This is a genomic window from Pseudomonas sp. SCA2728.1_7 (assembly GCF_018138145.1).
Taxonomy (GTDB): domain Bacteria; phylum Pseudomonadota; class Gammaproteobacteria; order Pseudomonadales; family Pseudomonadaceae; genus Aquipseudomonas; species Aquipseudomonas koreensis_A.
Genome location: NZ_CP073104.1, coordinates 5,634,127 through 5,691,797, shown reverse-complemented (window position 1 = coordinate 5,691,797; position 57,671 = coordinate 5,634,127). Strand labels below are relative to the sequence as shown.

Here is a 57,671-nt window from a genome sequence, read left to right as displayed (position 1 = left end):
GGCGTACGGGCGCAGAGCGTGGCGTTCACTCGCAATGCCACCGAAGGCCTGCAATCGCTGATCCGCAACTACAACCGGCTGCAGCCGGGCGATCAGGTGCTGATCAGTGACCTGGAATACGACACGGTCAAAGGCGCCATGCGCTGGCTGGCCAGACATCGCGGCGCCGAAGTGATCGAGATTGCCCACGCGCACCCGGCGAGCTACGACAGCCTGGTGGAGACTTATCGCGAAGCCTTCGTCGGTCATCCGAAGATCAAGCTGATGGCCCTGACTCACGTCACTCACCGCACCGGACTGGTCATGCCGGTGCAAGCCATCGCCGCGCTCGCCAAGTCGCATGGCGTCGATGTCATCCTCGACGGCGCCCATGCGCTCGGTCAGATCGAGTTCGATCTTGAAGCACTGGGCATCTCTTTCGCCGGATTCAACCTGCACAAATGGATCGGCGCGCCGCTCACCCTCGGTTTCCTCTATATCGCGCCGCAACGCTTGGCCGATATCGATCCGGACATGGATGAAATGCATTACCCGGTGAATGACATCCGTGCGCGCACCTCCTACAGCACGCCCAACATTCCAGCACTGATGACCTTGCCGCTGGTGTTCGAGGAGCACCGCTCCCTCGGCGGTGCGCCGGCCAAAGGCGCTCGCGTCAATTATCTGCGCAATCTGTGGGTCAGCGCGGTGCGGCACTTGCCGGGCATCGAGGTAATGACGCCTGATGATCCTCGGCTGTATTGCGGCATCACATCGCTGCGTTTCACCCGGCACGATGATCAACAGGCGATGGCCGAGCGTCTGCTCAACGATTACAACCTGTTCACCGTGGTGCGCAACGGCGCCGCCAGCGGGCCGAGCATCCGCATTACACCGGGCCTGACCACCACCGCTGGCGACATGCAGTTGCTGGTCCGCGCGCTGAACGAGCTGCGCTAAAACACTGTGATCAGGTATTTGTCGTAGCCCGCCACGCCGATCTGCGATGACAGTGCAAAGGTGTCGACGCCGATCGTCAGGTTGCCGAAGTAGCCGTCCTCCGGGCCAGCGTCCGTGATCGGCCGCAACGCCAGTCGAACGGCATCGTTATCAACGGCTGTGCAATTGCAGGCACAGGGCAAATGCAGGCGCCCCGCCCAGGCCTCCTGGTACAGCTGCGGCTGTTGATCGTCATTGGCGATGGCGACGCTCAGAGCGATACACGAAAAGGCAGTTTGCCGATCCGGGTAAAGGCTGGTGAAACGAACGATGCCTTTACTGTCGGTCGACTGACTGCCGCACAGTGTGTCGGTACCAATGTGCTGTTCGATGCGAACCACGGCGCCACTGACCGGCTCGCCGGTCATGGCATCGACCAGGGTCAGCCGCAATACAAGGGGCAAACCTTCGATGCCCGCGCTGATGTTGCGCACCTTGCCCGGGGTGCTGTGCCAATTGAAACTGCCAACCACGGGCAACTGCTGCGGGCGCACAGAGTTGATTGATAAAGCGACAGATTGATGGTCGTCCATGAGGCGTTCTCTCTTCCGTAAGATGAACGCAGATTAGCGCCACGCAAACGCGGCTGTGCGGTAACTATGTATCGCGTGATGTCCTGACACTTTCTTCAAGGCAAAAAAAAAACGGTGCACCGACCAAGCGCACCGTAAAGCCGTAGAACACACAACGAAGTGTCTGGTAACAATCAGTCCAGCAGCGCCAACGCCTCGGCGGTGCATTCCTGAATACGGGCCCAGTCGCCGTTCTTGATCCACTCCGGATCAAGCATCCAGCTACCGCCCACGCACATGACGTTTTTCAGCGCCATGTAGCTCTTGATGTTGGCCGGGCCGACGCCGCCAGTCGGGCAGAATTTCACTTCGCCGAACGGGCCGCCGAGAGCTTTGATTGCCGCCACGCCACCGCTGACTTCAGCCGGGAACAGCTTGAAGCGGCGATAACCCAGACCGTAGCCTTCCATGATGCCGGAGGCGTTGCTGATGCCCGGCAACAGCGGAATAGGGCTGTCGACGCTGGCTTCGAGCAAGTCACGGGTGATGCCCGGGGTGACGATGAACTGCGAACCGGCCGCTTCAGCTGCCGCGAGCATGTTGCGATCGAGCACGGTGCCAGCACCGGTCATCAGTTCCGGGCGCTGGTCGCGCAGGATCTGAATAGCCTTGAGGCCGAACTGCGAACGCAGGGTCACTTCCAGCGCGGTCAGACCACCGGCAGCCAGGGCGTCGGCCAATGGCAGCACGTCCTGTTCGCGAGCGATGGTGATCACCGGCAGGATCCGCGCCTTGGCGCAGAGGCTGTCGATCAGGGCAACTTTGTCCGCCATGGAAACGGTCGGGGATGGGGTTGTCATAGCGGCTGTTCCTTGGCTCATGGGCACCAGTAAATCTCTAACGTAGGTTGCAGAAACGCGCGCACCGGCATGGCGGCGACGTCGTCGGATGCCAGTGCGGCATTCAGGGTGGTCAGTTTCGATTGACCGGAAATCGACAGAATCTTGTGCTTGGCCGAGGCCAGCAGCGCACGGCTCATGGTCAGGCGCTGACGCGGCACGCTCGGCGCCAGCATCGGCCAGCAACGGCGTGTGCCATCAGCTTGCAGCGCTTCGGTCAGGTTCGGGCTGTCGGGGAACAGCGACGCGGTGTGGCCGTCATCACCCATGCCCAGCACCAGCACGTCAATCGGTGGCAATTCGGCGAGCAAGCGGTCAGCCTGTTCAGCAGCCTGCTCGACGTTGGCCGCCGCGCTATAAAGGCTGAGGAACTGCGCCTTGGCCGCCGGGCCTTTGAGCAGGTATTGCTTGAGCAGGCCGGCATTGCTGTCAGCGTGTTCAACCGGTACCCAACGCTCGTCGGCGAGGGTCACGACGACCTTCGACCAGTCCAGTTCCTGCTTGGCCAGGTGCTGGAAAAACGCCACCGGACTACGACCGCCGGACACCACCAGCACCGCGTTGCCGCGTGCCGCAATGGCCTCGCTCAATTGCTTGGCAACATTCAGCGCCAGACCTTCGGCCAACAGCACTGGGCTGTTGAATTCGTGAGCATTCACGCCCGCAGGCAGTTGCACATCAGATATCGCCATACCACGACCTCCCGTCCCGCGTGATCAATGCAATGGAGCTCATCGGCCCCCACGACCCGGCCGCATACGGCTTGGGCGCGTCACCGGATTTTTTCCACCCGGCGATCAACTGGTCACACCATTTCCACGCGGCTTCGATTTCATCTTTACGGACAAACAGGTTCTGATTGCCGTTCATCACTTCCAGCAACAACCGCTCGTAGGCATCGGGGATCCGCGCGCTACGCCAGGTGTCGGAGAAATTCAGTTGCAGCGGGCCGCTGCGCAGTTGCATGCCTTTGTCCAGGCCCTGCTCTTTGGTCATCACGCGCAAGGAAATACCTTCGTCCGGTTGCAGGCGGATGATCAGTTTGTTGCTGATCTGCAAGCGCTGCTCAGGGGCGAAGATGTAGTGCGACGGTTCCTTGAAATGGATGACGATCTGCGACAGTTTCTGCGGCATACGCTTGCCGGTACGCAGGTAGAACGGCACGCCGGCCCAGCGCCAGTTGCGGATGTCGGCACGCAAAGCGACGAAGGTTTCAGTGTCGCTCTGGGTGTTGGAATTCGGTTCTTCGAGGTAACCCGGTACGGATTTGCCTTCGCTGTGGCCGGCGATGTACTGGCCGCGCACCACCTGAGTGGTGAGGCCTTCCGGGCTGATTGGCGCCAGTGCCTTGAGCACTTTTACTTTCTCGTCACGGATGCTGTCGGCGGAAAGATCGGCCGGCGGGTCCATGGCGATCAGGCAGAGCAACTGCAACAGGTGATTCTGGATCATGTCGCGCAGTTGGCCGGCCTTGTCGAAGTAGCCCCAGCGGCCTTCGATGCCAACTTTCTCGGCCACGGTGATTTCCACGTGGGAGATGTAATTCTGGTTCCACTGGGTTTCGAACAGGCTGTTGGCGAAACGCAGGGCGATCAGGTTCTGAACGGTTTCTTTGCCCAGGTAGTGGTCGATGCGGTAGGTGCGGTTCTCCGGGAAGAACTGCGCCACGGCGTCGTTAACCTTGCGCGACGATTCGAGGTCGGAGCCGATCGGTTTTTCCAGCACCACGCGGGTGTTTTCCGCCAGACCGACTTTCGCCAGGTTCTCGCAGATCGCGCCGTACACTGCTGCCGGTGTGGCGAAGTAGGCAATCATGCGTTGCGTGCTGCCGGCCAGTTCGGCCAGCGCCACATAATCTTCGGACTTAAGGAAGTCGACGTGCAGGTAGGTCAGGCGTGCGAGAAAACGCTCGGCGACGGCTTCGTCCAGCTCTTTGCCTACATAACGACGCAGTTCGGCGGCGATGAACGCCATGTGCTGCTGCTGGGAACCTTCTTCACGGGCCAACGCGATGATGCGCGTGTCCTCGTGCAGCAGGTCGGCGCCATCGAGGTGATAAAGGGCAGGAAACAGCTTGCGCAGGGCCAGATCGCCAAGCGCGCCGAACAAGGCAAAGGTGCACGGTTCAACCGTAATCGAAGGCATGATGTTTGTTCTTTTATCAAGTTAAGCTACAAATACCTTTTTTCAAGGCATCACTCAAGGGAAAATGTAGTAATAACCACAACATTTTCGCAAAATACAGATTCCGAGTGGTGGTCAGTCGGAGCCATCAGTAGGATAGGCCACCGTTACGGGCCATATCAAAGGCCCAATTTGCATAGCCCGGCGCACCTTTGCGCAGGTGAATTAGGAATTCCATATGGACCGCGTGCGAAATTTACTGGAACAGATCCAGAGTCGCCTTGAAGACCTGAACAAGGCCGAACGCAAAGTCGCCGAGGTGATCCTGCTCAACCCGCAGCAGGCCACCCGCTTCAGCATCGCCGCCCTCGCCCAGGCAGCCTCGGTGAGCGAACCGACGGTCAACCGTTTCTGCCGTTCGTTCGGTGTCAGCGGCTATCCCGAACTCAAGCTGCAACTGGCGCAGAGCCTGGCCAGCGGCGCGGCGTATGTCAGCCGTGCGGTCGAGGCTGACGATAATCCTGAGGCTTATACGCAGAAGATTTTCGGCAGCGCCATCGCCTCGCTGGACAGCGCTTGCCAAGCGCTTGATCCGAACCTGATCAGCCGCGCCGTCGACCTGTTGATTCAGGCGCGGCAGATTCACTTCTTCGGCCTCGGGGCTTCGGCGCCAGTGGCTTTGGATGCACAGCACAAGTTCTTCCGTTTCAACCTCGCGGTCACTGCGCATGCCGATGTGCTGATGCAGCGGATGATTGCCTCGGTGGCGCACACCGGTGAGTTGTTCGTGATAATTTCCTACACCGGGCGCACCCGTGAGCTGGTGGAAGTGGCGCGTATCGCTCGGGAGAACGGTGCTTCGGTGCTGGGCCTGACGGCGGAGAATTCGCCGCTGGCCAAGGCGAGTACCTTGAGCCTGAATATTCCGCTGCCGGAAGACACCGACATTTATATGCCGATGACTTCGCGGATCATTCAGTTGACGGTGCTGGATGTGTTGGCGACGGGGATGACCTTGCGTCGTGGCGTGGATTTCCAGCCGCATTTGCGCAAGATCAAAGAGAGCTTGAATGCGAGCCGGTATCCGGTTGGGGATGAATTCAACTAAAGATCAAAAGCACACCCTCACCCCAGCCCTCTCCCGGAGGGAGAGGGGGCCGACCGAGGAGGTCTCAGGAGTTACATCGACCTGAACGTTCAAACCGACCTCAGGTTTGGCCAAGCCAAGATCACCGTTGTAGTCGCAAGTCGGTGGACATAGCCAATCCAACTCGGTAAGTCCCCTCTCCCCCCGGGAGAGGGCTAGGGTGAGGGTAGCGGTGTACTTGACACACTCAAGCCGCCGCCCACGCCTGCAAACTCAAATGCGCCTTCTCCCCCGGCGCCAGATGCAGGCTGTCCGTCCCACCCGCCGCCGCTTCCACACAGACAAACTCGGAAATCTCATCCCACGTCACGCCCAACAACGGCCGCGCCCCCGGATGCCAGACCACCGTGTCCGCGCTGTCACCGGTATCGATGCACAACTCGCGCTGCCAGGCGTGATCTTTCAGCTGCAATTCGCCGTCATGCTGGAACACTCGCTGACAGCCACCATCAACGCGCAATTCACCTTCCTGCTGACAAACCTGGCGATTCAACTGGTCATAACCCTGCGCACCTTCGAGCCCAGACAGCGCTATCTCACCGACATCGCCAATACGCCAGTAAGCATGCAAAGCCTGGCTCAACTGGCACGGCATGTCGTCCTGATGCTCGGTGCTCAGACGCAGTTCCATGCGTTCGCCCAGATGCGCATGCAGGTCAACCTGCCAGTCGCACAGCTGCAATTGCCAGTGCAGGCGCACGCCATCGTCGGCGCTGCTGCTGTCGAGCAACTTCCAGTCGAGCAACCGTGCCCAACCATGGGACGGCCAGGCGTTTTCGCTCGGATGACGGCCATACCACGGCCAGCACACCGGCACGCCACCGCGAATGGCACCTACGTGCGGCCACTTCGCCGCACACCACAACCACGGCTTTTGCCCACGCGGCTGAAAGTGCAGCAACTGCGCGCCCTGACGACTGAACACCGCCTGACACAGCGGATGATCGATCACCAACACGTCGCGCATCTGATAGCGCTCCCAGGCGAACACCGGTTGTTCACGCAGGGATTTGAAGAAGCGTTGTAGCGGATGCTCATGCATTTGCCACGATCCTGAACTCGACTTTCACCGGGCGGCGCCAGCCCCAAAAAAAAGCGGACAGCCTGGGCTGTCCGCAAATATGCGCACATAGAGAGGAGCTTATCGCAGACGCGTTAGAACGTAGACTGAATTTTCAGGCCAGCGACCAAAGCGTTATCGACTTCATCCACACCACCCGGGTGAGTGATGTACTGCAGGTTAGGGCGTACGGTCAGCCAGTTGGTGACGTGGAAGCCGTAGTTGATCTCGTAGTTGTATTCGGTTTCACGAATCGGCGAGAACACCGGATTGTCGTAATCCGAAACACCGTTGGAGGCGTTCAGCAGCTCGGCGTTTTTCTTCACGTCGTCGTTGACGTGGATACGCGCCGCACCGATACCGACGTCATCCTTCGGACGCGCGTCGAATGGGCCTTTGTAGACGAACATCACCGACTGATAGTTGTCGATGAAGTTGGTGTCTTTGTCATGGAACGTGGCGTTGGCGGCGATGTTCAGACCGCGGGTCGCATCACCGTTGTGGCTGGTGAGTTGCTGTTGCGCCACAAACCAGTAGCCGCTTTTGCTGCTGTGGGTCTTGTAGGCATCGCCAGTAGTAGCAGCGTCGAAACCGTTGACGTCTTCGCGAACGTCGTCGGCATCCGCCGTGCTTTTGTAGTAACCGACGCGGTATTCGCCCGGCAGGCTGTTGACCTTCGGCGACCAGACCAACTCGACCGGCAACACAGTACCTTTGGTGCCGCTGCCGCTGAGTTTGAAGCCGTTGCCGTGTTCCAGCTGCGACGGGTTCTGGTTGTACGCACCGATCTGCGCGTAGAGCTCGTCGTTGATGTTGTACTTCACGCGGATCGCGGCCTGGCTGACGGGCCAGTTGTACCAGATGTTGGTCGCCCAGTTACCCACTTGCGAACCGCAGAACGCGAGGTTCTGGAAGTCGCACGGGAAGGTGTTGAAGTCTTCGCCTTCACCGAAGTAACCGGCCTTGACGTCGAGTTTGTTGTCGAAGAACTGGTGCTGAATCCACAACTGGGTCAGACGCACCATGTGGCCACGACCGTAGACTTCCTGCGAGGAGCTGAGGGTGCCGGCACGCGGATCGCCAACGCGGTCGTTGGAGATGTTGTAGCCGTTACGGTTGGTCAGCTGGATCTTCGCCTGGGTGTTATCCCAGCCCCACAGCTTTTGCAGATCGAGTGCCACGCCCAGACCGAACTGGTCAGCGTAACGCGCGGTCTTGTCGTCGTTGTAGCCACCGTTCAGGTTGCCACCGACTTCCCCAACGTAGTCAGCCTTGATGTCGATACCCTGCTCGATCAGCTTGGTACGCTCGCCACCCCAGTCGCCGGTCATCCACTTCGAATCGGAACTGAAGGCATCCGCCGCCATGGCGTTACCGGCCAGCACCAAGGCCGCCGCAGCCGACACTTGGCAGATCAACCGGGCATTGACGTGTTTCTTTTTCATCCCTACATCCTCGTCTTTATTGTTATTAACTGTTTTTATCTAACGCGGTTTACATAAATTGCGATGCTCGACAGGCCGGGCACCGCTTGCTCCTTTGTAGGAGTGAGCCTGCTCGCGATAGCGGTGTGTCAGGTAACAACTACATCAACTGACAGGACGCAATCGCGAGCAGGCTCACTCCCACATTTGTTCCTCAGCGGCCTTTGAATTGCGCCACGTTCGCAGACCGCGCATCGGTCTGTGGTTGCCCGGCAGTGCCGAGGCGTTCGCCAGTCTTGGCATCGAACAACAACACTTTCGACGGATCGAATTGCAGCGTCAGGTTCTCGCCCACCTGCGGTGCCACGTCCGGCGCCAGACGGCAGCAGACTTTGGTTTCATTCAAATTGACGAACACCAGCGTGTCCGGACCAGTCGGCTCGGTCACCTGCACTTCAGCACGAATGCTCGGCAGACCATTGCCCTCGCCGTTCGCCAAAACGATCTGCTCCGGGCGCAGGCCGAGGATCACTTCGCGATCTTCAAGCCCGGCGTCCTGCATGCTCATCGGCAACTCGCAACGCGCCTGGCCGCTGTCGAGCAGCGCCAGCAGACGACCGTCCTTGCGTTGCAGACGCAGCGGGATGAAGTTCATCGGCGGCGAACCGATGAAGCTCGCCACGAACAGGTTGGCCGGATCGTTGTAGATCTCTTTTGGCGTGCCGAACTGCTGGATGATGCCGTCCTTCATCACCGCCACCTTGTCGCCCAGGGTCATCGCTTCGATCTGGTCGTGGGTCACGTAGACCGTGGTGGTTTTCAGGCGCTGGTGCATCAGTTTCATTTCGGTGCGCATCTCGACGCGCAGCTTGGCGTCGAGGTTGGACAGTGGTTCGTCGAACAGATAGATCTTCGGCCGACGCGCCAGCGCACGGCCCATCGCCACGCGCTGTTGCTGACCACCGGAAAGCTGACCCGGCTTGCGATTGAGCAGGTGTTCGATTTGCAACAGCTTGGCCACGCGCGCGACTTCTTCGTCGATCGCCGCCTGAGGCATCTTGCGAATCTTCAGGCCGAATTCGATGTTCTCGCGCACGCTCATGGTCGGGTACAGCGCGTAGGACTGGAACACCATGGCGATGTCGCGATCCTTCGGGCTCATGCCACTGACGTCCTGATCGCCGATCATGATCGCGCCACCGGTGATGGTTTCCAGACCGGCGATGCAGTTCATCAGGGTCGATTTTCCGCAGCCCGACGGGCCGACGAGGATCAGGAATTCTCCTTCCTTGATCGACAGTTCGATGTTCTTCAGGGTGTCCGGCAGGCCGGCACCATAGGTCTTGTTGACGTTGCGAAGTTCGAGCGTTGCCATGATTACCCCTTGACTGCGCCGGCCGTCAGCCCGCGCACGAAATACTTGCCTGCGACCACATAGACCAGCAGGGTCGGCAGGCCGGCGATCATCGCCGCTGCCATATCAACGTTGTATTCCTTGGCGCCGGTGCTGGTGTTGACCAGGTTGTTCAACGCCACAGTGATCGGTTGCGAATCACCGCTGGAGAACACCACACCGAACAGGAAGTCGTTCCAGATCTGGGTGAATTGCCAGATCAGGCAGACCATGATGATCGGCGTCGACATCGGCAGAATGATGCGGCGGAAAATCGTGAAGAAACCCGCGCCATCCAGACGTGCAGCTTTCACCAGCGCATCCGGAATGCTCACGTAGTAGTTACGGAAGAACAGCGTGGTGAACGCCAGACCGTAAACCACATGGATAAACACCAGACCGGTAGTGGTACTCGCCAGACCCATTTTGCCGAGGGTGAACGAGGCCGGCAGCAGCACGGTCTGGAACGGCAGGAAGCAGCCGAACAACAGCAGACCGAAGAACAACTGCGAACCGCGGAAACGCCAGAACGACAGCACGTAACCGTTCAACGCACCGATGGCGGTGGAGATAATTACCGCCGGAACGGTGATCTTGATCGAGTTCCAGAAGTAACCGTCAACCGTGGCCCAGGCCTTGACCCAGCCGATGCCGCTGACCACGGTCGGCCAGCTCAGCAGGTTGCCGGTGCTGATGTCTTCCGGGGTCTTGAAACTGGTCAGCAACATCACCACCAGCGGCACCAGATAAAGCAGTACGGCGAGGATCAGCACCGCGTAGATCGCGATGCGACTCAGGCTGATAGCAGGTTTGGCAGCGAGACTAGTCATTGCGCTTGGTCCTCAGCTCGGAATACAGGTAAGGCACGATGATCGCGAGGATCGCACCGAGCATCAGAATCGCACTGGCCGAGCCCATGCCCATCTGGCCGCGACTGAAGGTGAAGGAATACATGAACATCGCCGGCAGGTCGGAGGAATAACCCGGGCCACCAGCGGTCATCGCCGCGACCAGGTCGAAGCTCTTGATCGCGATGTGCGCCAGAATCATCACCGCACTGAAGAACACCGGACGCAGGCTTGGCAGCACCACTTTCCAGTAGATCGTCGGCATGCTCGCGCCATCGATCTGTGCAGCGCGGATAATCGATTGATCAACGCCACGCAGGCCGGCGAGGAACATCGCCATGATGAAGCCCGAGGCTTGCCAGACAGCGGCGATCACCAGGCAGTAAACCACGCGATCAGGGTCGATCAGCCAGTCGAGACGGAAGCCTTCCCAGCCCCAGTCACGCAACAATTTATCCAGGCCCATGCCCGGGTTGAGCAGCCATTTCCACGCGGTACCGGTAACGATCATCGAGAGCGCCATCGGGTACAGGTAAATGGTGCGGATAAAGCCTTCGCGACGGATGCGCTGGTCGAGGAACACCGCCAGCAACACGCCGATCACCAAGGTGATGCCGATGAACATACCGCCGAACACCGCGAGGTTTTTGCTCGCGACCCACCAGCGATCGTTGTCGAACAACCGCGCGTATTGCGCCAGACCGGCCCACTTGTAGTTAGGCAGGAAAGTCGAGGTGGTGAACGACAGCACGAACGTCCACAGGATGTAGCCATAGAAGCCCACCAGCACGATGAACATGCTCGGCGCCAGCACCAGTTTGGGTAGCCAGCGTTGCAATGCATCGAACGGCGAGGCCTTGCTGAACACAGCAACAGAACTCATGGGGAAATCCAGAATAAAGATGACAAGGGCATTTCCCTGTAGGAGTGAGCCTGCTCGCGATAGCGGTGTGTCAGGTAACAACTACATCAACTGACAGGACGCAATCGCGAGCAGGCTCGCTCCTACAGGTCCAAGGATTACTTGGACGACTTGATCGCTGCACCAAGTTTCTTGGCAGTGTCGGCCGGGTCGGCTTTCGGGTCGTTGATGTAGTTGGTCACGACATCAAAGAACGCGCCTTGCACCGCCAGCGTGGTCGCCATGTTGTGCGCCATGCTTGGCTGCAGGCCGCCGGACTTGGCGTCTGCCAGGAAGTCCTTGGCAGCGGTCTGTGCGCAGGAATCGAAACCGAGTTTCTCCATGTCGTTCAACATGTCGTTGCGAACCGGGATCGAGCCTTTGTTGATGCTGAAGACTTTCTGGAAGTTTTCACCCAGCACGACTTTGGCGATGTCCTGCTGACCGGCCGCAGTGCCTGCGTCCTTCTGCTTGAACACGGCCAGCGAGTCGATGTTGTAGGTGAACGCCTTGTCGGTGCCCGGGAAGGCGACGCACTCGTAGTCCTTGCCAGCGACTTTCTTGGCAGCGGTCCATTCGGACTTGGCCCAGTCACCCATGATCTGCATGCCGGCCTTGCCGTTGATGACCTTGGCCGCTTCCAGGTTCCAGTCCTGACCTTTGCCGTCGGCGTCCATGTAGGTCGCGACTTTCTTCAGCTCGGTCAGTGCCTTGACCATTTCCGGGCCGGTCAGCGCGGCGTTGTCCAGGTCAACCAGGGCTTTCTTGTAACCATCGACACCCATGACCGAAAGCACCACGGCTTCGAACACGGTGCTGTCCTGCCAAGGCTGACCGCCGTGAGCCAACGGGATGAAACCCGCAGCCTTCAGCTTGTCGCCAGCGGCATAGAATTCTTCAAGGGTGGTCGGGTTTTTGGTGATACCGGCTTTCTTGAACACTTCCGGGTTGATCCACAGCCAGTTCACGCGGTGAATGTTCACCGGCACGGCCACGTAATCACCGTCGTACTTCACGGTATCGGAGACTTTCTTGTCGAGCAGGCTGTCCCACTTTTCCGACTTGGCGACGTCTTTCAACACGTCGGTATCGAGCAGGCCGGTCGACGCCCATTCCTGGATGTCCGGGCCTTTGATCTGGGCGACGCCAGGCGGGTTGCCGGCGACTGCACGGCTTTTCAGCACGGTCATGGCCGTTGCACCGCCACCACCGGCGACAGCGCCGTCTTTCCAGGTGAAACCGTCTTTTTCGACTTGCGCCTTGAGCACATCAACAGCGGCTTTTTCGCCACCGGACGTCCACCAGTGCACGACTTCGACCGAACCTTTGGATTCGGCAGCGGAAACACTGAGAGGCAGAATTGCGAGCGGGAACAGGGAGGCGACAGAAATGACAGTAGCGAGGCGAGAAATCGCATTCATCTGAGATGTACCTTTCTTGTTGTTATGCATGCAAGTCTGGTGCTTGCGCTGCACAGGAGTTTAAACAGGACGTTTCCCTTCGCAGGTAACGAAGGGACGCGCGAATGTCACCACATGGTTACACAGGACTGCTCTGGGATAACTGTGCCAGCGCAGTCGCCATACTGGGTGACAAGGGTAGACGAGGGATCAGCACGGCTTGCCAGGCGTGATACAGATCGGGTTTGCCCGGCCAGATATCGGCGCTGGGGATGTTTTGCGGGTTGAGTTCGTGGTGCCAACTGCCGTCGCAACGGTCGATGAAATTCACTTCGCAGAATTCCCAGAACAGTCGGTACCAGCTTTCGTATTGCGCATCGCCGGTGCGCTTTAGCAACGCGCTCGCAGCAGCGCTGGCTTCAGCGTGCGTCCAGTGCAGGCGGTGGCGGACCACGGCTTTGTTGTCCCAGTCGAGGGTGTAGACGATGCCCGGCAAACCATCGACGTTCCAACCGTTACGGCAATTGTTCTCGAAGAGTTTCTGCGCATCGGTCGCGAGCCAACCGGGGGTGAGCATGCCGGCCTGAACCCGCGCCGCTTCGAGGTGCAGCAACAGCCGCGCCCATTCGAAACCATGGCCCGGCGTGGTGCCGTAAGGGCGGAAACCATCGGCGGGATTGTCGTGGTTGTATTCGCGCAGCGGTTGCCAGTCGCGGTCGAAATGTTCGATGACCATGTAACCGTTGCCGGCGGCATGACCGTGGATCACCCGCTCGACGATGCGTTGCGCACGCACCAGCCAGCGCGGATCTTCGGTGACATCAGCAAGAGCGAGGAACGCTTCAGTGGCGTGCATGTTGCTGTTGGCGCCGCGATAGGCTTCTTCCTCGCTCCAGTCACGATTGAAGAATTCGCGCATCGCGCCCTCTTCCTCGCTCCAGAAATACGTGTCGATGATGTCGATGGCGTCATCCAGCAACGCCTGCGCACCGGGGCGTTGCGCGACCACCGCAGAGCTGGCGGCCAGTGCGACGAACGCATGCAGGTAGGCGTTCTTGCCGGTGTTGTCGTCGCGGTGTTCGGCGACGGCAAACCAGCCACCGTGCAAAGCATCGCGCAATGGCCCGCGCAGGGCGGCGATGCCGTGATCGACCAGTTCGGCGAAACCCGGCAGGCCCTGAATATGGGCCATGGCGAAGCTGTGGGTCATGCGCGCGGTGTTCATGGTTTCGGCTTGCGCGTTCGCTGGCAGACGGCCGCGTTCGTCGAGGTTGCCGAAGCCTTGTGGGAGTTTTGCTGCCTTGGCGAAATCCAGCAGACGCAGGCCTTCGGCGGCGAGCCATTGCTGGTGGGCAGGGGCATTCAGCCAACTGCTGAAGCCGGGTTGGAAGAGATCCATGGGTGGCCTTTTTTGTTGTTATGACTGCGGGGAGTCTAAACAACGGGCCGGGGTGGGCTTGTAACGAAGGGGGCGGGGTTTGTCACTGATCCGTGACAAAAGAGCCACCCTCACCCCAGCCCTCTCCCGGAGGGAGAGGGGGCCGACCGCGGGGTATTGAAGAGTTACGCCGACCTGAAAGTTTTTCAGCGAATCCATAATCGACACGGTGTTTCAGGTCGATGTATGACGCAAGACAACTCGGTCAGTCCCCTCTCCCTCTGGGAGAGGGCTAGGGTGAGGGAAAGCTTTTGACTCAATCCGCCGAACGCGGCAATTGCAGGGTCACCCGCAACCCACCCTCACGCAGATTCTGCAACGTCACTTCCCCACCATGACTGTGGGCGATGTTGCGCGCGATGCCCAACCCCAAGCCATAGCCCTGCTGCTGCCCCGCCAGCCTGAAGTGCGGCTCAAATACCTGCTCCAGCCGCTGCTCCGGCACACCCGGCCCTTCATCATCAACGTGCAAGACAAACGCGCTGTCATCGTCATCGATGTGCAGATGCGCGTTCTGCCCGTACTTCAACGCGTTGTCGATCAGGTTGCCAATACAGCGCTTCAAAGCCAAAGGTTTACCCGGATACGCCGCCAACGCACGACCATGCTGAGTCACGCGACCATTACCATTCGGTGCCAGATAGGGCTCGACCAGACAATCAAGCACGTGATTGAGATCCACCGGTTCGATGTTCTCGTGGATGTCAGTGTCTTTCACGCATTGCAGCGCACCTTTGACCAACAACTCCAGCTCATCCAGATCGCGACCGAATTTGGCCTGCAGCTTCTCGTCTTCAAGCAATTCGACGCGCAGACGCAAACGCGTGATTGGCGTACGCAGGTCATGGGAAATCGCGCTGAACAACTGGCTACGCTCGGTCAGGTAGCGACTGATACGCTCGCGCATGGTGTTGAAGGCGCGGCCCACTTCCACCACTTCACTGCCACCGCCCTCGGCCACCGGTTCGACGTCGGCGCCCAGTGACAGATCCCGTGCAGCACGTGCCAGACGCTTGAGCGGCCGGCTCTGCCAGTGCACCAGCAGGCCGATGAACAAAAGCAAGAATCCGCTGGTGAGGACGATGAACCACACCTGCTGCGAGGGCAGGCCTTGTTCTTCAAGACTGGTGTACGGCTCGGGCAACAGTGAGGCGATGTACAGCCATTCGCCCGGCGCCATTTGAATCTGCGTGACCAGCACGGGTGGATTCACCGGTTCCAGGGTCAGCGCGTAATGCGCCCATGAACGCGGCAACTCATCGAGTTTCAGCCCTGCGTTGAAAATCCGCAGGTCCTCGGGGCTGACAAAGGTCACCGAAATATCCGTGTCATTGCCGAGGGTCTGGCGCAACACTTCGTCGACCGCTTTCATCACCGCCGCTTTACGCGGCGTGACCGGCAGCACATCCATGCCCAAAGGTTTGTCGTTGAGGGTCACGACGAAGCGGGTGCCGCCCATACTGCGCAACTGATCGAGCACCAGCGGCCGATAAGCCACCGGCAGCGAGCGGAAGTAACTGACGCTGGCGGTCATCGAATGGGCAAGGCTGCGGGCGCTGGTGACCAAGCCTTCGAGCTGGGTGGCGCGCAGTTGCGAGACCCAGATCACGCTCGACAATGTTTGCGCGAACAGCACCGCCAGCAACGTCAGCAGCAACATCCGCCCGAGCAACGAACGCGGAACCGGGACCTTGGCGGCTAGTTTACGCAGCGAATCAGTGACCATTGCCGGCAACCACGTTGGCTGCCAGTTGATAGCCACTGCCGCGCACGGTGCGAATCAGTCGTGGCGGTTTCTCGGTATCGCGCAGGCGCTGGCGCAAACGGCTGACGGCCATGTCGACGATGCGATCGAGCGGCATCAGATCGCGACCCCGGGTGGCGTTGCCGATGGTGTCGCGGTCGAGGATTTCCTGCGGGTGATCGAGGAACAGCTTCAACAGGGCGAAGTCGGCACCGGAGAGAATCACTTCCTCGCCGTCAGTGTGAAACAACCGATGGCTGACCATGTCCAGCCGCCATTCATCGAAGGCCAGTACGTCGCTGCCACTGCGCTCCTGACCGAATTGCGCACGCCGCAGCAATGCCTTGATGCGCGCTTGCAGTTCGCGCGGGCTGAAGGGTTTGCCGAGGTAGTCGTCAGCGCCGAGTTCAAGGCCGATCACGCGGTCGGCTTCGTCGGAACTGGCGGTGAGCATGATGATCGGCACCTGTGCCTGACGCGGATGCTGACGCACCCAACGGCACAGGCTGAAGCCGTCTTCGTCGGGCAGCATGACATCGAGGATCACCAGATCGCTCGGCGCCTCGTTGAGGGCCTGGCGGAAACTGGCACCGTCGGCGGTGGCCCGCACCTGAAACCCGGCGCGAGTCAGGTAGGTTTCCAGCAACTCGCGTATTTCCTGGTCGTCATCGACCAACAATATCGACTTGTTGACTGAGCTCACTTCGAAGGCATCCTTGTTGTTGGAATTGGGGCGGATTATGCCTTAAGCACTGATTTTACAAACACCACAAAACAACTGTAGGAGTGAGCCTGCTCGCGATAGCGGTTTGTCAGTCAACGAATGTGTTGAATCCAAGACAGCTATCGCGAGCAGGCTCACTCCTACAGTTTGATTGCATTTCAGGTTGGGATTGATTGATCCAGGGCTACACCGGCGCCAACGAGGCCGGAATACGGCGCTGTCACCAGCCACACCGGAATGCCTTTGAAGTAATCGCTCATGCAGCCTTTGTCAGCAAAGCTACGGGCGAAACCGCTTTCGAGGAAGAAATCGGCAAAGCGTGGAATCACACCACCGACGATATACACCCCGCCACGCCCGCCCGTGGTCAGCACGTTGTTGCCGGCGACACGGCCGAGCCAGCAGCAGAACTGCTCGAGCACTTCCAGGGCAATCGGGTCACCCGCCAGCCCGGCGGCGGTAATCGCTTCCGGCGTATCGAGTGTCGGCTCATGCCCGTCCACTGCGCAGATCGCGCGATAGACTCGCGGCAAACCGCCGCCGCTCAACGCGGTTTCCGCGCTGACATGGCCGATTTCATTGTGGATGTGCTGCCACAACTGGGTTTCACGCGGGCTGCTCAGCGGCAGATCGACGTGACCGCCCTCGCCCGGCAACGCCGCAAAACGACCTTCACCCAGATCAAGCAAGGTACCGACGCCAAGGCCAGTGCCCGGGCCAATCACCACAGCAGGGCGCAACGGCTCCGGCGTACCCTCGCAAACCACGCGGAATTCGCCCGGCTGCAAACGGGTCATGCCCAACGCCATCGCCGAGAAGTCATTGACCAGCAACAACTGTTCGACCTGCAAGGTTTTGCAGAACGCGGTGCGGCTCAGGCGCCAGTGGTTGTTGGTGAATTTGAATTCATCACCACTGACCGGGCCGGCCACCGACAGGCACACCGAACCGATCGAACCCGGCGCCAGACCGAGCCCGCTCAGGTAGAGGCTGATCGCCTCTTCCGGGCTGGCGTGGTCGGCCGTGGCCAGCACCTGAACCGATTGCAGTTGCTGGTTTTTCCACAACGCAAACCGCGCGTTGGTGCCTCCGATGTCACCGACCAAAGCCAGTTTCAATTAAGCGTCTCCAGGGCAGAAGTGAAGGCGCTGGCGCCCTGCTCCGCCGAGCTGAAGGCCAAACGCATAAAACCAAACAGTTCGCGACCGCTGCCAATGTTGTTACCCAACAGGCCTTTGGCGGGTTCGCGCGCTGCAAATTCGGCGGCGTCGACCTTCAGTTCCAAGGTGCCTTTGACGCCATCGACGCGGATGATATCGCCCTCTTGCACCCGCGCCAAAGCGCCACCGACATAAGCTTCCGGGCTGACGTGAATCGCTGCGGGGATTTTCCCCGAGGCGCCGGACATGCGCCCGTCAGTCACCAGCGCGACTTTGAAGCCGCGATCCTGCAGCACGCCGAGGAACGGCGTCATCTTGTGCAGCTCAGGCATGCCGTTGGAGCGCGGGCCCTGGAAGCGCATCACCGCAACGAAATCTTTTTCCAGCAGGCCGGCCTTGAACGCGTCGGCCAGATCCTGCTGATCCTGGAACACCATCGCCGGCGCTTCGACGATCTGGTTCTCCAGGGCGACGGCGGAGACCTTCATCACACCGCGACCGAGGTTGCCTTCCATCACCCGCAAACCGCCTTCCTGCGAGAACGCACGAGCGACCGGACGCAGGATGTTTTCGTCGAGGCTGTCGACCGGGCCTTCACGCCAGACCAGTTCGCCGTTATCAAGGAACGGCTCTTTGGTGTATTTGCTCAAGCCGTGGCCGAGCACAGTGTTGACGTCTTCGTGCAGCAGGCCGGCGCCGAGCAGTTCGCGGATCAGGAACGACATGCCGCCCGCCGCCTGGAAGTGGTTGATGTCGGCTTTGCCGTTCGGGTAGACGTGGCTCAGGGTCGGCACGACTTCGGAGAGGTCGGCCATGTCCTGCCAGGTCAGTTGAATGCCCGCGGCCATGGCGATGGCCGGCATGTGCAGGGTGTGGTTGGTCGAGCCGCCGGTGGCATGCAGCGCGACGATCGAGTTGACCAGCGATTTCTCGTCGACGATTTCGCCGATCGGCATGAAGTTGCCGTTCTGCTTGGTCAGGCGCGTCACTTGATGCGCGGCTTCGCGGGTCAGCGCATCACGCAGCGGCGTGTTCGGGTTGACGAAAGAGGCACCCGGCAAGTGCAGGCCCATGACTTCCATCAGCAACTGGTTGGTGTTGGCGGTGCCGTAGAAAGTGCAGGTGCCCGGGCTGTGGTAAGACTTCATCTCCGATTCCAGCAGCTCTTCGCGGGTGGCTTTGCCTTCGGCGTACTTCTGGCGCACGTCGGCTTTTTCCTTGTTGGAAATCCCCGAGACCATCGGCCCACCCGGGACGAAAATCGTCGGCAGGTGGCCGAAACGCAGCGAACCCATCATCAGGCCCGGGACGATCTTGTCGCAGATGCCGAGCATCAGTGCGCCGTCGAACATGTTGTGCGACAGCGCCACAGCGGTCGACATGGCGATCACTTCGCGGCTCGGCAGGCTCAGTTCCATGCCCGGCTCACCTTGGGTGACGCCGTCGCACATCGCCGGAGTGCCGCCGGCGAACTGGCCGACCGAGCCGATTTCGCGCAGGGCGTTCTTGATCTGTTCCGGGAAGACTTCATACGGCTGGTGCGCCGAGAGCATGTCGTTATACGAAGAAACAATGGCGATGTTCGCCGAGTTCATCATCCGCAGGCTGTGCTTGTCTTCGCTGCCGCAACCGGCCACGCCGTGGGCGAAATTGGCGCATTGCAGCTTGCCGCGCATCGGCCCGTCAGTGGCGGCGCCACGAATCAGTGCAAGGTAAGCCTGACGCGTGGCGCGGCTGCGGGCGATAAGCCGTTCGGTGACCTCAAGGACGCGGGGATGCATGTGTAGAACTCCAGGCTAACGGATGTGGCGACCTGATTGTCTATGCTGATCAAACGCCGTTGTTGTTGGAATGACAGACGGCTTTTTTGACCATTCGGACCAGTTGATTCAGGTCACTCGTTGTAGATAAAACAAAATATTGCCACTAAAAAGGCTTGTTTTCTATTTTTATGCGAATAATCTTGTAATTCCAACAACAAAACGACGGCGGCGCTGTTCCATGACTCTTCGAATCGCAATCAATGGTTTTGGCCGCATCGGCCGTAATGTCCTGCGCGCACTGTATACCCAAGGCTATCGACAGGATTTGCAGATCGTCGCCATCAACGATCTGGGTGACAGCTCGATCAATGCCCATCTGCTCAAATACGACACCGTTCACGGCACGTTCGACGCGCAAGTCGAGCATGACAATGAAAGTCTGACCGTCAACGGCGACCGCATTGCGGTCAGCGCGATTCGCAACCCGGCCGAGCTGCCATGGGCGGCGGAAAAGATTGATGTGGTGTTCGAATGCACCGGTCTCTTCACCGACCGCGCCAAAGCCGCCGCGCATATTACTGCCGGCGCCCGCAAAGTGATCATCTCTGCCCCGGCAAAAGGCGCCGACGCCACCGTGGTTTATGGCGTGAACCATGACATTCTGCGCCAGTCGCACCAAATCATCTCCAACGCTTCGTGCACCACCAACTGCCTAGCACCGGTGGCGCAGGTGCTGCACCGTGAACTGGGCATTGAAAGCGGTTTGATGACCACGATTCATGCCTACACCAACGATCAGAACCTCACCGACGTCTATCACACCGACCCCTACCGCGCGCGTTCGGCCACGCAGAACATGATTCCGAGCAAGACCGGCGCCGCTGAAGCAGTGGGCCTGGTACTGCCGGAACTGGCCGGCAAACTGACCGGCATGGCCGTGCGCGTGCCGGTGATCAATGTGTCGCTGGTGGATTTGACCGTGCAACTGAAAAAAGAAGCCAGCGCCGAGGAAGTCAACGCGCTGCTCAAGGCTGCAAGCCAGCATTCGAAGATTCTCGGTTTCAACACCCTGCCGCTGGTGTCGAGCGACTTCAACCACAACCCGCTGTCGTCGATCTTCGACGCCAACCACACCAAATCCAGCGGCAAACTGCTGAAAGTGCTGGCCTGGTATGACAACGAGTGGGGCTTCTCGAATCGCATGCTGGATAACTGCCTGGCGTTGTGTAACGCCGAATAACTCCCTGCTTTTTGTAGGAGTGAGCCTGCTCGCGATTGCTATCTGTCAGTCACAGATGTTGTGGCTGATCGACCGCTATCGCGAGCAGGCTCACTCCTACAGGGGTTTTGTGCTGTATTTGAAATCAGGGCTTGACCATACAGGCAGATGATAAGCATTATCATTCGCTTGAAATCGATCAGGTCCTCCCGTGAGTCAATCGCGCTTCAACCACGTCTTCCTTACTCAGCGCACCTCGCTGCTGCGTACGCTGGAACGGATGGTCAACAATCACAGCACCGCTGAAGACCTGCTGCAGGAGACCTACCTGCGTGTGACGCGGGCGTTGAGCGAGCGGGCCATCGATCACCTCGAACCTTTTGTCTTCCAGACCGCGCGCAATCTGGCGCTGGATCATTTGCGCGCGCGCAAGATCCATTCGCGAACCATGGTCGATGATGTGCCGCAGGATGTCGTGCACAGCGTCGCCGCCCCCGCCAGCAGCGCCGAAGATGCCGCCCACGCCGAACAGATGCTGGAGCGCTTGAACGTGAGCCTCAGTCAACTCAGCCCCCGCCAGCAGCAGATTTTCATCCTCAGCCGTTTGCACGGGAACAGTTATCAGGAAATCGCTGATGAGCTGAACGTCTCCCTCAGCACCGTACAAAAAGAATTGAAGCTGATCATGACCATTTGCATCGGCGTCGCCGAACGTCTGAATGGCGACTGAGGCTGTAGGGCTTTTCTGTAAGTGCCAGGATCGCCTGCACGGATCATCGGGCTTTGTTACCCTTGCCCGACTTTTACGCTTCACTTGAAAAAACAGCCGTGCGCAGACACTGCCGAGGAAACACCGTGACGGACACCCACCGCTCGCCTTCGCCGGATTCGGTGCAGGACGCTGCAAACGCAATGGACCAGGCACTGGACTGGCTCATCGTGCTCGGCAGCCCGGACGAGGAGCAGACCCGGCAGTTTCATGCCTGGCTCGCGGCCGATCCGTTGAATGCCGAAGCGTTTGCCAAGGCTCAGGCGATCTGGGACGGCCCGCAAGTCGCCCAGTGCGCGCAAAGCCTGGCGGCGAAACCTGCGAAAGTCACCGTCCTCAAGCGTCTGCGTCCGCACTGGAAACCGCTGGCCACTGCTGCGGTGCTGATCCTTGGCTTGTTCAGTTTCAGTAATCTGCCCATGCGCCTTCAGGCCGATCACCTCACGGTGGTTGGCGAGCGCCAGCGTCTGCAACTGGAGGACGGTTCGAAAGTCCTGCTCAATACCAATTCGGCATTCTCCAGCACCATCAACGATCAACAGCGCGTTGCCCGGTTGTTTCAGGGCGAGGCGTTTTTCGAGATTGCCAGCGGCCGCAGTCAACCGCTGGAAATCGATGCCGGACCAGTCACTGCCAGCGTGCGCGATACCGCGTTCGCCGTGCGTTATCTCGATGGCGTCGCGCAGGTCAATGTGCAGCGCGGCGACGTCGATTTGCGCGCCACGCACAACGACGCACGCGTGCGTCTGACTGCCGGTGAGAGCATCCGAATCGGCCCCAACGGTTTCGACCGCCCGGCCAAACTCGACGCCAACACCGATCTGGCCTGGGTGCAGGGCCGACTGGTGTTCGAGAACTGCCCGCTGAATCAGGTGCTGGCCGAATTGCGCCGTTACTATCCAGGCTGGATCATCAACACCAACGAGCAACTGGCGGACGTCGCCGTGACCGGCAATTACCGTCTCGATCAGCCGCTCGACGTGGTTCGCTCCCTCGCTCAGATCACCTCGGCGCAACTGAAAGAATTCCCCGCCGTGGTCATCCTGAACTAAATGAGAATTATTTTTACTCGATAGCCAACGTCAGTACGTCTCGTTATAGCCAATGCAATTGATTCGCAACACGCGAAGCCAATCAGCCCCTATAAAGATTCGTGCGACACGGAGCGCTATCGATGTCCTCACGCCTTACCCGCCAGACTTCCTCCCCTTCCCGCGTCTTGTCGCTGCTGACCGCGGCCATCCTGATGGCCGGCACTGCGCCACTGATGGCGGCCACCGAGCAACCGACGCGCAACATGGGCGATTACTCGTTCGCCATCGGTCAGCAGCCGCTGGTGTCGGCGCTCAATGCCTTCACCACCGTGACCGGTTGGCAGGTTGGCTTGCCGGCAGAACTGGGTCAGGGCGTGTCGTCGCCGGGCGTGCGTGGCTCGTTGCCCCCGGAAAAAGCCCTGGAGCGCCTGTTGGTGGGGACCAACCTGAGCTTCCGCAAAATCAGCAACAACAACGTCGTCCTGGAAAAGCGCAACGCCAGCGGCACGCTCAATCTCGATCAGGTGACCATCAGCGCCACCCGTCAGGAGCAGTCGGTCAACAGCGTACCGGCCACCGTCACCGTGCAGACCCGCCAGGATCTGGACCGCAACAACGTCAACACCATCAAGGATCTGGTGCGTTATGAGCCGGGCGTATCCGTCGGCGGCGCCGGCACCCGTGGCGGCATCAGCGGCTACAACATCCGTGGTATCGACGGCGACCGCATCCTGACGCAGGTTGACGGCGTGGAAGTGCCGGACGGTTTCTTCAACGGCCCGTATGCCAAGACCCAGCGCAATTACGTTGACCCGGAAATCGTCAAACGCGTGGAAATCCTCCGTGGCCCGGCCTCGGTGCTCTACGGCAGCAACGCCATCGGCGGCGCCGTCAGCTACTACACCCTCGATGCCGACGACATCATCAAGCCCGGCAAAGACGTCGGCGCGCGTCTGAAAACCGGTTACAGCTCCGCCGATGACAGCTGGCTGAAATCCGCCACCGTCGCCGGCCGCGCCGACCAGTTCGACGGCTTGCTGCACTACAGCCAGCGCGACGGTCACGAGACCGATTCCTATGGCAGCAACAACGGCACCGGTCTGGAACGCACTGCCGCCAACCCGGAAGACGTCAACGCCTACAACGTGCTGGCCAAGATCGGCTGGAACTACAACGAAGATTCGCGTCTGGGCCTGACCTACGAAAAGTACAAGGATGATCGCGACACCGATCAGAAAAGTGCCTACGGCGGCCCGTACTTCAACGGCGCCCCGACCATTCCGAACAGCGTACTGCCCGGCGGCATGTACCAGTGGCGCACCGGTAACGACACGATCACCCGTGAACGTATCGGCATCGAACACTCGTTCGCCCTCGACAGCCTGCTGGTCGACAACGTGAAGTGGAGCCTCAACCACCAGATCGCCAAGACTGACCAGAGCACCACCGAGTTCTACTACCCGATCACCCGCCAAGTGCTGCGTACTCGTGACACGATCTACGAAGAAAAGCAGTGGGTCTTCGATGCGCAACTGGACAAGGCGTTCGCCATCGGCGACACCGATCACGTCCTGACTTACGGCACCACCCTCAAGCAACAGAAAGTCACCGGTTCGCGCAGCGGCGACGGCACTTGCCTGGCCGTCGGTCGTGGCTGCACCGCCATTGGTGCGACCAGTACCGCTGACGTGTTGGCCAAGGCGACCGACTTCCCGGACCCGACCATCAACACCTACAGCGTGTTCGCTCAGGATCAGATCAGCTGGAAGAACTGGACCTTCCTGCCGGGCCTGCGCTACGACTACACCCAGCTCAAGCCGCACATCACTCAGGAATTCCTCAACACCGTGGCGGCGGACGGCCAAGGCACGGTCAGCGACGAGAACAAGACCTGGCACAAAGTCTCGCCGAAATTCGGCCTGACCTACGCCCTGACCGAAAACTACACCTGGTACGGTCAGTACGCTGAAGGTTTCCGTACTCCGACCGCGAAAGCCCTGTACGGCCGCTTCGAAAACACCACCACCGGTTACAGCGTGGCGCCGAACCCGGACCTCGAACCGGAGAAAAGCAAAAGCTATGAAACCGGTCTGCGCGGTAACTTCGAGCACGGTTCGTTCGACGTGGCGGTGTTCTATAACAAGTACCGCGATTTCATCAACGAAGACGCCGTGACCCCGGGCCGCAACGAGCTGACCTTCCAGTCGGCCAACATCAAGCACGCCACCATCAAGGGTGCGGAAGTCAAAGGTCGCCTGAATCTGGATGCATTCGGCGCGCCGCAAGGCCTCTACACCCAAGGCTCGATCGCCTACGCCTACGGTCGCAACAACGACAACGGCGAGCCGATCAACAGCGTCAACCCGCTGACCGGCGTGTTCGGTCTGGGTTACGACCAGGACAACTACGGCGGCCTGCTGAGCTGGACCGTGGTGAAGAAAAAGGATCGCGTCGACGACAGCAATTTCAAGTCGCCGGATGGCGTCAGCAGCCAGTTCAAAACCCCGGGCTTCGGCATTCTTGATCTGGCCGGTTATTACAAAGTCACCGACGACGTCACCGTCAGCGGCGGCATCTACAACCTGACCGACAAGAAATACTGGCTGTGGGATGACGTGCGCGGTTACGACAGCGTCGGCGAAGCGTCGGTGACGCAGCCGGCCAACCTTGATCGCCTGACCCAACCGGGCCGCAACTTCGCGATCAATCTGATCTGGGACATCTGATCCGGCCAACCTCACTGCGCGTGTTCAGGCACCGCGCCGTGAGGTTTTTTTACGCTTGCACGGCGTCTTGTTCGTCTCGTTATCAAGCGCCTCTTTTATCAAGGACATGTCATGACCACTTCGGAAAAAGCCCTGCGTTCACAACGCCTGAACCAGATCACCCATGAGCCGCACAGCAAACTCGACGCCCTGGTCAAAGCCCACGCGCCGTTCGAGACCCGCGCCAATTTCGCCCGTTTTGTCGTCGCGCAGTACCTGTTCCAGTCGGAACTGGTCGAGCTGTACAACGATGCCGAACTGACCGCCATCGTCCCGGATCTGCCGGCGCGTTGCCGCGCCGAAGCGGCCAAGGCTGACCTGGCTGATCTGGACACCGAAGTGCCGGCAGCGGTCGCAGGCGCAGTGAAAAATCCGAGCAAGGCGCGTGCTCTGGGCTGGATCTTTGTTTCCGAAGGTTCAAAGCTCGGTGCGGCGTTCCTGATCAAACGCGCTGTGGCGCTGGAGCTGAGCGAAACCTTTGGTGCCCGTCACCTGGGTGAGCCAGAAGGTGGCCGTGCGGAAGGCTGGAAAAGCTTCGTACGCACCCTCGATTCGCTGCAGTTCAGCGCTGAAGAAGAAGCTGAAGTCGAGCAAGGTGCGATCGACGCGTTCAACCGTTTCACCGTGCTGCTGGAACAGGCTTACGCCACAGAAGCCGAACCGGCCTGACACAACACACATCCTGTAGGAGTGAGCCTGCTCGCGATGGCGTCCTGTCATTCAATATGAATGTCGACTGATACACCGCTATCGCGAGCAGGCTCACTCCTACAGGGGAACTGCGTAAGCCTGTAAGATCTCCATTCCGCTTCAGAAGCCACCGCGTAGCCCATGCCGCAACCCGCCTCCTCGAAACTCGCCCGTCTGCTGTTCGGTCTGCTGGCCTACGTCAGCCTCGGCATCGGCTTGATCGCCATTGTCGTGCCCGGCCTGCCGACCACCGAGTTCATCCTCCTCGCCGCTTGGGCCGCGACCCGCAGTTCGCCGCGCCTGAGTGCCTGGCTGGAAAACCATCGCCTGTTCGGGCCGATCCTCAGCAACTGGCGCAACGGCAAGATCATCGCGCGCAAGGCCAAAGTCAGCGCGACAGTGAGCATGTTGCTTTGCGCGACGTTAATGCTGGTGATGCTCGACCACGGCTGGCCGATCTATCTGGCGATTGCCGGGATGAGCCTGGGCAATCTGTGGATCTGGTCGCGCCCGGAATCCATCCGGGTCTGCACTGACCCGTCTTCGCACTGAAACATCCCTGTAATTATTCGCTTTTTCAGCACTTTCCCCTGCGCAAACGTTTAGCGCTGACCGTCCGTCGGCACGCGCCTCATGACCTCTGCATCCACGCCGATGAGCATTGAATGGCGCTGAATGGATTTGGCGTACCGGATAGTTCATGTCCGCCTGCCACCCGTTTATTCATTCGCGAGATCGCCCCATGTTCGACGCTCTGTCCATTCGCCTGAAAATCGTTCTGCTCTCCGGCCTGTGCCTGCTCGGTGTGGTTGCGCTGATCGTCGGCATGAACATCTACCAGACCAATCAGAACGACGAACTGGTCAGCAACTCCAGCAACAAATTGCTCACCGCCAGTGTGCAGAATCTGTTGCAAGCCAAAGCCGCCGAACAAGCGGTGCGGGTGCAGAAAACCTTCGGCGAAAGCCTGACGGTGATCACTGCCGTAGCGGATCAGATCAAGGACCTGCGCGTCATGGCCGCCAAGCGTTCGCTGGACGCCGGCGCCCTGCGCGAAGAGTTGAACCTGAGCCTGAAAACCGCTTTTGAGCGCAACGATAAAGTGCTCGGTATCTGGCTCGCTTTCGAACCGAACGCTCTCGACGGCAAGGACAGCGAATTCGCCAACGATGCCGCTCGTCAGTCCAACGAAGCCGGGCGTTTCGCGACTTACTGGAGTCGCGCCGCCGGTGCCTCGCTGAACACCATCATGGTCGAAGAAGACCTGACCAAAACCACCCTCAGCGTCAGCGGCACGCCCTACAACAGTTGGTACACCTGCCCTCGCGATAACAAGCGTACCTGCCTGCTCGATCCGTATGCCGACACCGTCGGTGGCAAGGAAATGCTCATGACGACCATTTCCGTGCCGTTGATTGTCGACGGCAAAGCCATCGGCGTGGTCGGCGTCGACATCGCCCTCGACGCCCTGCAAGCGGCGGCCGTGGATTCCCAGCGCAGCCTGTTCAACAACGCCGGGCATATGCTGATCGTCTCTGGCAGCGGCGTGCTCGGCGCCGACAGTTCCGACGCGAGCAAGGTCGGCAAAAAGATCAGCGACACCCTCGGTGCCGATGGCAAAGACGTGCTGCAACTGCTGACTTCTGGCACACCGAAGATTCTCGAACAGGGCGACCTTATTCGTGCGGTGTACCCGGTCGATCCGATCGGTAACTCGCGCGCCTGGGGCGTGGTCATCGACCTGCCGAAACAAGTGCTGCTGGCCGACTCGGTCAAGTTGCAAGCGGTACTCGACGATGCTCAGGAAACTGGCGTGATCACAGCGCTGCTGGTTGCCGTGGTCGCCGGTCTGGTTGGCCTGCTGCTGATCTGGCTGACCGCATCCGGCGTCACCCGGCCGATCAACAGCGTCGCCGAGATGCTGAAAAATATTGCCAGCGGCGAAGGCGATCTGACCCAACGCCTGAACTACAGCAAGCAGGATGAACTGGGCGAACTGGTCAACTGGTTCAACCGCTTCCTCGACAAGCTGCAACCGACCATCGCGCAGATCAAGCAGAGCATCACCGAGGCGCGCGGCACCGCCGACCAGTCTTCGGAAATCGCCCGCCAGACCAGTGAAGGCATGCAGGTGCAGTTCCGCGAGATCGATCAGGTCGCCACCGCCTCCAACGAAATGAGCGCCACTGCCCACGACGTCGCCAACAGCGCATCGAACGCAGCCAATGCCGCGAAAGGTGCCGATCAGTCGGCCAAGGACGGCATGTCGATCATCGAGCGCAGCACCCGCGACATCAATCAACTGGCCGATGAAGTCAGCAAGGCAGTGACTGAGGTTGAAGCACTGGCGGTCAACAGCGAGCAGATCGGCTCGGTACTGGAGGTGATCCGCAGCATCGCCGAGCAGACCAACCTGCTCGCCCTCAACGCGGCGATTGAAGCCGCCCGTGCCGGTGAGAGTGGCCGTGGTTTTGCCGTGGTTGCCGACGAAGTGCGCAACCTCGCCAAGCGCACGCAGGATTCGGTGGAAGAGATTCGCATCGTGATCGAGCGGATTCAGACCGGCACCCGAGGCGTGGTCGCGACCATGCATTCGAGCCAGACCCAGGCGCACAACAACGCCGGGCAGATTCGTCAGGCCGTCGATGCGCTGGGCAAGATCAGCGATGCGGTGACGGTGATCAGTGACATGAACTTGCAGATTGCCAGTGCAGCTGAGCAGCAGAGTGCGGTGGCTGAAGAGGTCAATCGCAATGTCTCGGCGATTCGTACCGTTACCGAAACATTGACTGAACAAGCCACTGAGTCAGCCGCGATCAGCAGCCAGCTCAATGCCCTGGCCAGTCAGCAGATGAAATTGATGGATCAGTTCCGCGTCTAAGCCACACTGCATTTCCCTTGTAGGAGTGAGCCTGCTCGCGATCGCGGTGGATCAGTGGAGCATGTGTCGACTGACCCACCGCGATCGCGAGCAGGCTCACTCCTACAGGAGCTTTCATCTAATCCAATGATTTTTTGCACTATCATCGCCCTCTCGCTCCGGAGGGCCTTCGATGACTGATTTACTCACGTCCATTCAAGCCGCACTCGGCTTGTCACACACGCCGATTCCGTTCACCGACCGCGGCGCCCTGCCCTCGGCGTTCGCCGTTACCGAGCTTGCCTGCACCAGCATGGCCGCGGCCGGTCAGGCCGTTAGCCAATTGATCGAACAGCAGACCGGTCACTTGCCCGACATTGAAGTCGACCGACGCCTGGCCTCGTTCTGGTTCTCGACCTCGCTGCGCCCGATGGGCTGGCAAGTACCACCGCTGTGGGACCCGGTTGCCGGCGACTACGCCACACAGGATGGCTGGATCCGCCTGCACACCAACGCCCCACATCACCGCGCCGCCGCTGAACGTGTGCTCGGTGCCTGCGCCGACCGTGCTGCGATGGCGGCGAAAGTCGCGCAATGGGCAAGTACGGATCTGGAACAAGCGGTGGTCGAGGCCAAGGGCTGCGCCGCCGAAATGCGCAGTTGGGCACAGTGGCAGACGCATCCGCAGGGACTGGCGGTGAATGCCGAGCCGCTGGTGCATTTCCTCGATTCGCAAGATGAAAACAGCCAAACCTGGCGAGGCTCGGTGGCGCAACCGTTGGCCGGGATCAAGGTGCTGGACCTGACGCGCGTGCTCGCTGGTCCCACCGCCAGCCGTTTTCTCGCGGGCCTTGGCGCCGATGTATTGCGCATCGATTCACCGACCTGGAACGAGCCCGGTGTCGTCCCGGAAATGACCCTCGGCAAACGCTGCGCACGGTTGAATCTGCATGACTCGGCAGATCGTGCGGTGTTCGAAAGTCTGTTGAAGGACGCCGATATTCTGCTGCACGGCTACCGCGCCGACGCACTGGAAAATCTCGGCTTCGGCGTTGAGCGCCGTCGCCAGCTCGCGCCGGGCCTGATCGATGTCGGTCTCAACGCTTACGGCTGGAGCGGCCCGTGGCAAAACCGCCGTGGTTTCGACAGTCTGGTGCAGATGAGCAGCGGCATCGCCGAGGCCGGGCAGCGCTGGCAACAGGCCGATAAACCGACGCCGTTGCCGGTGCAGGCGCTGGATCATGCGACGGGGTATTTGATGGCGGCGAGTGCGATCAGATTGCTGACTGAGCGTTTGAACACGGGTCGCGGTGGCTCGGCGCGATTGTCGCTGGCGCGGACGGCGAAGTTGTTGATCGAGTCTGCGCCGGGGACAACCGAAGCGCTACGTGCCGAGGATGAACAGGATCAGGTGGTGTCGGTGGAGCAGACCCCGTGGGGCCCGGCGCATCGCTTGCAGGTGCCGGTGAAGATCAGCGGCACACCGATTCAGTGGGCGTTGCCGGCCACAGAACTGGGTTCTCATCACCCACAGTGGAATTAAAAGCCCCTCACCCTAACCCTCTCCCAGAGGGAGAGGGGACCGATCGGGGAATATTGAAGAGATTCACCGACTTGAACGATTGGCGCTGAATCCATAATCGACTCGGTCTTTCAGGTCGATGGATAGCGCAAAACACCTCGGTCGGCCCCCGCTCTCAGAGAGAGAGACTGATTCGGGGATACTGAAGAGATTCACCGACTTGAACGATTGGCGCTGAATCCATAATCGACTCGGTCTTGCAGGTCGATGGACAACGCAAGACACCTCGATCGGCCCCCTCTCCCTCTGGGAGAGGGCTGGGGTGAGGGCTGCAATTTCAGGCCGAGTGATGATGTATCAATCTGCCCGGCTCAAAGATGTCCACAAAAGCTGCGCCGCATACCCCCGATACGGCCGCCACGCCTCAGCGCGCAACGACAATTCCCGCTCTGTCGGCCGCTTGCCTTCCAGCACTTCCAGCGCTCTCAGCAACCCGACATCCCTGGTCGGAAACCCATCCAGATCGCGCAACTGCCGCAACGCAATGTACTGCGCCGTCCACTCGCCAATCCCGTGCAAGGCCAACAACCGCGCCACGCCACCCTCGCGATTCGGTTCAAACAAAGAAGGCTCATCCAGCAACGCTTGCACCACACCCGACAGCGTCCGCCCGCGACTTTTCGGCATGCCCAGCGCCGCCAGATCTGCCGCTGCCAACACGTCCGCCTCGGGAAACACATGGGTCAATCCAGGCACGCCCGAATCCAGCGGCGCGCCATATTGCCCAACCAGTTTCCCCGCCAAACGAATCGCCGCCAGCACCGTAATCTGCTGCCCGAGCACCGCGCGAAACGCCAATTCCAAGCCATCCCACGCACCGGGAATCCGCAGCCCCGGACGCTCGGCAATCAACCGCGCCAGCAACGGATCACTCGCCAAATGCCCGTGCATCAGCGCCAGATCCGCATCCAGATCAAACATCCGCCGCAACCTGATAACGATCTCGGGCACCATCAACGGATCAGGAAAATCCAGCTCAACCGCCAAGGCATTCCCTGCCTCAGGCCAAATTGAAACCGTGCCATGAAGCCCGTTCAACCCGATGCTGCGCGAGTACACATCCTCGACCACAACCTCCATCCCGACCACCGCCCGCGCCGCGAGAAACCCCAGCATTGCGTCCCAGTCATACGGCGGCGCATACGCAAGCGACAACCTCACAACGACAGCACACCGCTGTACAACCCATACGCCGCCAGCCCCGCGCCAATAACCACGCAGGTGAAAATGCCCTTCTCGACATGGGTGAACAACGGTTCGCCCGCCTCACGCTTGGCCTTGGCAAACAGGATCACCCCCGGCGCATACAGCAACGCCGACAGCAGCAAATACTTCACGCCGCCGGCATACAACAACCACACCGCATACCCTAGGGCGATGCCGCCGATCAGCAGGTCCTTGGTGCGTTCGGCCGAGGCATGCTCATAGGTTTCGCCGCGTCCGCTGAGCAGCACCGCGTACGCCGCCGACCACAGATACGGCACCAGAATCATCGACGAGGCCAGATAAATCAGGCTGGTGTAAGTGCCCGCCGAAAACAACGTGATCAAGAGGAAAATCTGGATCATCACGTTGGTCAGCCACAACGCATTGACCGGCACGTGGTTCCTGTTTTCCTTTTTCAGGAACGCCGGCATGGTCTTGTCCTTGGCCGTGGCGAAGAGGATTTCCGCACACAGCAAGGCCCAGGACAGCAACGCACCGAGCAGTGAAATCGCCAGACCGATGCTGATCAACAGCGCGCCCCACGGCCCGACAATGTGTTCGAGTACCGCCGCCAGTGACGGGTTCTGCAGATTCGCCAGCTCCGGCTGGCTCATGATCCCCAGCGACAGCACGTTGACCAGCACCAGCAGCGCCAGCACGCCGACAAAACCGATGACCGTGGCGCGACCGACGTCGCTGCGTTTTTCCGCCCGCGCCGAGTACACGCTGGCGCCTTCGATGCCGATGAACACGAACACCGTGACCAGCATCATGTTGCGCACCTGATCCATCACCCCGCCGAAATTCGGGTTGCTGGTGCCCCAGATGTCACGAGTGAAAATGTCAGCCTTGAATGCCACCGCCGCGATGACGATGAACATGATCAGCGGTACGACTTTGGCCACCGTGGTCAGTTGATTGATCAGCGCCGCTTCCTTGATCCCGCGCATCACCAGAAAATGCACGGCCCACAGCAGCACCGAGGCGCAGCCGATGGCGATTGGCGTGTTGCCCTGGCCAAACACCGGAAAAAAATACCCAAGGGTGCTGAACAACAAGACGAAATACCCGACATTGCCCAGCCACGCGCTGATCCAGTAACCCCACGCCGACGAGAAACCCATGTAGTCGCCAAACCCGGCCTTGGCGTAGGCATACACGCCGGAATCCAGTTCGGGTTTGCGATTGGCCAGGGTCTGAAAGACGAACGCCAGAGTCAGCATGCCGATCGCGGTAATCCCCCAACCGATCAGGATCGCCCCGGCATCGGCGCGTGCCGCCATGTTCTGCGGCAGCGAGAAAATCCCCCCGCCAATCATCGAACCCACCACCAGGGCGATCAACGCGCCTAATCGCAGCTTTTGCGTCGGTTGCGACATTTCAGTTTCCCTTTGAATGTGTGGTGAGAATTGGATTTTAACGACGATTAACTAAACGGATAAAGGTAGATGACGTTTATCAGGTAACGCCAATTAACGCCCATTTTTATATAGCCGATGACGCTAACGCTCTAGCACGCTAAGTCGGTTTTGTGCGCTGATCCTGATAAATCAATTCTGTACTGAAAACAGAGGCGGAAAATTTGCCAAAAGCTGAAAAAGAACTAGCGTGATAATTCGAAAGTAATACTAGTCATTCCCAAAGATGTAGCCACAACGCCTCTAGGACGGGCCTTGCAGGTAGGAGCTTTATGCCTTCAGTCGAAGCCTAAGTCATTCATTAACAATGGAATGTGACCATGCACTGATCTAAGTCAGCTGTTTGAACAGACAACAGAACTACGCTGTGATCTCTTCTCTCCTGCAATGGAGTCATGCAAATGTCTGAAGCTCCCGGAAAACTACGACTAGGTGCACTGGTTGCATTGGTAGTCGGTTCAATGATCGGTGGCGGGATATTCTCCTTGCCGCAAAACATGGCCGCCAGCGCCGATGTCGGTGCAGTACTTATCGGTTGGGCCATCACCGCTGTCGGCATGCTCACCCTCGCTTTTGTCTTCCAGACCCTCGCCAATCGCAAGCCTGACCTGGACGGCGGTGTCTACGCCTACGCCAAGGCCGGATTTGGCGATTACATGGGTTTCTCGTCCGCTTGGGGTTACTGGATCAGCGCCTGGCTGGGTAACGTCGGTTACTTCGTTCTGCTGTTCAGCACCCTCGGCTATTTCTTTCCGGTTTTCGGTGAGGGCAACACCGTTGCTGCGGTGATTGGCGCCTCGGTGCTGTTGTGGGCGGTGCACTTTCTGGTGCTGCGCGGGATCAAGGAAGCAGCGTTCATCAACCTGGTGACCACGGTCGCCAAGGTCGTACCGCTGCTGCTGTTCGTGTTGATCGCGGTGTTCGCCTTCAAACTGGACATCTTCACCGCCGACATCTGGGGCATCAAAAATCCGGATCTGGGCAGTGTGATGAACCAGGTGCGCAACATGATGCTGGTCACCGTGTGGGTGTTCATCGGCATCGAGGGCGCGAGCATCTTCTCGGCCCGCGCGGAAAAACGCTCGGACGTCGGTAAGGCCACCGTGATCGGCTTCATCACCGTGCTGCTGTTTCTGGTGCTGGTGAACGTGCTGTCGCTGGGCATCATGACCCAACCGGAACTGGCGAAACTGCAGAACCCGTCGATGGCCGCCGTGCTTGAGCATGTGGTCGGTCACTGGGGCGCGGTGCTGATCAGCGTCGGTCTGATCATCTCGCTGCTGGGGGCGCTGCTGTCGTGGGTGCTGCTGTGTGCGGAGATCATGTTCGCCGCCGCCAAAGACCACACCATGCCGGAGTTTCTGCGCAAGGAAAACGCCAACCACGTACCGGTCAACGCCCTGTGGCTGACCAACGCGATGGTGCAGATTTTCCTGGTCATCACGCTGTTTTCGGCCAGCACTTACCTGTCGCTGATCTACCTCGCCACTTCGATGATTCTGGTGCCGTACCTGTGGTCGGCGGCCTACGCCCTGCTGCTGGCGGTGCGCGGTGAAAGTTACGAAGGCTTCGCGGCCGAACGGCGCAAGGATCTGATTATCGGCGGCATCGCGCTGATCTATGCGGTCTGGCTGCTGTACGCCGGCGGGATCAAGTACCTGCTGCTCTCAGCCCTGCTCTATGCCCCCGGCGCGATCCTGTTCGCCAAAGCCAAGCTGGAACTCAAACAACCGATTTTCACTAACGTCGAGAAGCTGATTTTCGCCGCAGTGGTCGTGGGCGCCCTGGTGGCTGCCTACGGTCTCTACGACGGCTTCCTGACTCTGTAATCCCTGATTGATTTGTTATCTGGAGGATCTGAAATGACCACGGAAAAAGTTAAGTACGGCGTCCATTCCGAAGCCGGCAAACTGCGCAAAGTCATGGTGTGCTCCCCAGGTCTGGCCCATCAGCGGCTGACCCCGAACAACTGCGATGAACTGCTGTTCGATGACGTGCTCTGGGTGGCTCAGGCCAAGCGCGACCACTTCGACTTCGTCACCAAGATGCGCGAGCGCGGCATCGACGTGCTGGAAATGCACAACCTGCTCACCGACATCGTCGCTAACCCTGAGGCACTGGACTGGATTCTCGAGCGCAAGGTCACCGCCGACTCGGTGGGCCTGGGCCTGATCAACGAAGTCAAATCCTGGCTGAAGAGCCTCGAACCACGGCACATCGCCGAATTCCTGATTGGTGGCGTGTCTGCCGATGATCTGCCGGACAGCTTCGGTGGCAAGACCATCCAGATGTTCCGCGACTTCCTCGGCCACTCCAGCTTCATTCTGCCGCCGCTGCCGAACACTCAGTTCACCCGTGACACCACCTGCTGGATCTATGGCGGCGTAACGCTGAACCCGATGTACTGGCCGGCGCGCCGTCAGGAAACCCTGCTGGCCACCGCCATCTACAAATTCCACCCGCAATTCACCAACGCCGAATTTGAAATCTGGTACGGCGACCCGGATAAGGATCACGGCAGCTCCACCCTTGAGGGCGGCGACGTGATGCCAATCGGCAACGGTGTGGTGTTGATCGGTATGGGCGAGCGCTCATCGCGTCAGGCCATCGGCCAACTGGCGCTGAACCTGTTCAAGAACAAAGCCGTGGAAAAAGTCATCGTTGCCGGCCTGCCGAAGTCCCGCGCCGCGATGCACCTCGACACCGTGTTCAGCTTCTGCGACCGCGACCTGGTGACGATTTTCCCGGAAGTGGTGAACCAGATTGTCGCCTTCACTCTGCGACCTGACGAAAGCAAACAGGGCGGCATCGACATCCGCCGCGAAGAAGGCACTTTCCTCGATACCGTGGCCAAAGCCCTCAACCTGCCGAAACTGCGCGTGGTGGAAACCGGTGGCAACAGCTTCGCCGCCGAGCGCGAACAATGGGACGACGGTAACAACGTGGTGGCCGTGGAGCCGGGCGTGGTCATCGGCTACGACCGCAACACCTACACCAACACCCTGCTGCGCAAGGCCGGCGTGGAAGTCATCACCATCAGCGCCGGTGAACTGGGCCGAGGCCGTGGCGGTGGCCACTGCATGACCTGCCCGATCATCCGCGACCCGATCGATTACTAAACGACCATCTCCCCGGCCGCACCCATCCCGTAGCGGCCGGGCCGATTACCGAATCCAAGGAGAATCATCATGGCGTTCAACATTCACAACCGTAACCTGCTCAGCCTGGAACACCACACCCCACGTGAGCTGCGTTACCTGCTCGACCTGTCCCGCGATCTGAAACGCGCGAAATACACCGGCACCGAACAGCAACACCTGAAGGGCAACAACATCGCCCTGATCTTCGAAAAAACCTCGACCCGCACCCGTTGCGCATTCGAAGTGGCGGCGTATGACCAAGGCGCTAACGTCACCTACATCGACCCGAACTCGTCGCAGATCGGCCACAAAGAAAGCATGAAAGACACTGCCCGCGTGCTGGGGCGCATGTACGACGCCATCGAATACCGTGGCTTCAAACAGGAAATCGTCGAAGAGCTGGCCAAGTTCGCCGGGGTGCCGGTGTTCAACGGCCTGACCGATGAATATCACCCGACGCAGATGATCGCCGACGTGCTGACCATGCGTGAACACGCCGACAAGCCGATCCATGAGATCAGCTACGCCTACCTCGGCGATGCGCGCAACAACATGGGCAACTCGCTGCTGCTGGTCGGCGCCAAGCTCGGCATGGACGTGCGCATCTGCGCGCCGAAAGCGCTGTGGCCACTGGATGATCTGGTCGAGCGTTGCCACAAATATGCGGAAGAAAGTGGCGCACGTATCACCCTGACTGAAGACCCGAAAGCGGCGGTCAAAGGCGTCGACTTTATTCACACCGACGTTTGGGTATCGATGGGCGAACCGGTGGAAGCCTGGGCCGAGCGTATCCAGCAACTGCTGCCGTATCAGGTCAACGCTGAACTGATGAAAGCCAGCGGAAACCCGCGCACCAAGTTCATGCACTGCCTGCCGGCGTTCCACAACAGTGATACCAAGGTCGGCAAACAGATTGCCGAGCAGTATCCGCACCTGAAAAACGGCATCGAAGTGACCGACGACGTGTTCGAGTCGCCTGCCTGCATCGCCTTCGAGCAAGCGGAAAACCGCATGCACACGATCAAGGCGATTCTGGTCTCGACCCTGGCTGATCTGTAACTGAAATAGCTCCCACTGAAGGAACCGGTGCCACAGGTGGGAGCGAGCCTGCTCGCGAAAGCGGTGGGTCATTCAACAGAGATGTCGACTGATCTGACGCCTTCGCGAGCAGGCTCGCTCCCACAGGGGATCCCGGTTCCGACAGGAAGATCGAGTTGTTTGCCTCTCCTCTGATTAGAAGGACATGCACCATGCGTATCGTCGTAGCGCTGGGCGGTAACGCCCTGCTCCGCCGTGGTGAACCGATGACCGCTGACAATCAGCGCGCCAACATCCGCATCGCCACCGAGCAAATCGCCAAGATCCATCCTGGCAACCAACTGGTCATCGCCCACGGCAATGGCCCGCAAGTCGGCCTGCTGTCGTTGCAAGCGGCGGCCTACACCTCCGTCACCCCTTACCCGCTGGACGTGCTCGGTGCCGAAACCGAAGGCATGATCGGCTACATCATCGAACAGGAACTGGGCAACCTGCTCGACTTCGAAGTGCCGTTCGCCACCCTGCTGACCCAGGTTGAAGTCGACGCCAAGGATCCGGCCTTCCAGAACCCGACCAAACCGATCGGCCCGGTCTACGACAAGGCCGAAGCAGAAAAACTCGCTGCCGAAAAAGGCTGGGCGATTGCTCCAGATGGCGACATGTTCCGCCGTGTGGTGGCCAGCCCACGGCCAAAACGCATCTTCGAAATCCGCCCGATCAAATGGCTGCTGGACAAGGGCAGTATCGTGATTTGCGCCGGTGGTGGCGGCATTCCGACCATGTACGACGAGAACCGCAACCTCAAGGGTATCGAGGCGGTAATCGACAAGGATCTGTGCTCGTCGCTGCTCGCCGAGCAACTGGAAGCCGACTTGCTGGTAATCGCCACGGACGTCAACGCGGCGTTTATCGACTACGGTAAACCGACGCAGAAAGCCATTGCCGAAGCGCACCCGGACGAACTCGAACGCCTCGGCTTTGCCGCCGGTTCCATGGGGCCGAAGGTACAGGCAGCCTGCGAATTCGCGCGCCATACTGGCAAGGTCGCGGTGATCGGTTCGTTGGCGGATATTGAAGCGATTGTCCAGGGTACTGCCGGTACTCGCGTGACCACGGCGAAGCCGGGCATCACTTACCGATAATCAGAAACTCCGGGGGCAGGCCCCTGGTCTGCCCTTCTCCCATGCCTTGAAAGGAGAAACTCATGGCCCAGTTTGAACCCGGTCATTTGCATATTGAGCGGCACGCGTTGACGCCGGATGACGTCAGTTACAACGTGTGCCTCGACTATGAAGTGTTCAGCGATCCGAAAAAAGGCAAAGGCATCCAGTTCACGATGCATGGCAACCTTCAGGGCAAGGACATGAAAGAGACCTTCTTCCTGCCCAAAGAGGAGGCCTACAACTTTGCCAACAATGTGACGAAAATCGCCGAGAAGTACGGCATTCCCAAGACGCACAGCCAGATCGGCTCGGTTCACAAGCATTACGACATGATGTTTGAAGACATCCGCAAGCAACTTGATATGAAGTCCGGGGATCCGGTCAATCTTGAGCACTTCGAATAACCCGCAAAAGCCCCTCACCCTAGCCCTCTCCCAGAGGGAGAGGGGACTGATTGGGGGATGCTCTAGAGTTACACCGACCTGATCCTGCTTTACCGAATCCATAATCGACTGGTTCTTTCAGGCCGATGTCAAACCTCAGACACCTCGGTCGGCCCCCTCTCCCTCCGGGAGAGGGCTGGGGTGAGGGACTGATTGGGAGATGCTTCGGAGTTACGCCGATCTGAACTCGCTTTACCGAATCCATAATCGACTGGTTCTTTCAGGTCGATGTCAAACCTCAGACACCTCGGTCGGCCCCCTCTCCCTCCGGGAGAGGGCTGGGGTGAGGGTGCTGATTGGGACATGCGTCGGAGTTACGCCGACCTCAACTCGCTTTACCGAATCCATAATCGACTGGTGCTTTCAGGTCGATGTCAAACCCAAGACACCTCGGTCGGCTCCCTCTCCCTCCGGGAGAGGGCTGGGGTGAGGGTGCTTTTGATTTAAGGCATACTTGCCACCCTCCGCTCTGCAGATCACTGAACCGCCCCATGCGTATCCACGTCAGCTTCATCGACCGCGTCGGCATCACCCAGGAAGTTCTGGCTATCCTCGGTGGGCGCAATCTCAATCTGGATGCGGTGGAGATGATCCCGCCCAACGTCTACATCGACGCACCGACCCTCAGCCCGCAAGTGCTCGAAGAGCTGAAAGACGCGTTGTTCCGCGTGCTCGGCGTGGAAGCGGTGACCGTGGTCGACATTCTCCCTGGCCAGCGTCGGCACCTGCAGCTTGACGCATTGCTGGCGGCGATGACCGATCCGGTTCTGGCGCTCGACAGTGCCGGCAAAGTGCTGCTGGCCAACCCGGCATTAATAGCGCTCTACGGTCGCGAACCGGCCGGTGAAAGCGTCTCTGAACTGTTCAACGATCCGGCCCTGCTCGACACCTTGCTCGAACACGGCTTCCGCTTGCCACTGCGCGAAATCACCGTCAACGGCCAGACCTTGCTGCTCGACGCTACGCCGATCACCGACGCTGGCGCCCTGCTGACCTTGTATCAACCGAACCGCATCGGCGAACAACTCTCGGCCTTGCACCACGACCACGCCGAGGGTTTCGATGCATTGCTCGGCGAATCCCCGGCCATCCGCACCCTCAAGGCGCGCGCGCAAAGGGTGGCTGCCCTCGATGCGCCATTGTTGATCCAGGGCGAAACCGGCACCGGCAAAGAACTCGTCGCCCGAGCCTGTCACGCGATCAGCACTCGCCACAGCGCACCGTTCCTCGCCTTGAACTGCGCGGCGCTGCCGGAAAACCTCGCCGAGAGCGAGCTGTTCGGCTACGCCCCCGGTGCCTTCACCGGCGCGGCGCGCGGTGGCAAGCCGGGGCTGATGGAACTGGCCAACCAGGGCACGGTGTTTCTCGATGAAATCGGCGAGATGTCGCCGTATCTGCAGGCCAAGCTGCTGCGCTTCTTGAACGATGGCAGCTTCCGTCGGGTCGGCGGTGATCGTGAGGTGAAGGTCAACGTGCGCATCCTCAGCGCAACTCACCGTGATCTGGAAAAAATGGTCAGCGAAGGCTTGTTCCGCGAAGACCTGTTCTATCGCCTCAACGTACTCAACGTTGAAGTGCCGCCGCTACGTGAGCGTGGTCAGGACATTCTGCTGTTGGCGCGCTATTTCATGCAGCAGGCCTGCGCGCAGATTCAGCGCCCGGTCTGCCGTCTCGCACCCGGTACTTACCCCGCACTGCTCGGCAATCGCTGGCCGGGCAACGTACGACAATTGCAGAACGTGATCTTCCGCGCGGCAGCGATTTGCGAGAGCAGCCTGGTGGATATTGGTGATCTCGACATCGCCGGCACCTCGGTCGCGCGTCAGGCTGACAGCGACGTCGATAGCCTCGAACAAGCGGTCGAGTCCTTCGAGAAAACGCTGCTGGAAAAACTCTACGTCAGCTATCCCTCGACCCGGCAACTGGCCAGCCGCCTGCAAACTTCGCACACCGCCATCGCCCATCGCCTGCGCAAATACGGCATCCCCAACAAGCCCTGAACCCACCACAAATCCTCCTGTAGGAGTGAGCCTGCTCGCGATAGCGGTCTGATATTCAACATTTGCGACGTCTGACACTCCGCTATCGCGAGCAGGCTCACTCCTACATTTATTTGTGGTGGATTCGAAATCCGTTCAAAAACGACCTCGAACTGTACTGAAAGCGCTACAGCGGAACGATATCGCTACACACACCTCTGATCACCGCTGTGCAAGGCTTTGATCCCGTTCAGCTTTTTTCCTCGCTCCACGCTGTAGCGATTTCGCTACACATGTCAGCGCATGCCGCATAGCCAGAACATATAAACCATTGATTTATAAAGACAAATCAACATTGGCCGTATTCTTGCTATTCATCCCCTCATAAATAAGGGCTCTCCCGCCCAAGCATTCCACCGCGTCCACCAGACGAGTCTGGCCCCCTGAGGAGTTTCCATGAGCGAGTTGCGTTTTACTGAAGATCACGAATGGCTGCGCACCGAAGCTGACGGCAGCGTTACTGTCGGCATCACCGCTTTCGCGCAGAACGCCCTGGGCGACGTGGTGTTCGTGCAACTGCCTGAACTGCAGGCTTACGAAAAAGGCGCCGAAGCCGCCACCGTGGAATCAGTGAAAGCCGCCAGCGGCGTGTACATGCCGCTCGACGGCGAAGTACTGGCCGTCAACCCGGCGCTCGAAGACGCCCCGGAACTGGTCAACGAAGATCCGCTGGGCCAAGGCTGGTTCTTCCGCTTCCAGCCAAGCGACGCTTCGGCCGTAGCCAAACTGCTCGATCAAGACGCTTACGACCGTCTGATCAAAGCCCAAGCCGAAGCCTGAGGAATACCGACATGACTCAAGTAAACCTTGGCACCGCCAACGAATTCATCGCCCGTCACATCGGCCCGCGCGCCGGTGACGAGCAAGCCATGCTCAACAGCCTCGGCTTCGATTCGCTCGAAGCCCTGAGCGCCAGTGTTATCCCGGAAAGCATCAAGGGCACCAGCGTGCTCGGCATGGACGACGGCCTCAGCGAAGCCGATGCCCTGGCGATGATCAAATCCATCGCAGGCAAAAACCAGCTGTTCAAAACCTACATCGGCCAGGGCTACTACAACTGCCACACGCCGTCGCCGATCCTGCGTAACCTGCTGGAAAACCCGGCCTGGTACACCGCTTACACCCCGTACCAGCCAGAGATTTCCCAGGGCCGTCTCGAAGCGCTGTTGAACTTCCAGACCATGATCAGCGACCTCACCGGCCTGCCGATCGCCAACGCCTCCCTGCTCGACGAAGCCACCGCCGCTGCCGAAGCCATGACCTTCTGCAAACGCCTGAGCAAGAACAAGGGCAGCCACCAATTCTTCGCATCGATCCACAGCCACCCGCAAACCCTCGACGTGCTGCGCACCCGTGCCGAGCCGCTGGGCATCGAAGTTGTCGTGGGCGATGAGCGTGAACTGACCGACGTGACGCCGTTCTTCGGCGCGCTGCTGCAATACCCGGCGAGCAACGGTGATGTCTTCGACTATCGCGAACTGACCGAACGCTTCCACGCCGCCAACGCGTTGGTGGCCGTGGCCGCTGACCTGCTGGCCCTGACCCTGCTGACCGCCCCGGGCGAGTTCGGCGCTGACGTCGCCATCGGTTCGGCACAACGCTTCGGCGTGCCGCTGGGCTTCGGTGGCCCGCACGCTGCGTACTTCTCCACCAAAGATGCGTTCAAACGCGACATGCCGGGCCGTCTGGTCGGTGTCTCGGTTGACCGTTTCGGCAAGCCGGCCCTGCGTCTGGCCATGCAAACCCGCGAGCAACACATCCGCCGCGAGAAAGCCACGTCGAACATCTGCACCGCACAAGTGCTGCTGGCCAACATCGCCAGCATGTACGCCGTCTACCACGGCCCGAAAGGCCTGACCCAGATCGCCAACCGAGTGCATCACCTGACCGCGATTCTCGCCAAGGGTCTGATCGCGCTGGGCGCTAACGTCGAACAAGCCAGTTTCTTCGACACCCTGACCGTCGCCACCGGCGCACACACCGCCGCACTGCACGACAAGGCGCATGCTGCGCAGATCAACCTGCGCGTGATCGACGCTCAGCGTCTGGGCCTGTCGGTCGATGAAACCACCACCCAGGCTGACATCGAAACCCTGTGGGGCCTGTTCGCCGACGGCAAAAACCTGCCGGACTTCGCTGCGCTGGCCGCCTCCGTGCAGAGCACCATCCCAGCCTCGCTGGTACGTCAGTCGCCAATCCTCAGCCACCCGGTGTTCAATCGTTATCACTCGGAAACCGAGCTGATGCGCTACCTGCGCAAACTGGCGGACAAGGATCTGGCGCTGGATCGCACCATGATCCCGCTGGGCTCGTGCACCATGAAGCTCAACGCCGCCAGCGAAATGATTCCGGTGACCTGGGCTGAATTCGGTGCGCTGCACCCGTTCGCCCCGGCCGCGCAAAGTGCCGGTTACCAGCAACTGACCGACGAGCTGGAAGCGATGCTTTGCGCCGCCACCGGTTACGACGCTATCTCGCTGCAACCGAACGCCGGTTCGCAAGGTGAGTACGCAGGCCTGTTGGCGATCCGCGCCTATCACCAGAGCCGTGGCGATGAGCGTCGCGACATCTGCCTGATCCCGTCGTCCGCTCACGGCACCAACCCGGCCACCGCCAACATGGCCGGTATGCGTGTGGTCGTGACCGCGTGCGATGCGCGCGGCAACGTCGACATCGAAGACCTCCGTGCCAAAGCCATCGAGCACCGCGAACACCTCGCCGCGCTGATGATCACTTACCCGTCGACCCACGGCGTGTTCGAAGAAGGCATCCGCGAAATCTGCGCGATCATTCATGACAACGGCGGCCAGGTGTACATCGACGGCGCCAACATGAACGCGATGGTTGGCCTCTGCGCACCGGGCAAGTTCGGCGGCGACGTCTCGCACCTGAACCTGCACAAAACCTTCTGCATCCCGCACGGCGGTGGCGGCCCGGGCGTCGGCCCGATTGGCGTGAAGTCGCACCTGACCCCGTTCCTGCCGGGCCACGGCCAGATGGAACGCAAAGAAGGCGCGGTCTGCGCGGCACCGTTCGGCAGCGCAAGTATTTTGCCGATCACCTGGATGTACATTCGCATGATGGGCGGCGCCGGTCTGAAGCGCGCTTCGCAGTTGGCGATCCTCAATGCCAACTACATTTCCCGTCGCCTCGAAGAGCACTACCCAGTGCTGTACACCGGCAGCAACGGTCTGGTGGCGCACGAGTGCATTCTCGATCTGCGTCCGTTGAAAGACAGCAGCGGCATCAGCGTTGATGACGTCGCCAAGCGCCTGATCGACTTCGGTTTCCACGCACCGACCATGTCGTTCCCGGTAGCGGGCACGCTGATGATCGAGCCGACCGAAAGTGAATCCAAGGAAGAACTGGATCGCTTCTGCGACGCCATGATCCGCATCCGCGAAGAAATCCGCGCGGTGGAAAACGGCACGCTGGACAAGGACGACAACCCGCTGAAAAACGCGCCGCACACCGCAGCGGAACTGGTTGGCGAGTGGACTCACCCGTACAGCCGCGAGCAGGCCGTTTATCCGGTTGCGTCGTTGATTGAAGGCAAATACTGGCCACCGGTCGGTCGCGTCGACAACGTCTTCGGCGATCGCAACCTGGTCTGCGCCTGCCCGTCGATCGAAAGCTACGCTTAAACCGATGCGGGATCAGTTATCGCTGATCCCGCACACACCGCTGATCCCCTGTAGGAGTGAGCCTGCTCGCGATAGCGCACTGACATTTACCAATGATGTCGACTGACAGACCGCTATCGCGAGCAGGCTCACTCCTACAAGGGAATGCGGTCAGCCGCAAAACTTTGCCAATTCCTATAACAAGAAACCGGAGAACCACTCATGTCGTTAAGCGTGTTCGACCTGTTCAAGATTGGCATCGGCCCCTCCAGTTCCCACACCGTCGGCCCGATGCGTGCTGCTGCGCGTTTCGCCGAAGGCCTGCGACGTGAAAATCTACTGACGGCCACCGCCAGCGTTCGCGTCGAGTTGTACGGTTCCCTCGGCGCCACCGGTAAAGGTCACGGCAGCGACAAAGCCGTGCTGCTCGGCCTCGAAGGCGAACACCCGGACACCGTCGATACCGAAACCGTCGCCGCACGCCTGCAAGAGATTCGCGGCAACGGCCGGCTGAATCTGCTCGGCGAACACAGCATTGCGTTCAACGAGAAAGAACACCTGGCGATGATCCGCAAGCCGCTGGCCTATCACCCCAACGGCATGATCTTCCGCGCCTTTGATGCGGCGGGGATTCAAATCCGCAGCCGCGAGTACTACTCGGTCGGCGGTGGTTTTGTTGTCGACGAGGACGCGGCTGGTGCCGATCGCATCGTCGAAGACGCCACACCGCTGACCTTCCCGTTCAAAAGTGCCAAGGATTTGCTCGGTCATTGCGCCACCTACGGTCTGTCGATCAGTCAGGTGATGCTGACCAACGAAAGCGCTTGGCGCCCGGAAGCGGAAACCCGCGCCGGCCTGCTGAAAATCTGGCAAGTGATGCAGGACTGCGTGGCTGCAGGTTGCCGTAACGAAGGTATTTTGCCGGGCGGCTTGAAGGTCAAACGTCGTGCGGCAGCGCTGCATCGGCAACTGTGCAAGAACCCGGAATCAGCGTTGCGCGATCCGTTGTCGGTGCTCGACTGGGTCAATCTCTACGCACTCGCGGTCAACGAAGAAAACGCCAACGGCGGGCGCGTGGTCACCGCACCCACCAACGGCGCGGCCGGGATCATTCCCGCAGTGCTGCATTACTACATGCGTTTTATCCCCGGTGCGAACGACGACGGCGTCGTACGGTTTCTGCTGACCGCGGCGGCCATCGGCATTCTCTACAAGGAAAACGCCTCGATCTCCGGCGCCGAAGTCGGCTGCCAAGGTGAAGTCGGCGTGGCCTGTTCGATGGCGGCCGGGGCGTTGTGCGAAGTGCTTGGTGGCAGCGTTCAGCAAGTCGAGAACGCTGCGGAAATCGGCATGGAGCACAACCTCGGCCTGACCTGCGACCCGATTGGCGGACTGGTGCAGGTGCCGTGTATCGAGCGCAATGCCATGGGTTCGGTGAAAGCGATCAACGCTGTGCGCATGGCCATGAGAGGCGACGGCCAGCATTTCGTCTCCCTCGACAAAGTCATCCGCACCATGCGCCAGACCGGCGCCGACATGAAAAGCAAATACAAAGAGACCGCCCGCGGCGGTCTGGCGGTCAACATTATCGAATGCTGACCTCACCCCAGCCCTCTCCCTCCGGGAGAGAAACGTACCTAACTCCCTCTCCCTCCGGGAGAGGGCTGGGGTGAGGGGCTTTTGATCTTGATCTTGCCTCTTACCCAAACTCAAATTTTCAAGGAGCCACGCATGTCCACCGAACAACTGTCGAAAACCCCGCTGCACGCTCTGCACCTCGAACTCGGCGCCCGCATGGTGCCGTTCGCCGGCTACGACATGCCAGTGCAATACCCGCTCGGCGTTATGAAGGAACACCAGCACACCCGTGAACAGGCCGGGTTGTTCGACGTCTCGCACATGGGCCAGATCCGCTTGACCGGCGCCAATGCCGCCAAAGCCCTGGAAACCCTGGTGCCGGTGGACATCATCGACCTGCCGGTGGGCATGCAGCGTTACGCGATGTTCACCAACGAGACCGGTGGCATTCTCGATGACTTGATGGTCGCCAACCTCGGTAATGACGAACTGTTTCTGGTGGTCAACGCCGCGTGCAAGGATCAGGACCTGGCCCACCTGCAAAAACACATCGGCGCTCAGTGCACCATAACGGCGCTGTTCGAAGAACGCGCCCTCTTGGCATTGCAGGGTCCGGCAGCCGTTACCGTGCTGGCGCGACTGGCTCCCGACGTGGCGAAAATGACGTTCATGCAGTTCGCCCGTGTGAATCTGCTGGGTGTCGACTGCTTCGTCAGCCGTTCGGGCTATACCGGTGAAGACGGTTTCGAAATCTCCGTTCCGGCCGCCGACGCGGAAAAACTCGCCCGCGCCCTGCTCGCTGAACCGGAAGTCCAGGCCATCGGCCTCGGTGCCCGCGATTCGCTGCGCCTGGAAGCCGGCCTGTGCCTCTACGGCCACGACATGAACACCGAGACCACGCCGATCGAAGCCAGCCTGCTGTGGGCAATCTCCAAGCCACGTCGCGCTGATGGCGCGCGGGCCGGCGGTTTTCCGGGCGCGGAGAACGTTTTCGCTCAGCAGCAGAACGGTGTCGCACGCAAACGCGTCGGCTTGCTGCCGCAGGAGCGTACGCCAGTGCGTGAAGGCGCAGAAATCGTCAACGAAGCCGGCGAAATCATCGGCAGCGTGTGCAGCGGCGGCTTCGGTCCGACACTGGGCGGTCCGCTGGCAATGGGTTACCTCGACAGCACTTATGTCGCCATCGACACACCGGTTTGGGCCATCGTGCGTGGGAAAAAGGTGCAAATGCTTGTAAGCAAAATGCCATTTGTTCCACAACGCTACTATCGTGGTTGATTGACTGTTTCTATAAGTAACGCGATTGCGTTATGCGTGCACTAATGTGTCACGCAATCGCCACAAAAAAGTGCATTTTCTATCAACTGATTCGAATATGAACTTTGCTTATAACGATCGAAAACAATTGAACAAGCGAATCGTCTAAGGCTGCACTAGTGAAACACCTAACTGCCTAAAGCTCAGTAAAACCGGGGGCTTCGCAGGGCTTGTTTTTTCTCCCGTAGTTGGCGTAGAGTTTGTCCACTGTGTTTGCATGGGTCAGCTTGGAATCGTGACCTGGGCAGTAGCCTACAAGTTAGCTACATCCCGTTCGACGTCTTCTTACTCTCCTGCAACCAGCCCCAGTACTCTTTCATGAGAAAGAGACTGTCATCAATTTATGCGTCAAAGGAAATAAGAAATGTCCACACGTCAGAGCGGTACCGTCAAGTGGTTTAACGACGAGAAAGGTTTTGGTTTTATCACTCCAGAAAGCGGTCCGGATCTGTTCGTGCATTTCCGCGCCATTCAGGGCAACGGCTTCAAAAGCCTGAAAGAAGGCCAGAAAGTGACCTTCGTTGCTGTGCAAGGCCAGAAAGGCATGCAGGCTGACGAAGTACAAGCAGAAGCCTGATTTCTGTTACGAAAAAGCCCCTGATATTGATATCAGGGGCTTTTTTGTCCGCGCGAATCCGTAAAATGGCGCTTCATTTTGCGTCCAGAGGCTGCCATGTCGAAAAACCTGCTCACGCCCCAAGGGGATTTCCCTCCGGTAGGCCTTGGCCGTCGCCTGGCAGCGATGTTCTACGACTTTCTGCTGTGCACCGCCCTGCTGATCGTCACGGGTGGCATCTACAAGATGATCCAGGCAGCGATCATAGGCGAAGAACGTCTGCGGGTGATGACCGATGCCGGGCAACTGGACGGTGATCCCTTGTACTCCACCGTGCTGGTGTTGGTGCTGTTCGGATTCTTCGCCAAGTTCTGGACCCATGGCGGGCAGACACTGGGCATGCAGGTGTGGGGCATTCGTGTGCAGAACGCCAATGGCACGGCGATCAGCCTGTGGCAGGCGCTGTTGCGGTTTATGGTGTCGATTGCGTCGTGGCTGTGCGTGGGGCTGGGATTCTTCTGGTCGCTGTACGACAAGCAGAAGCGCACGTGGCATGACATCTATTCGGATACGCGCCTCGTCCGGGTCCCGAAGAAGACCAAATAATTTCCAGACGCCAAAAACCACTGTAGGAGTGAGCCTGCTCGCGATAGCGGTGTATCAGTCAACATAATTGTTATCTGACACACCGCTATCGCGAGCAGGCTCACTCCTACAGGTTTATTTGTTGCCTGAAAGACCTTAGGCGTTACCGGCCAGCTTCATCCGTGCAGCTTGAGTAAAGTCGAGCATCCGCTTCAACGGCCGAATCGCCTGCGGAATCAACGCCGGATCGACAAAGATCTCGTTGCTCCCTTCCTTCAAGCTCTTGAGCGTGCGCTCAAGGGTGTTCATGGCCATCCACGGGCAATGTGCGCAACTGCGGCACGCGGCGCCGTTACCGGCGGTTGGCGCCTCGATGAAGACCTTGTCCGGGCACAACTGCTGCATCTTGTAGAAGATGCCACGGTCTGTCGCAACGATCAGCGTCTTGTTCGGCAATGACTGTGCAGCGGCAATCAGCTGACTGGTAGAACCGACAGCGTCCGCCAACTCGATCACCGACGTTGGCGATTCCGGGTGCACGAGGATCGCAGCATCCGGGTACAGCGCCTTCATGTCTTCGAGCTGCTTGGACTTGAACTCTTCGTGAACGATGCAGGCACCGTCCCAGAGCAGCATGTCGGCGCCAGTCTTGCGCTGAATGTAGGTGCCGAGGTGCTTGTCAGGGCCCCAGATGATGGTCTCGCCGTTGTCCATCAGGCTTTCGACGATTTCCAGCGCGCAACTCGACGTCACTACCCAGTCAGCCCGGGCTTTGACCGCCGCAGAGGTGTTGGCATAGACCACCACCGTGCGCTCCGGGTGCTGATCACAGAACGCCGAGAACTCGTCGACCGGGCAACCCAGATCCAGCGAGCAAGTTGCCTCAAGCGTCGGCATCAGCACGCGTTTTTCCGGGTTGAGGATCTTCGCGGTCTCGCCCATGAACTTCACGCCGGCGACCACCACGGTCTTCGCCGGGTGAGCGTTGCCGAAGCGGGCCATTTCCAGGGAGTCAGAGACACAGCCACCGGTTTCTTCGGCCAGAGCCTGAATCACCGGATCGCAATAAAAGTGGGCCACCAGCACCGCGTCCTGAGCCTTGAGCTCGGCGGCGATGGCAGAACGGTAATAAGCCTCTTCCTCAGCCGTCAGCGGTTTTGGCTGTTTGGCATCGAGGTGGGCTTGAACCAGAAGGCGTTCGGAAATCTGCGTCATGTTCGCAAGACCTGCAGGCGCTTTCGCGCGAAAGTCGAGTATACACCCGGCTCCGGACCGCTTGAGGGTACCGCCGGGAGAGTGAGTATTATCAGGCACGGACAACGTTGAAGCTGCGCAAGGCTACAGAATATCCCGTTGATACAAAAGATGATTCTGACCTGCGTCAGCGCTGCGGGTATTGAAATAACGCGGAGCGAAATTACAGGCAAAAAAAAACCCGGAAATCCTCACTTTCGTGGGCCTTCCGGATTTTCTAAACCGCCAAATATGGTGGGTCGTGTGGGATTCGAACCTACGACCAATTGGTTAAAAGCCAACTGCTCTACCAACTGAGCTAACGACCCGCTGTGTGGTGGCGCGTATAATACTGATTTTTAAGGACTATTCAACACCTTTTTGAAAATAATCAAAAATAAGGTGTTGGGTCGTCCACACCAGCTGCCGCGAAGCCTTCTGCACGCAGGCGGCAGCTGTCGCATTTACCGCACGCGCGGCCGTCATCGTCGGCCTGATAGCAGGACACGGTGAGGCCATAATCAACGCCGAGCTTCACGCCCGCCTCGACGATCTGCGCCTTGCTCAGGTTCTGTAGTGGCGCCTGAATGCGGAAGCCGTTGCCTTCAACGCCGGCCTTGGTCGCCAGATTGGCCATGCGCTCGAACGACTCGATGAACTCCGGGCGGCAATCCGGATAGCCCGAGTAATCCACTGCATTAACACCAATGAAGATATCGCGGGCGCCGAGCACTTCCGCCCACCCCAATGCCAGCGACAAGAACACCGTGTTGCGCGCCGGCACGTACGTCACCGGAATGCCTTCGCCCAGCGCTTCGGGGATGTCGATGCTGGTGTCGGTCAGTGCCGAGCCGCCCATACCATTCAGGTTGAGGCCAATCACCTTGTGCTCGACCACGCCCAAGTCGCGGGCGACACGGGCAGCGGCGTGCAGTTCGGCGTGCGAACGCTGGCCGTAGTCGAAGCTCATGGTGTAGCAGCGGTAGCCTTCGGCGCGTGCCATGGCCACGACGGTCGCCGAATCAAGGCCGCCAGACAGCAGGATGACGGCGCGTTTTTCAGTGGTGTTCAGTTGTTCTGACATATCAGCGCCCCGGCTCGTCATTCCACAGATATTTATGCAACTGCAACTGCAACCGCACCGGCAGGTTGTCCGCCACCACCCAGTCCGCCAGATCGCGGGCATTGAGGTCATGGTGGCTTGGGGAAAACAGCACTTCACCGGCACGCCGATCGAGACCGTACTGAATCAGTTTGGAGACGGCCCAGTCATAGTCGTCCCGCGAGCAGATGACAAACTTCACCTGATCGTTGGGCGTCAGCAGTTCGATGTTCTCGTAACGGTTGCGATGGGCTTCTTTCGAATCCGGCGTCTTCAGGTCGACAACGCGACTGACGCGCGGATCGACCGCCGAGACGTCGAGTGCGCCGCTGGTTTCCAGCGAAACCTCGTAACCGGCATCACACAACTGCTTGAGCAAAGGAATGGCATTCGGCTGTGCCAGCGGCTCACCGCCGGTGACACAGACGTAGCGCGGACGAAATCCGGCCACTTGCTCGAGGATGTCGTCGAGGGTGCGGATGGTGCCGCCGCTGAAGGCATAGGCGCTGTCGCAGTATTGGCAACGCAAAGGGCAACCGGTCAGGCGCACAAAAACCGTGGGCAGCCCGGCAGTCCGCGTTTCCCCCTGCAACGAGTAGAAAACTTCGGTGATTCTCAATGTGTCTTGCATAGTCGCCACGGGCGTAACAGCTAAACAGGCTGTCCGCCTCCGTCAGGCACTTCAGGCAATCCCGCCAACGCGTAGACCGCAAGAAGCGTGTTTCAGAAAAAGGGCGTGAATTCTAACGAAAAAACCCGCGACAAGCGCGGGTTTCTTCCAAACGGGTCAAGCTTGCTTACATGCGCTGCAGATCGCGTTGAGCCAACTGAGCGGCAGAGGTACCCGGATATTGGGCCACCACCTGCTGCAGAATGCCTTTGACCTTGTCGGTATGACCAAGGCGGCGTTCTACATCAGCCAGCTTGTACAGCGAGTCCGGCACTTTGGCGTGCTTGGGATACAGCTGCGAAACCTTGGCGAAAGCCTGACCTGCACCTTGCAGATCGCCTTTGGCCAGATTCACTTCACCCAACCAGTACTGGGCGTTGCCCGCGTATTGGCTGTTCGGGTATTTGCGCAGGAAAGCGGCAAAAGCCTGGCTGGCCTTGTCGAAATCCTTGGCTTTGATCAGGTCGAAAGCGGCATCGTAATACAGCTTTTCCTTGGCCGGATCACCCGGTTCGCTGCTTGCAGCAGGTGCCTGGGCAGCAGCCCCGGCGCCAGCGGCAGCACCGGCAGCAGCACTTGCATCGCCACCGGCAGAAGAATTCTCAGGAGTCGCGGCAGGTGCAGCACCGGATCCTATGCGCCGATCAAGATCCTGGTATCGCTCCAGGGATTCCTGCTTCATGCGCGCAACCTGATTCTGCAGTTCTTCAATCACACCTTGCTGGCGCGATATCTGATCCTGCATCTGTTGCAATTGGTTGAACAGCATGCCTTGTGCCGAGGTAGGGGCCGAAGCCGCTCCCCCGGCATAGGCGCCGTTCGTACCGTAACCCGCAGGCGGATAACTGCTCCCGCTATTGTTATAACCGGAGTTGTCATCGACCACAGGAACCGCAGCCCACGCCGCAAGCGGCGCGAGGCTGAGAGCCAGAACAGTTACAGCACGACGGCACGTTCGCATATCGAATTACTTACGCAGTTCGACGCGACGGTTTTGAGCCCAGGACTGCTCGTCGTTGCCGGTAGCAACTGGACGCTCTTCGCCGTAGGAAACCAGTTCCAGCTGAGCTGGGGAAACACCTTGCAGTACCAGGTAGCGCTGAACGGCTTTCGCACGACGCTCGCCCAGTGCCATGTTGTACTCACGAGTACCACGTTCGTCGGTGTTGCCTTCCAGAACAACGCGAGCGCCGTTTGCTTTCAGGTCTTTGGCGTGAACGTCCAGAGCGCGCATGGCTTCTGGCTTCAGGTCCGAGCTGTCGTATTCGAAGTAGAAGGTGGTGATTGCGCGCAGAGCAGCTTCTTCGCTCAGGGAACCGTCAACGGCACCAGTGTTTGCGCCGTAACCAGCGTTTGGATCAACAGCGCCTTCACCGGCGTTGTCGCCGCCTTTGGACGAGCAACCTACAGCTACAGCCATGGCCAGAGCCAGCGCAGCAAATTTACCAAACTTCAGCATTTCCATCGTGAAACTCCTAATGAACCCCAGTGTGTTAAGTAAAACGTGTAGCGCCCGCTCACTTCAGGTAAGGGGACCAGGACGGTTCTCTGACTTCGCCTTGAGCGGTAGGAAGCGGGAGCCTAACGCGTCCATTAATGGACACGAGCATCAAGACTCCCCGGCCCTGTTGGCGGGTGGCGTAGATTACCATGGTGCCGTTGGGCGCAACAGTAGGTGACTCGTCCAGAGTGCTATCAGTGAGGATCTTTACACTACCTCGCTGCAGATCCTGAGCTGCCACCTTGAAATTGGTGAAGCCATCCTGACGATGAATCATCACCAAAGTCTTTTCATCTGCCGACAGTTTCGGGTTGGCGTTGTAGTTGCCAATGAACGTAACACGCTCGGCACCACCGCCACCGACGCTGGTTTTATAGATCTGCGGCTTGCCGCCACGGTCGGAGGTGAAGTAGATGGTCGAGCCATCCTTGCCCCAGAACGGTTCGGTATTGATGCCTTGGCCATTGGTTACGCGGCTGATCTGACGCGAAGCCAGATTCATCACGTAAATGTCAGGGTTACCGTCCTTCGACAGTACGAACGCCAGGCGATCACCGTTCGGCGACCAGGCTGGTGCACCGTTCAGGCCTTCGAAGTTGGTGATCTGCTCGCGGCGACCGGTGTCGATGTTCTGCATGAAGATGCGCGGACGCTTCTGCTCGAACGATACGTAAGCGATGCGTTTGCCATCCGGTGCGAAACGCGGCGACAGGATCGGCTCGCGCGATTGCAGCAGAGTCACGGCGCGGGCACCGTCATAGTCAGAACGTTGCAGGGTGTAACGGGTGTTCTTCTCGGAGAAGCGCTCAGCCGTCACGTACAGCAGACGCGTCGAGAACGCACCTTCAATACCGGTCAGCTTCTGGAACGACTGATCGGAGATGAAGTGCGCCATGTCGCGCAGTTGCTCGGTAGTACCGGAAACACTGCCGTCAGCCACTTTCTGCTCGGTGGCCACGTTGAACAATGCCCACTGCACCTGCAGACGACCGCCGGCTGGCGCAATGCTGCCGACCATCATGTATTGAGCACCCACCGCCTTCCAGTCACGGAAGATGATTTCGCTCGGCTGGCTTGGCTGGCTGATCATGTTTTGCTTTGGAATCGGCGAGTAGTAGCCCGAGTTGCGCAAATCGTTACCAATGATTTCAGCCATGTCATCCGGCAGCACGGCACCGCCCTGCATGCCGAACGGTACAACGGCGATCGGGGTAGCCCGATCGCTGCCGCTGGTAACCAGAATGTTTTTCTCATCCGCCATCGCGATCCCTGCCATGCAGCAGATCACGACCAGCATTCCTCGAAGAAGGTTTCTCACAAGGCTAGATCCTCAGGTGTGAATGTCATCTTGAATGAACGATACGGAGCGAAATCGCTCGGCTTCATTCCCTGCATTTCTGTCAAACGTCCAATATTCTTCACTGCCGCGACTGCCGACGCATCGAACGGACCATCACCACTGGACTTGGCCACGCTGACCGAGGTCACCGTACCGTCCGGCAACATGCCGATCTGCAATACAACCGTCATGCCTTTGCGTGCCGAAGGAGGACGAGCCCAACCTTCTGCCGCTCGCGCACGAATCAGGTCATCGAAACTGCCCGCGACTTCGTCACCCTGCTCATCAGCCAAGGCCTGCTGGCGCTGCGGCGTGTCGGAAAGCAGATCGGCCAAGGCCTGAGCCTTTTTATCTTCGGTCGATTTGCGTGCCGCATCCTGCGCTTTCTTCTTCGCAGCATCGGCAGCAGCTTTCTTCTTCGCTTCGTCGGCGATTTTCTTCTTCGCCTCTTCAGCTTCAGCTTTCTTCTTGGCGTCTTCGGCGGCTTTCTTCTTCGCGTCTTCGACGATCTTCTTCTTGGCTTCTTCAGCAGCGGCTTTCTTGGCCTCTTCTTCAGCAGCCTTTTTCGCTTCTTCTTCAGATTTCTTCTTGGCTATATCAGCCAATTGTTTCTCTTCAGCCTTCTTGGCTTCGGCGGTCTTCTTGGCTTCGTCAGCCTTTTTCGCCTCGTCTGCTTTCTTCGACTCGTCGGCCTTCTTGGCTTCCTCGGCTTTTTGAGCCGCTTCTTCTTTCTTTTGTTCCGCAGCGGCCTTGATCTCTTCCTGCTCGACCTTCTTCTGTTCCATCTGCTCGACTTCGGTCTGGCGCGCGGCGGATTTCTTCGCCTCACCCGCAATCTTCTGATTGGTCTGGGTGGTTGCCTGACTTTTCGATTTCAGCTGGTAGAGGGTCGCCTGGACGATCGGTTTGGCCGGCGGCAGCTCTGGTGTAAAGGCAAAACTGACGAACAGCATGCCGAACACCAGCACGTGCAGGACAATCGCCAGAACACTAGGCCAGAAGTAGCTTTCCGAGGCGGACGGCTCTCGCTGTTGCTGCATCAGGGGGCCTCGGTAATCAAACCAACATTACCGACCCCGGCTTTCTGCAACCCGCCCATGGCGCCCATGACGGAACCATAATCGACGGTCTTGTCACCGCGGATGAAGACCTGGGTACGCTTGCCGCCTTCAGTGCCGGCACGAATGATCTTGGTCACCGCGTCGGTCATTTGCGGCAGGGTCATGGCCCTGTCCTGTTGCTTCTCGGTATCGACTTCGCTGCCAAGGTTCCAGTAATAGGTCTTGTCAGCCTTGATCGAAATGGTCAGGACTTGCGTGTTGTTGTCCTGCGGCAAGGCTTCGCTGGAAACCTTGGGCAGATCAACTTTCACGCCCTGATTGAGCATCGGCGCGGTCACCATGAAGATGACCAGCAGTACCAACATCACGTCGATGTAAGGCACCACGTTCATCTCGGCGACCGGCTTGCGCTTTTTGCGAGCTCGAGCGATTAAAGCCATTGGAAATTACCTGCTTATTCTTCGCTGGTGTGCACTTTGCGGTGCAGGATCGCCTGGAATTCATCGGCGAAGGTGTAGTAGCGGCCCAGCAAGGTTTCGCTGCGAGCAGCGAAACGGTTGTAAGCGATTACGGCAGGGATCGCGGCGAACAGACCAATCGCCGTGGCGATCAGGGCTTCAGCGATACCCGGGGCCACAGTGGCCAGGGTCGCTTGCTGGGCGCTGGCCAGACCGCGGAAGGAGTTCATGATGCCCCACACGGTACCGAACAGACCGATATACGGGCTGACCGAACCGACGGTGGCGAGGAATGGCAGGCTCTGCTCCAGCTTTTCTTCTTCGCGGGAGATGGCCACGCGCATGGCACGCGCCACGCCTTCCATTACTGCTTCAGGATCAACGCCTGGCTGCTGACGCAGACGGGAGAACTCCTTGAAACCGGCACGGAAGATCTGCTCCACACCCGAATCCGGATCAGGGTTGCTGCCCGCCTGACGGTACAGTTTGGACAGGTCGATACCCGACCAGAAGCGCTCTTCGAAGCTCTCCAGGGCGCGTCGACCGGCACGCAGCAGATTGCTGCGCTGAAAGATCATGATCCATGAGGTCACCGATGCGGCCACCAGGGTCAACATTACCAACTGCACCACGATGCTGGCATTGCTGACCAGGCTCCACATGGAGGAATGGTCGACGACGTTAGCTTCCACGCTTTATCTCCTGCTTTGAGTGTGTACCCGGGCCGACCGCGTCGGCGAAGGCCGCACGCAAGTCTTCGGGAAGGGCCCGGGGTTTCAAACTGTTAGTGCGCACACAGGCCACCAAAAACTGCCCTTCACAGAGCAGCACATTATCCGTCGCCCGCCTGACCTGCTGTTTAAAGCGCAGGCTGGCACGGTTCAATTCGATTACATCAGCGCTTACCAGCAGTTCGTCGTCCAGTCGCGCCGGCGCGTGATAGCGCGCTTCGCTGGAGTGCACGACAAACAACAGGTCCTCCCCTGCCAGCTGCGATTGAGCAAAGCCCAGCTCGCGAAGCCGCTCGGTTCGAGCCCGTTCCATAAACTTGAGGTAATTAACGTAATACACGATGCCGCCCGCATCGGTGTCCTCGTAATAAACGCGACAACGATGTGCGAACGGCTCAAGCCCGTTTTGCGCGCGCATACTCTAGTGCTTACTCCTCAGGTTGCCAATCCGGCCAGGCAACTGTTTTTCATGGTTTCAGAGCTTTACCGCAAAAGTACCGTCCTATGACCGTACAAACCCTGAATAAATCGACAAAAAATGTGTATCAATCGTCCACGGCATCGAGAAACTCGTCTGCCACGGGCATTTCACCCATTCGTGACGGGATGTTTAAACCGAAGTGCAGGTAGGCATGACGCGTCACCACCCTGCCCCGCGGCGTGCGCATGATGTAGCCCTGCTGAATCAGATACGGCTCCAGCACATCTTCAATGGTGTGGCGTTCTTCACTGATCGCAGCGGCGAGGCTGTCGATCCCGACCGGGCCGCCATCGAACTTCTCGATCATGGTCAACAGCAGACGCCGATCCTGATGATCAAAACCGTGCTCGTCGACGTCCAGCAGGTTCAGCGCCAGGTCCGCCACCGCTTTGGTGATATGCCCCTTGGCGCGGACTTCGGCGAAGTCACGCACCCGGCGCAACAGACGGTTGGCGATTCGCGGCGTGCCACGGGCGCGACGAGCGATCTCAAAAGAACCTTCCGGATCCAGCGGCAGACCGAGAATGGCTGCCGAACGGCTGACAATCGTCGCCA

Annotated in this window: 50 protein-coding genes and 1 tRNA gene (2 of these 51 only partly in view); 22 read left to right on the top strand and 29 right to left on the bottom strand. The window is 59.4% G+C overall.

What is annotated here, in order from left to right:
* Nucleotides 1-939, top strand: the 3' portion of a protein-coding gene (locus tag KBP52_RS25430; RefSeq protein ID WP_212621227.1) for an aminotransferase class V-fold PLP-dependent enzyme. The gene continues 243 nt to the left of window position 1, outside the view; only the last 939 of its 1,182 coding nucleotides appear in the window; its start codon lies beyond the left edge, outside the window; it ends in the stop codon at nt 937-939.
* Here KBP52_RS25430 and KBP52_RS25425 read toward each other — a convergent pair.
* From KBP52_RS25425 to zwf, 4 genes are all read right to left on the bottom strand, one after another.
* Nucleotides 936-1,511, bottom strand: coding sequence for a hypothetical protein (locus KBP52_RS25425; protein WP_212621226.1), 576 nt, complete (start codon nt 1,509-1,511; stop codon nt 936-938). The two genes, KBP52_RS25430 and KBP52_RS25425, sit on opposite strands and share 4 nt — an antisense overlap.
* A 173-nt stretch (nt 1,512-1,684) precedes the next feature.
* Nucleotides 1,685-2,350, bottom strand: coding sequence for a bifunctional 4-hydroxy-2-oxoglutarate aldolase/2-dehydro-3-deoxy-phosphogluconate aldolase (locus KBP52_RS25420; RefSeq protein WP_008082815.1), 666 nt, complete (start codon nt 2,348-2,350; stop codon nt 1,685-1,687).
* A 17-nt stretch (nt 2,351-2,367) separates the two neighbouring features.
* Complete coding sequence (pgl, locus tag KBP52_RS25415; RefSeq protein ID WP_212621225.1) at nt 2,368-3,081, bottom strand: 6-phosphogluconolactonase; 714 nt, start codon at nt 3,079-3,081, stop codon at nt 2,368-2,370.
* Nucleotides 3,068-4,534, bottom strand: coding sequence for a glucose-6-phosphate dehydrogenase (gene zwf / locus KBP52_RS25410; RefSeq protein ID WP_077574250.1), 1,467 nt, complete (start codon nt 4,532-4,534; stop codon nt 3,068-3,070). The genes pgl and zwf overlap by 14 nt, the downstream gene beginning before the upstream one ends.
* A gap of 226 nt (nt 4,535-4,760) precedes the next feature.
* On the opposite strand from zwf, the gene KBP52_RS25405 reads away from it, so the two are divergent.
* The gene (locus KBP52_RS25405) at nt 4,761-5,621 is read left to right on the top strand and encodes a MurR/RpiR family transcriptional regulator (protein WP_171057240.1); all 861 of its coding nucleotides are present in this window, start codon (nt 4,761-4,763) and stop codon (nt 5,619-5,621) included.
* Between the two features lie 226 nt (nt 5,622-5,847).
* Here the strand turns inward: KBP52_RS25405 and KBP52_RS25400 are convergent, their stop codons facing one another.
* From KBP52_RS25400 to edd, 11 genes are all read right to left on the bottom strand, one after another.
* Entirely contained in the window at nt 5,848-6,702 is an 855-nt protein-coding gene (locus tag KBP52_RS25400; protein WP_175553397.1) for a D-hexose-6-phosphate mutarotase, read from the bottom strand.
* Between the two features lie 113 nt (nt 6,703-6,815).
* Nucleotides 6,816-8,165: a carbohydrate porin gene (locus KBP52_RS25395; RefSeq protein WP_095126181.1), complete on the bottom strand. Its 1,350-nt coding sequence runs from the start codon at nt 8,163-8,165 to the stop codon at nt 6,816-6,818.
* A gap of 193 nt (nt 8,166-8,358) precedes the next feature.
* On the bottom strand, nt 8,359-9,519 hold the full coding sequence (ugpC, locus tag KBP52_RS25390) for a sn-glycerol-3-phosphate ABC transporter ATP-binding protein UgpC (RefSeq protein ID WP_212621224.1): 1,161 nt from the start codon (nt 9,517-9,519) through the stop codon (nt 8,359-8,361).
* Nucleotides 9,520-9,521: 2 nt separating this feature from the next.
* Entirely contained in the window at nt 9,522-10,367 is an 846-nt protein-coding gene (locus KBP52_RS25385; protein WP_007917872.1) for a carbohydrate ABC transporter permease, read from the bottom strand.
* Nucleotides 10,360-11,268 (bottom strand): sugar ABC transporter permease, encoded by a 909-nt coding sequence (locus KBP52_RS25380; RefSeq protein WP_007917874.1) that lies wholly within the window; start codon nt 11,266-11,268, stop codon nt 10,360-10,362. Before KBP52_RS25380 ends, KBP52_RS25385 begins: the two co-directional genes overlap by 8 nt.
* Before the next feature lie 137 nt (nt 11,269-11,405).
* Entirely contained in the window at nt 11,406-12,707 is a 1,302-nt protein-coding gene (locus KBP52_RS25375) for an ABC transporter substrate-binding protein (RefSeq protein WP_077574253.1), read from the bottom strand.
* Nucleotides 12,708-12,825: 118 nt separating this feature from the next.
* A complete protein-coding gene (locus KBP52_RS25370) occupies nt 12,826-14,085 on the bottom strand; it encodes an AGE family epimerase/isomerase (protein ID WP_212621223.1) in 1,260 nt (419 codons plus the stop codon).
* A 295-nt stretch (nt 14,086-14,380) separates the two neighbouring features.
* Nucleotides 14,381-15,850, bottom strand: a complete 1,470-nt coding sequence (locus tag KBP52_RS25365; RefSeq protein ID WP_212623162.1) for an ATP-binding protein — start codon at nt 15,848-15,850, stop codon at nt 14,381-14,383.
* Complete coding sequence (locus KBP52_RS25360) at nt 15,840-16,571, bottom strand: response regulator transcription factor (RefSeq protein WP_003227460.1); 732 nt, start codon at nt 16,569-16,571, stop codon at nt 15,840-15,842. Before KBP52_RS25360 ends, KBP52_RS25365 begins: the two co-directional genes overlap by 11 nt.
* Nucleotides 16,572-16,750: 179 nt before the next feature.
* Nucleotides 16,751-17,710 carry a glucokinase gene (locus KBP52_RS25355; RefSeq protein WP_123593660.1) on the bottom strand — a complete coding sequence of 320 codons (960 nt, stop codon included), beginning with the start codon at nt 17,708-17,710 and terminating at the stop codon, nt 16,751-16,753.
* Nucleotides 17,707-19,533, bottom strand: coding sequence for a phosphogluconate dehydratase (gene edd, locus KBP52_RS25350; protein WP_137218817.1), 1,827 nt, complete (start codon nt 19,531-19,533; stop codon nt 17,707-17,709). Before edd ends, KBP52_RS25355 begins: the two co-directional genes overlap by 4 nt.
* A gap of 220 nt (nt 19,534-19,753) precedes the next feature.
* Here edd and gap point away from each other — a divergent pair, with 220 nt between their 5' ends.
* From gap to KBP52_RS25310, 8 genes are all read left to right on the top strand, one after another.
* Nucleotides 19,754-20,755, top strand: coding sequence for a type I glyceraldehyde-3-phosphate dehydrogenase (gene gap / locus KBP52_RS25345; RefSeq protein ID WP_212621222.1), 1,002 nt, complete (start codon nt 19,754-19,756; stop codon nt 20,753-20,755).
* A gap of 190 nt (nt 20,756-20,945) precedes the next feature.
* On the top strand, nt 20,946-21,464 hold the full coding sequence (locus KBP52_RS25340; RefSeq protein WP_007917886.1) for a sigma-70 family RNA polymerase sigma factor: 519 nt from the start codon (nt 20,946-20,948) through the stop codon (nt 21,462-21,464).
* A gap of 125 nt (nt 21,465-21,589) precedes the next feature.
* A complete protein-coding gene (locus KBP52_RS25335; protein ID WP_077574259.1) occupies nt 21,590-22,555 on the top strand; it encodes a FecR domain-containing protein in 966 nt (321 codons plus the stop codon).
* A gap of 122 nt (nt 22,556-22,677) precedes the next feature.
* Complete coding sequence (locus KBP52_RS25330; protein ID WP_212621221.1) at nt 22,678-25,263, top strand: TonB-dependent receptor; 2,586 nt, start codon at nt 22,678-22,680, stop codon at nt 25,261-25,263.
* Between the two features lie 111 nt (nt 25,264-25,374).
* On the top strand, nt 25,375-25,971 hold the full coding sequence (locus KBP52_RS25325; protein WP_212621220.1) for a biliverdin-producing heme oxygenase: 597 nt from the start codon (nt 25,375-25,377) through the stop codon (nt 25,969-25,971).
* Between the two features lie 162 nt (nt 25,972-26,133).
* A complete protein-coding gene (locus tag KBP52_RS25320; RefSeq protein WP_212621219.1) occupies nt 26,134-26,544 on the top strand; it encodes a YbaN family protein in 411 nt (136 codons plus the stop codon).
* Nucleotides 26,545-26,734: 190 nt separating this feature from the next.
* On the top strand, nt 26,735-28,873 hold the full coding sequence (locus KBP52_RS25315; RefSeq protein ID WP_212621218.1) for a methyl-accepting chemotaxis protein: 2,139 nt from the start codon (nt 26,735-26,737) through the stop codon (nt 28,871-28,873).
* A 172-nt stretch (nt 28,874-29,045) separates the two neighbouring features.
* A complete protein-coding gene (locus tag KBP52_RS25310) occupies nt 29,046-30,395 on the top strand; it encodes a CoA transferase (RefSeq protein ID WP_212621217.1) in 1,350 nt (449 codons plus the stop codon).
* 336 nt (nt 30,396-30,731) lie between these two features.
* Here KBP52_RS25310 and KBP52_RS25305 read toward each other — a convergent pair whose 3' ends face one another.
* Together KBP52_RS25305 and arcD (KBP52_RS25300) are read right to left on the bottom strand one after the other, a co-directional pair.
* Complete coding sequence (locus tag KBP52_RS25305; protein WP_212621216.1) at nt 30,732-31,595, bottom strand: DNA-3-methyladenine glycosylase 2 family protein; 864 nt, start codon at nt 31,593-31,595, stop codon at nt 30,732-30,734.
* Nucleotides 31,592-33,019, bottom strand: a complete 1,428-nt coding sequence (arcD, locus tag KBP52_RS25300; RefSeq protein WP_212621215.1) for an arginine-ornithine antiporter — start codon at nt 33,017-33,019, stop codon at nt 31,592-31,594. Before arcD (KBP52_RS25300) ends, KBP52_RS25305 begins: the two co-directional genes overlap by 4 nt.
* Nucleotides 33,020-33,459: 440 nt before the next feature.
* On the opposite strand from arcD (KBP52_RS25300), the gene arcD (KBP52_RS25295) reads away from it, so the two are divergent.
* The 12 genes from arcD (KBP52_RS25295) (at nt 33,460) to KBP52_RS25240 (ending at nt 48,561) form a co-directional block, all read left to right on the top strand.
* Nucleotides 33,460-34,887, top strand: coding sequence for an arginine-ornithine antiporter (gene arcD / locus KBP52_RS25295; RefSeq protein ID WP_212621214.1), 1,428 nt, complete (start codon nt 33,460-33,462; stop codon nt 34,885-34,887).
* A gap of 33 nt (nt 34,888-34,920) precedes the next feature.
* Complete coding sequence (arcA, locus tag KBP52_RS25290) at nt 34,921-36,177, top strand: arginine deiminase (RefSeq protein WP_212621213.1); 1,257 nt, start codon at nt 34,921-34,923, stop codon at nt 36,175-36,177.
* Between the two features lie 69 nt (nt 36,178-36,246).
* Nucleotides 36,247-37,257 carry an ornithine carbamoyltransferase gene (locus KBP52_RS25285; RefSeq protein WP_008086805.1) on the top strand — a complete coding sequence of 337 codons (1,011 nt, stop codon included), beginning with the start codon at nt 36,247-36,249 and terminating at the stop codon, nt 37,255-37,257.
* A 191-nt stretch (nt 37,258-37,448) separates the two neighbouring features.
* On the top strand, nt 37,449-38,378 hold the full coding sequence (gene arcC, locus KBP52_RS25280; protein WP_116029972.1) for a carbamate kinase: 930 nt from the start codon (nt 37,449-37,451) through the stop codon (nt 38,376-38,378).
* A 62-nt stretch (nt 38,379-38,440) separates the two neighbouring features.
* On the top strand, nt 38,441-38,803 hold the full coding sequence (locus KBP52_RS25275) for a DUF5064 family protein (RefSeq protein ID WP_077574268.1): 363 nt from the start codon (nt 38,441-38,443) through the stop codon (nt 38,801-38,803).
* A 530-nt stretch (nt 38,804-39,333) separates the two neighbouring features.
* Nucleotides 39,334-40,842, top strand: coding sequence for a sigma-54-dependent transcriptional regulator (locus KBP52_RS25270; protein ID WP_077574269.1), 1,509 nt, complete (start codon nt 39,334-39,336; stop codon nt 40,840-40,842).
* A 435-nt stretch (nt 40,843-41,277) separates the two neighbouring features.
* Complete coding sequence (gene gcvH / locus KBP52_RS25265; RefSeq protein WP_077574270.1) at nt 41,278-41,661, top strand: glycine cleavage system protein GcvH; 384 nt, start codon at nt 41,278-41,280, stop codon at nt 41,659-41,661.
* An 11-nt stretch (nt 41,662-41,672) separates the two neighbouring features.
* Nucleotides 41,673-44,525 (top strand): aminomethyl-transferring glycine dehydrogenase, encoded by a 2,853-nt coding sequence (gcvP, locus tag KBP52_RS25260; RefSeq protein WP_212621212.1) that lies wholly within the window; start codon nt 41,673-41,675, stop codon nt 44,523-44,525.
* Between the two features lie 201 nt (nt 44,526-44,726).
* Nucleotides 44,727-46,103: an L-serine ammonia-lyase gene (locus KBP52_RS25255; protein WP_123443683.1), complete on the top strand. Its 1,377-nt coding sequence runs from the start codon at nt 44,727-44,729 to the stop codon at nt 46,101-46,103.
* 132 nt (nt 46,104-46,235) lie between these two features.
* The gene (gene gcvT / locus KBP52_RS25250; protein WP_077574273.1) at nt 46,236-47,360 is read left to right on the top strand and encodes a glycine cleavage system aminomethyltransferase GcvT; all 1,125 of its coding nucleotides are present in this window, start codon (nt 46,236-46,238) and stop codon (nt 47,358-47,360) included.
* Nucleotides 47,361-47,763: 403 nt separating this feature from the next.
* Nucleotides 47,764-47,976, top strand: coding sequence for a cold-shock protein (locus KBP52_RS25245; RefSeq protein ID WP_003227496.1), 213 nt, complete (start codon nt 47,764-47,766; stop codon nt 47,974-47,976).
* Nucleotides 47,977-48,072: 96 nt separating this feature from the next.
* Nucleotides 48,073-48,561 carry an RDD family protein gene (locus KBP52_RS25240; RefSeq protein ID WP_212621211.1) on the top strand — a complete coding sequence of 163 codons (489 nt, stop codon included), beginning with the start codon at nt 48,073-48,075 and terminating at the stop codon, nt 48,559-48,561.
* Nucleotides 48,562-48,696: 135 nt separating this feature from the next.
* Here the strand turns inward: KBP52_RS25240 and nadA are convergent, their stop codons facing one another.
* The 12 genes from nadA to ruvB all read right to left on the bottom strand — a co-directional run.
* Nucleotides 48,697-49,755: a quinolinate synthase NadA gene (gene nadA / locus KBP52_RS25235; protein ID WP_212621210.1), complete on the bottom strand. Its 1,059-nt coding sequence runs from the start codon at nt 49,753-49,755 to the stop codon at nt 48,697-48,699.
* 271 nt (nt 49,756-50,026) lie between these two features.
* A tRNA-Lys gene (locus KBP52_RS25230) sits at nt 50,027-50,102 on the bottom strand.
* 62 nt (nt 50,103-50,164) lie between these two features.
* The gene (gene queC / locus KBP52_RS25225) at nt 50,165-50,857 is read right to left on the bottom strand and encodes a 7-cyano-7-deazaguanine synthase QueC (RefSeq protein ID WP_212621209.1); all 693 of its coding nucleotides are present in this window, start codon (nt 50,855-50,857) and stop codon (nt 50,165-50,167) included.
* A gap of 1 nt (nt 50,858) precedes the next feature.
* Nucleotides 50,859-51,506 carry a 7-carboxy-7-deazaguanine synthase QueE gene (gene queE / locus KBP52_RS25220; protein WP_077574277.1) on the bottom strand — a complete coding sequence of 216 codons (648 nt, stop codon included), beginning with the start codon at nt 51,504-51,506 and terminating at the stop codon, nt 50,859-50,861.
* A gap of 166 nt (nt 51,507-51,672) precedes the next feature.
* A complete protein-coding gene (gene ybgF / locus KBP52_RS25215; RefSeq protein WP_077574278.1) occupies nt 51,673-52,506 on the bottom strand; it encodes a tol-pal system protein YbgF in 834 nt (277 codons plus the stop codon).
* A 6-nt stretch (nt 52,507-52,512) separates the two neighbouring features.
* The gene (gene pal / locus KBP52_RS25210; RefSeq protein ID WP_003178634.1) at nt 52,513-53,010 is read right to left on the bottom strand and encodes a peptidoglycan-associated lipoprotein Pal; all 498 of its coding nucleotides are present in this window, start codon (nt 53,008-53,010) and stop codon (nt 52,513-52,515) included.
* A 52-nt stretch (nt 53,011-53,062) separates the two neighbouring features.
* A complete protein-coding gene (gene tolB / locus KBP52_RS25205) occupies nt 53,063-54,343 on the bottom strand; it encodes a Tol-Pal system beta propeller repeat protein TolB (RefSeq protein WP_174244523.1) in 1,281 nt (426 codons plus the stop codon).
* 17 nt (nt 54,344-54,360) lie between these two features.
* Nucleotides 54,361-55,425 carry a cell envelope integrity protein TolA gene (gene tolA, locus KBP52_RS25200; protein ID WP_212621208.1) on the bottom strand — a complete coding sequence of 355 codons (1,065 nt, stop codon included), beginning with the start codon at nt 55,423-55,425 and terminating at the stop codon, nt 54,361-54,363.
* Complete coding sequence (tolR, locus tag KBP52_RS25195) at nt 55,425-55,877, bottom strand: protein TolR (protein WP_161806672.1); 453 nt, start codon at nt 55,875-55,877, stop codon at nt 55,425-55,427. The genes tolA and tolR overlap by 1 nt, the downstream gene beginning before the upstream one ends.
* A 23-nt stretch (nt 55,878-55,900) precedes the next feature.
* Nucleotides 55,901-56,596, bottom strand: a complete 696-nt coding sequence (gene tolQ / locus KBP52_RS25190; protein WP_008080223.1) for a protein TolQ — start codon at nt 56,594-56,596, stop codon at nt 55,901-55,903.
* On the bottom strand, nt 56,586-57,053 hold the full coding sequence (gene ybgC / locus KBP52_RS25185; RefSeq protein ID WP_077574280.1) for a tol-pal system-associated acyl-CoA thioesterase: 468 nt from the start codon (nt 57,051-57,053) through the stop codon (nt 56,586-56,588). Before ybgC ends, tolQ begins: the two co-directional genes overlap by 11 nt.
* 127 nt (nt 57,054-57,180) lie before the next feature.
* Nucleotides 57,181-57,671, bottom strand: partial view of a Holliday junction branch migration DNA helicase RuvB gene (gene ruvB, locus KBP52_RS25180; protein WP_007912736.1) — the 3' portion only. The gene runs 571 nt beyond the window's last position; the window shows 491 of its 1,062 coding nt (coding positions 572-1,062); its start codon lies beyond the right edge, outside the window; it ends in the stop codon at nt 57,181-57,183.

Excerpts from the sequence above, each read along its gene's own strand:
- ugpC (WP_212621224.1), bottom strand. The coding sequence starts at position 9,519 with ATGGCAACGCTCGAACTTCGCAACGTCAACAAGACCTATGGTGCCGGC.
- arcD (WP_212621215.1), bottom strand. The coding sequence starts at position 33,019 with ATGTCGCAACCGACGCAAAAGCTGCGATTAGGCGCGTTGATCGCCCTG.
- queE (WP_077574277.1), bottom strand. The coding sequence starts at position 51,506 with ATGCAAGACACATTGAGAATCACCGAAGTTTTCTACTCGTTGCAGGGG.
- queC (WP_212621209.1), bottom strand. The coding sequence starts at position 50,857 with ATGTCAGAACAACTGAACACCACTGAAAAACGCGCCGTCATCCTGCTG.
- KBP52_RS25375 (WP_077574253.1), bottom strand. The coding sequence starts at position 12,707 with ATGAATGCGATTTCTCGCCTCGCTACTGTCATTTCTGTCGCCTCCCTG.
- KBP52_RS25255 (WP_123443683.1), top strand. The coding sequence starts at position 44,727 with ATGTCGTTAAGCGTGTTCGACCTGTTCAAGATTGGCATCGGCCCCTCC.
- ybgF (WP_077574278.1), bottom strand. The coding sequence starts at position 52,506 with ATGCGAACGTGCCGTCGTGCTGTAACTGTTCTGGCTCTCAGCCTCGCG.
- pgl (WP_212621225.1), bottom strand. The coding sequence starts at position 3,081 with ATGGCGATATCTGATGTGCAACTGCCTGCGGGCGTGAATGCTCACGAA.
- edd (WP_137218817.1), bottom strand. The coding sequence starts at position 19,533 with ATGCATCCCCGCGTCCTTGAGGTCACCGAACGGCTTATCGCCCGCAGC.
- KBP52_RS25395 (WP_095126181.1), bottom strand. The coding sequence starts at position 8,165 with ATGAAAAAGAAACACGTCAATGCCCGGTTGATCTGCCAAGTGTCGGCT.
- KBP52_RS25370 (WP_212621223.1), bottom strand. The coding sequence starts at position 14,085 with ATGGATCTCTTCCAACCCGGCTTCAGCAGTTGGCTGAATGCCCCTGCC.
- KBP52_RS25315 (WP_212621218.1), top strand. The coding sequence starts at position 26,735 with ATGTTCGACGCTCTGTCCATTCGCCTGAAAATCGTTCTGCTCTCCGGC.
- KBP52_RS25400 (WP_175553397.1), bottom strand. The coding sequence starts at position 6,702 with ATGCATGAGCATCCGCTACAACGCTTCTTCAAATCCCTGCGTGAACAA.
- KBP52_RS25385 (WP_007917872.1), bottom strand. The coding sequence starts at position 10,367 with ATGACTAGTCTCGCTGCCAAACCTGCTATCAGCCTGAGTCGCATCGCG.
- arcC (WP_116029972.1), top strand. The coding sequence starts at position 37,449 with ATGCGTATCGTCGTAGCGCTGGGCGGTAACGCCCTGCTCCGCCGTGGT.
- pal (WP_003178634.1), bottom strand. The coding sequence starts at position 53,010 with ATGGAAATGCTGAAGTTTGGTAAATTTGCTGCGCTGGCTCTGGCCATG.
- KBP52_RS25275 (WP_077574268.1), top strand. The coding sequence starts at position 38,441 with ATGGCCCAGTTTGAACCCGGTCATTTGCATATTGAGCGGCACGCGTTG.
- gcvH (WP_077574270.1), top strand. The coding sequence starts at position 41,278 with ATGAGCGAGTTGCGTTTTACTGAAGATCACGAATGGCTGCGCACCGAA.
- gcvP (WP_212621212.1), top strand. The coding sequence starts at position 41,673 with ATGACTCAAGTAAACCTTGGCACCGCCAACGAATTCATCGCCCGTCAC.
- nadA (WP_212621210.1), bottom strand. The coding sequence starts at position 49,755 with ATGACGCAGATTTCCGAACGCCTTCTGGTTCAAGCCCACCTCGATGCC.
- KBP52_RS25245 (WP_003227496.1), top strand. The coding sequence starts at position 47,764 with ATGTCCACACGTCAGAGCGGTACCGTCAAGTGGTTTAACGACGAGAAA.
- gcvT (WP_077574273.1), top strand. The coding sequence starts at position 46,236 with ATGTCCACCGAACAACTGTCGAAAACCCCGCTGCACGCTCTGCACCTC.
- ybgC (WP_077574280.1), bottom strand. The coding sequence starts at position 57,053 with ATGCGCGCGCAAAACGGGCTTGAGCCGTTCGCACATCGTTGTCGCGTT.
- KBP52_RS25240 (WP_212621211.1), top strand. The coding sequence starts at position 48,073 with ATGTCGAAAAACCTGCTCACGCCCCAAGGGGATTTCCCTCCGGTAGGC.
- KBP52_RS25380 (WP_007917874.1), bottom strand. The coding sequence starts at position 11,268 with ATGAGTTCTGTTGCTGTGTTCAGCAAGGCCTCGCCGTTCGATGCATTG.
- zwf (WP_077574250.1), bottom strand. The coding sequence starts at position 4,534 with ATGCCTTCGATTACGGTTGAACCGTGCACCTTTGCCTTGTTCGGCGCG.
- KBP52_RS25310 (WP_212621217.1), top strand. The coding sequence starts at position 29,046 with ATGACTGATTTACTCACGTCCATTCAAGCCGCACTCGGCTTGTCACAC.
- KBP52_RS25270 (WP_077574269.1), top strand. The coding sequence starts at position 39,334 with ATGCGTATCCACGTCAGCTTCATCGACCGCGTCGGCATCACCCAGGAA.
- KBP52_RS25285 (WP_008086805.1), top strand. The coding sequence starts at position 36,247 with ATGGCGTTCAACATTCACAACCGTAACCTGCTCAGCCTGGAACACCAC.
- KBP52_RS25330 (WP_212621221.1), top strand. The coding sequence starts at position 22,678 with ATGTCCTCACGCCTTACCCGCCAGACTTCCTCCCCTTCCCGCGTCTTG.
- tolA (WP_212621208.1), bottom strand. The coding sequence starts at position 55,425 with ATGCAGCAACAGCGAGAGCCGTCCGCCTCGGAAAGCTACTTCTGGCCT.
- arcA (WP_212621213.1), top strand. The coding sequence starts at position 34,921 with ATGACCACGGAAAAAGTTAAGTACGGCGTCCATTCCGAAGCCGGCAAA.
- KBP52_RS25425 (WP_212621226.1), bottom strand. The coding sequence starts at position 1,511 with ATGGACGACCATCAATCTGTCGCTTTATCAATCAACTCTGTGCGCCCG.
- tolB (WP_174244523.1), bottom strand. The coding sequence starts at position 54,343 with ATGCTGGTCGTGATCTGCTGCATGGCAGGGATCGCGATGGCGGATGAG.
- gap (WP_212621222.1), top strand. The coding sequence starts at position 19,754 with ATGACTCTTCGAATCGCAATCAATGGTTTTGGCCGCATCGGCCGTAAT.
- arcD (WP_212621214.1), top strand. The coding sequence starts at position 33,460 with ATGTCTGAAGCTCCCGGAAAACTACGACTAGGTGCACTGGTTGCATTG.
- KBP52_RS25325 (WP_212621220.1), top strand. The coding sequence starts at position 25,375 with ATGACCACTTCGGAAAAAGCCCTGCGTTCACAACGCCTGAACCAGATC.
- KBP52_RS25365 (WP_212623162.1), bottom strand. The coding sequence starts at position 15,850 with ATGGTCACTGATTCGCTGCGTAAACTAGCCGCCAAGGTCCCGGTTCCG.
- KBP52_RS25320 (WP_212621219.1), top strand. The coding sequence starts at position 26,134 with ATGCCGCAACCCGCCTCCTCGAAACTCGCCCGTCTGCTGTTCGGTCTG.
- KBP52_RS25420 (WP_008082815.1), bottom strand. The coding sequence starts at position 2,350 with ATGACAACCCCATCCCCGACCGTTTCCATGGCGGACAAAGTTGCCCTG.